Annotated in this window: 43 protein-coding genes, 3 tRNA genes and 2 pseudogenes; 12 read left to right on the top strand and 36 right to left on the bottom strand. The window is 64.2% G+C overall.

Translation table 11 applies throughout. The features are described from left to right. Nucleotides 1–155: 155 nt before the first annotated feature. The 3 genes from IZU87_RS06430 to IZU87_RS06420 form a co-directional block, all read right to left on the bottom strand. Nucleotides 156–1109, bottom strand: a complete 954-nt coding sequence (locus tag IZU87_RS06430; RefSeq protein WP_249330468.1) for a DMT family transporter — start codon at nt 1107–1109, stop codon at nt 156–158. Between the two features lie 268 nt (nt 1110–1377). Continuing rightward, nucleotides 1378–3324, bottom strand: coding sequence for an acetate--CoA ligase (gene acs / locus IZU87_RS06425; protein ID WP_213114037.1), 1947 nt, complete (start codon nt 3322–3324; stop codon nt 1378–1380). 276 nt (nt 3325–3600) lie between these two features. Further along, nucleotides 3601–4257: a SprT family zinc-dependent metalloprotease gene (locus IZU87_RS06420; protein ID WP_082388813.1), complete on the bottom strand. Its 657-nt coding sequence runs from the start codon at nt 4255–4257 to the stop codon at nt 3601–3603. Between the two features lie 181 nt (nt 4258–4438). On the opposite strand from IZU87_RS06420, the gene IZU87_RS06415 reads away from it, so the two are divergent. Then, on the top strand, nt 4439–5143 hold the full coding sequence (locus tag IZU87_RS06415; protein ID WP_213114036.1) for a YecA/YgfB family protein: 705 nt from the start codon (nt 4439–4441) through the stop codon (nt 5141–5143). Between the two features lie 113 nt (nt 5144–5256). Here the strand turns inward: IZU87_RS06415 and IZU87_RS06410 are convergent, their stop codons facing one another. Next, the gene (locus IZU87_RS06410; protein ID WP_043333785.1) at nt 5257–6378 is read right to left on the bottom strand and encodes a phospholipase D-like domain-containing protein; all 1122 of its coding nucleotides are present in this window, start codon (nt 6376–6378) and stop codon (nt 5257–5259) included. Between the two features lie 333 nt (nt 6379–6711). Between IZU87_RS06410 and plsB the strand changes: the two genes are divergently transcribed. Beyond that, nucleotides 6712–9330, top strand: a complete 2619-nt coding sequence (gene plsB, locus IZU87_RS06405; RefSeq protein WP_213114035.1) for a glycerol-3-phosphate 1-O-acyltransferase PlsB — start codon at nt 6712–6714, stop codon at nt 9328–9330. 111 nt (nt 9331–9441) lie between these two features. On the opposite strand, the gene IZU87_RS06400 is transcribed toward plsB, so the two are convergent. From IZU87_RS06400 to ampD, 8 genes are all read right to left on the bottom strand, one after another. Continuing rightward, nucleotides 9442–10140 carry a class I SAM-dependent methyltransferase gene (locus tag IZU87_RS06400; RefSeq protein WP_249330471.1) on the bottom strand — a complete coding sequence of 233 codons (699 nt, stop codon included), beginning with the start codon at nt 10138–10140 and terminating at the stop codon, nt 9442–9444. A gap of 296 nt (nt 10141–10436) precedes the next feature. Beyond that, nucleotides 10437–11255 (bottom strand): undecaprenyl-diphosphate phosphatase, encoded by an 819-nt coding sequence (locus IZU87_RS06395; RefSeq protein ID WP_213114034.1) that lies wholly within the window; start codon nt 11253–11255, stop codon nt 10437–10439. 205 nt (nt 11256–11460) lie between these two features. Beyond that, nucleotides 11461–12156, bottom strand: coding sequence for a tRNA (adenosine(37)-N6)-threonylcarbamoyltransferase complex dimerization subunit type 1 TsaB (gene tsaB / locus IZU87_RS06390; RefSeq protein WP_213114033.1), 696 nt, complete (start codon nt 12154–12156; stop codon nt 11461–11463). Nucleotides 12157–12446: 290 nt separating this feature from the next. Beyond that, nucleotides 12447–13103, bottom strand: coding sequence for an adenylate kinase (gene adk / locus IZU87_RS06385; RefSeq protein ID WP_131432716.1), 657 nt, complete (start codon nt 13101–13103; stop codon nt 12447–12449). A gap of 554 nt (nt 13104–13657) precedes the next feature. After that, nucleotides 13658–14419 carry a TerC family protein gene (locus tag IZU87_RS06380; RefSeq protein ID WP_043333781.1) on the bottom strand — a complete coding sequence of 254 codons (762 nt, stop codon included), beginning with the start codon at nt 14417–14419 and terminating at the stop codon, nt 13658–13660. Nucleotides 14420–14678: 259 nt separating this feature from the next. Then, complete coding sequence (gene aceF / locus IZU87_RS06375; RefSeq protein WP_213114032.1) at nt 14679–16712, bottom strand: pyruvate dehydrogenase complex dihydrolipoyllysine-residue acetyltransferase; 2034 nt, start codon at nt 16710–16712, stop codon at nt 14679–14681. 105 nt (nt 16713–16817) lie between these two features. Further along, nucleotides 16818–19493 carry a pyruvate dehydrogenase (acetyl-transferring), homodimeric type gene (aceE, locus tag IZU87_RS06370; protein WP_213114031.1) on the bottom strand — a complete coding sequence of 892 codons (2676 nt, stop codon included), beginning with the start codon at nt 19491–19493 and terminating at the stop codon, nt 16818–16820. Nucleotides 19494–19941: 448 nt separating this feature from the next. After that, the gene (gene ampD, locus IZU87_RS06365; protein ID WP_052384569.1) at nt 19942–20553 is read right to left on the bottom strand and encodes a 1,6-anhydro-N-acetylmuramyl-L-alanine amidase AmpD; all 612 of its coding nucleotides are present in this window, start codon (nt 20551–20553) and stop codon (nt 19942–19944) included. Between the two features lie 177 nt (nt 20554–20730). Between ampD and nadC the strand changes: the two genes are divergently transcribed. From nadC to IZU87_RS06350, 3 genes are all read left to right on the top strand, one after another. Then, a complete protein-coding gene (nadC, locus tag IZU87_RS06360; RefSeq protein ID WP_054556845.1) occupies nt 20731–21594 on the top strand; it encodes a carboxylating nicotinate-nucleotide diphosphorylase in 864 nt (287 codons plus the stop codon). 110 nt (nt 21595–21704) lie between these two features. Then, nucleotides 21705–22364: a class I SAM-dependent methyltransferase gene (locus IZU87_RS06355; RefSeq protein ID WP_213114030.1), complete on the top strand. Its 660-nt coding sequence runs from the start codon at nt 21705–21707 to the stop codon at nt 22362–22364. A 134-nt stretch (nt 22365–22498) separates the two neighbouring features. Then, the gene (locus tag IZU87_RS06350) at nt 22499–23293 is read left to right on the top strand and encodes an SDR family NAD(P)-dependent oxidoreductase (protein ID WP_213114029.1); all 795 of its coding nucleotides are present in this window, start codon (nt 22499–22501) and stop codon (nt 23291–23293) included. 139 nt (nt 23294–23432) lie between these two features. On the opposite strand, the gene IZU87_RS06345 is transcribed toward IZU87_RS06350, so the two are convergent. From IZU87_RS06345 to IZU87_RS06330, 4 genes are all read right to left on the bottom strand, one after another. After that, nucleotides 23433–23954, bottom strand: a complete 522-nt coding sequence (locus IZU87_RS06345; protein ID WP_249330467.1) for a GNAT family N-acetyltransferase — start codon at nt 23952–23954, stop codon at nt 23433–23435. 94 nt (nt 23955–24048) lie between these two features. Next, the gene (mtnC, locus tag IZU87_RS06340; protein WP_107335985.1) at nt 24049–24729 is read right to left on the bottom strand and encodes an acireductone synthase; all 681 of its coding nucleotides are present in this window, start codon (nt 24727–24729) and stop codon (nt 24049–24051) included. Continuing rightward, nucleotides 24726–25322 (bottom strand): 1,2-dihydroxy-3-keto-5-methylthiopentene dioxygenase, encoded by a 597-nt coding sequence (locus tag IZU87_RS06335; RefSeq protein ID WP_052384566.1) that lies wholly within the window; start codon nt 25320–25322, stop codon nt 24726–24728. The genes mtnC and IZU87_RS06335 overlap by 4 nt, the downstream gene beginning before the upstream one ends. Continuing rightward, entirely contained in the window at nt 25319–25984 is a 666-nt protein-coding gene (locus IZU87_RS06330) for a methylthioribulose 1-phosphate dehydratase (protein WP_175089099.1), read from the bottom strand. The genes IZU87_RS06335 and IZU87_RS06330 overlap by 4 nt, the downstream gene beginning before the upstream one ends. 359 nt (nt 25985–26343) lie before the next feature. Between IZU87_RS06330 and tsaA the strand changes: the two genes are divergently transcribed. Then, complete coding sequence (gene tsaA, locus IZU87_RS06325) at nt 26344–27084, top strand: tRNA (N6-threonylcarbamoyladenosine(37)-N6)-methyltransferase TrmO (RefSeq protein WP_213114062.1); 741 nt, start codon at nt 26344–26346, stop codon at nt 27082–27084. A gap of 187 nt (nt 27085–27271) precedes the next feature. Beyond that, on the top strand, nt 27272–27850 hold the full coding sequence (locus IZU87_RS06320; protein ID WP_043333775.1) for an NADPH-dependent FMN reductase: 579 nt from the start codon (nt 27272–27274) through the stop codon (nt 27848–27850). A 163-nt stretch (nt 27851–28013) separates the two neighbouring features. On the opposite strand, the gene purC is transcribed toward IZU87_RS06320, so the two are convergent. From purC to dapA, 4 genes are all read right to left on the bottom strand, one after another. Then, nucleotides 28014–28730 carry a phosphoribosylaminoimidazolesuccinocarboxamide synthase gene (purC, locus tag IZU87_RS06315; RefSeq protein ID WP_043333774.1) on the bottom strand — a complete coding sequence of 239 codons (717 nt, stop codon included), beginning with the start codon at nt 28728–28730 and terminating at the stop codon, nt 28014–28016. Between the two features lie 194 nt (nt 28731–28924). Further along, the gene (locus tag IZU87_RS06310) at nt 28925–29707 is read right to left on the bottom strand and encodes an MBL fold metallo-hydrolase (RefSeq protein ID WP_213114027.1); all 783 of its coding nucleotides are present in this window, start codon (nt 29705–29707) and stop codon (nt 28925–28927) included. A 143-nt stretch (nt 29708–29850) separates the two neighbouring features. Continuing rightward, nucleotides 29851–30789 carry a hypothetical protein gene (locus tag IZU87_RS06305; protein WP_054556839.1) on the bottom strand — a complete coding sequence of 313 codons (939 nt, stop codon included), beginning with the start codon at nt 30787–30789 and terminating at the stop codon, nt 29851–29853. Next, on the bottom strand, nt 30789–31673 hold the full coding sequence (gene dapA, locus IZU87_RS06300; RefSeq protein WP_043336386.1) for a 4-hydroxy-tetrahydrodipicolinate synthase: 885 nt from the start codon (nt 31671–31673) through the stop codon (nt 30789–30791). The genes IZU87_RS06305 and dapA overlap by 1 nt, the downstream gene beginning before the upstream one ends. A gap of 447 nt (nt 31674–32120) precedes the next feature. Between dapA and IZU87_RS06295 the strand changes: the two genes are divergently transcribed. Beyond that, a complete protein-coding gene (locus IZU87_RS06295) occupies nt 32121–32597 on the top strand; it encodes a peroxiredoxin (protein WP_054556838.1) in 477 nt (158 codons plus the stop codon). A 135-nt stretch (nt 32598–32732) separates the two neighbouring features. Here the strand turns inward: IZU87_RS06295 and IZU87_RS06290 are convergent, their stop codons facing one another. Both IZU87_RS06290 and IZU87_RS06285 read right to left on the bottom strand, forming a co-directional pair. Then, entirely contained in the window at nt 32733–33824 is a 1092-nt protein-coding gene (locus IZU87_RS06290) for an AI-2E family transporter (RefSeq protein WP_213114026.1), read from the bottom strand. Then, a complete protein-coding gene (locus IZU87_RS06285; RefSeq protein WP_043336423.1) occupies nt 33821–34087 on the bottom strand; it encodes a sulfurtransferase TusA family protein in 267 nt (88 codons plus the stop codon). The genes IZU87_RS06290 and IZU87_RS06285 overlap by 4 nt, the downstream gene beginning before the upstream one ends. A 255-nt stretch (nt 34088–34342) precedes the next feature. Here IZU87_RS06285 and IZU87_RS06280 point away from each other — a divergent pair, with 255 nt between their 5' ends. After that, nucleotides 34343–35845, top strand: a complete 1503-nt coding sequence (locus tag IZU87_RS06280) for a M48 family metalloprotease (protein ID WP_213114025.1) — start codon at nt 34343–34345, stop codon at nt 35843–35845. Between the two features lie 110 nt (nt 35846–35955). On the opposite strand, the gene nadA is transcribed toward IZU87_RS06280, so the two are convergent. The 12 genes and pseudogenes from nadA to purL all read right to left on the bottom strand — a co-directional run bounded on the left by nadA (nt 35956) and on the right by purL (nt 51756). Next, a complete protein-coding gene (gene nadA, locus IZU87_RS06275; protein WP_213114061.1) occupies nt 35956–37014 on the bottom strand; it encodes a quinolinate synthase NadA in 1059 nt (352 codons plus the stop codon). Between the two features lie 307 nt (nt 37015–37321). Then, nucleotides 37322–37396: transfer RNA gene (locus tag IZU87_RS06270), tRNA-Lys, on the bottom strand. A 16-nt stretch (nt 37397–37412) separates the two neighbouring features. Continuing rightward, nucleotides 37413–37487: transfer RNA gene (locus IZU87_RS06265), tRNA-Lys, on the bottom strand. A gap of 36 nt (nt 37488–37523) precedes the next feature. Further along, a tRNA-Lys gene (locus tag IZU87_RS06260) sits at nt 37524–37598 on the bottom strand. Between the two features lie 279 nt (nt 37599–37877). Next, nucleotides 37878–38738 (bottom strand): 23S rRNA pseudouridine(2605) synthase RluB, encoded by an 861-nt coding sequence (gene rluB, locus IZU87_RS06255; protein WP_043336411.1) that lies wholly within the window; start codon nt 38736–38738, stop codon nt 37878–37880. Between the two features lie 710 nt (nt 38739–39448). Next, nucleotides 39449–40183 (bottom strand): annotated as a pseudogene (scpB, locus tag IZU87_RS17640) (SMC-Scp complex subunit ScpB); the annotation flags it as partial. After that, a complete protein-coding gene (locus IZU87_RS06245; protein WP_213114023.1) occupies nt 40180–41202 on the bottom strand; it encodes a segregation and condensation protein A in 1023 nt (340 codons plus the stop codon). The pseudogene scpB and the gene IZU87_RS06245, both read right to left, overlap by 4 nt. A 126-nt stretch (nt 41203–41328) precedes the next feature. Further along, entirely contained in the window at nt 41329–42543 is a 1215-nt protein-coding gene (locus IZU87_RS06240; protein WP_043336371.1) for a nucleotidyl transferase family protein, read from the bottom strand. Nucleotides 42544–42674: 131 nt separating this feature from the next. Continuing rightward, nucleotides 42675–44465 (bottom strand): DNA repair helicase RadD, encoded by a 1791-nt coding sequence (gene radD / locus IZU87_RS06235; protein ID WP_213114022.1) that lies wholly within the window; start codon nt 44463–44465, stop codon nt 42675–42677. Nucleotides 44466–44698: 233 nt separating this feature from the next. Next, nucleotides 44699–45520 carry a crotonase/enoyl-CoA hydratase family protein gene (locus tag IZU87_RS06230; protein ID WP_131432728.1) on the bottom strand — a complete coding sequence of 274 codons (822 nt, stop codon included), beginning with the start codon at nt 45518–45520 and terminating at the stop codon, nt 44699–44701. 213 nt (nt 45521–45733) lie between these two features. Beyond that, nucleotides 45734–47380 (bottom strand): FMN-binding glutamate synthase family protein, encoded by a 1647-nt coding sequence (locus tag IZU87_RS06225; protein WP_213114021.1) that lies wholly within the window; start codon nt 47378–47380, stop codon nt 45734–45736. A 461-nt stretch (nt 47381–47841) separates the two neighbouring features. Further along, entirely contained in the window at nt 47842–51756 is a 3915-nt protein-coding gene (gene purL, locus IZU87_RS06220; protein ID WP_213114020.1) for a phosphoribosylformylglycinamidine synthase, read from the bottom strand. 172 nt (nt 51757–51928) lie between these two features. Between purL and mltF the strand changes: the two genes are divergently transcribed. Together mltF and IZU87_RS06210 are read left to right on the top strand one after the other, a co-directional pair. Then, nucleotides 51929–53422 (top strand): membrane-bound lytic murein transglycosylase MltF, encoded by a 1494-nt coding sequence (mltF, locus tag IZU87_RS06215; RefSeq protein ID WP_082388806.1) that lies wholly within the window; start codon nt 51929–51931, stop codon nt 53420–53422. Nucleotides 53423–53504: 82 nt separating this feature from the next. Then, nucleotides 53505–55460, top strand: a complete 1956-nt coding sequence (locus IZU87_RS06210) for a GGDEF domain-containing protein (RefSeq protein WP_213114019.1) — start codon at nt 53505–53507, stop codon at nt 55458–55460. Between the two features lie 122 nt (nt 55461–55582). Here IZU87_RS06210 and tadA read toward each other — a convergent pair whose 3' ends face one another. Continuing rightward, on the bottom strand, nt 55583–56029 hold the full coding sequence (gene tadA / locus IZU87_RS06205; protein WP_213114018.1) for a tRNA adenosine(34) deaminase TadA: 447 nt from the start codon (nt 56027–56029) through the stop codon (nt 55583–55585). Between the two features lie 200 nt (nt 56030–56229). Here tadA and IZU87_RS06200 point away from each other — a divergent pair, with 200 nt between their 5' ends. Then, a complete protein-coding gene (locus IZU87_RS06200; RefSeq protein ID WP_213114017.1) occupies nt 56230–57075 on the top strand; it encodes an acyl-CoA thioesterase in 846 nt (281 codons plus the stop codon). 378 nt (nt 57076–57453) lie between these two features. Here the strand turns inward: IZU87_RS06200 and IZU87_RS06195 are convergent. Next, nucleotides 57454–57671 (bottom strand): annotated as a pseudogene (locus tag IZU87_RS06195) (IS3 family transposase); the annotation flags it as partial.

The following is a 57671-nucleotide window of genomic DNA, read 5'->3' as shown; positions in this document are numbered from 1 at the left end:
GGCATGTTACCCCATAAAACGTGCGTTTAACAAAGCAGCCCACCATCGGAAGATGTACTGATGTTTCGCTCGGGGAACACGAGTATCGCACGGATTGATGCCCGGCGAGCGAACAATCCGTGCGCTGATTCTGACAGCATCCTGGGGATGGTGAGTCAGACAACCCTACCCGCAACGCGACTGGCATGCCAGCCGATCAATGCGACACCGGCAATCAGCACGAAGCCGATCAGACTGGCGATATCCGGCACCTCCCCCCAGATGGCCCAGCCCGCCAGTGCCGAAAACACGATGGTCAGATAGGAATAGATCGACACTTCCCCCGCCGGTGCGAGGCGATAGGCGGTGGTCATCAGAATCTGACCGCCGGCCGCAAAGATGCCGATGCCCAGCAAGGCCAGCGCCTGAGGGCCACTCGGCATCACCGGATTCATCAACATCGGCACCAATGTCACCACACTGGAGACCAGCGAGAAATGCAGCACGATGGTCGCCGAGGCCTCGCGCCCTCTCATCGCACGGATGAGCGTATAGGCCGCCCCCGCCAGCATTGCCGAACCCAGCCCGACCATGGCGGGCAACAATGCCTCCACCCCGCCCTCGGCAAATGCCAGTTGCGGCTTGATGACCAGCGCCGCACCAGAGAAGGCGACCAGCATGCCGACCAGCCGGCAGCCACCAAGGCGCTCGGCCAGGAAGAGGCCGGCGAACAGGCTGACGAAGAACGGCGATAGCTTATTCAGAATAGTCGCATCTGCCAGCAGCAGATGATCGATGGCGTAGAAGAAGCTCATCACGCCGCCGAGCCCGATCAGTGACCGCGCCATCAGCATCGGCTGGTGATGCCAATGACCCAGCAGTCGCGCGCCCGCCATGCGCACCATCACCACCGCCACGCCGAGACTGACCAGGTTGCGCACGAAGACCTTCTCGAACAGCGGCAGGTCGCCGCTCAGCTTGACCATCGCTCCCATCAGCGCGAACGAGATCGCCGACAGGCACATCAGGATGACCGCGCGAGGACGATTCTCGCCCTCAGTGGACGACGCGGCGGGAGAACTGTCTGACTGAGAGGCGGGGCAGGATGCATCCGACTTGCCTGCTGACATGGGGGCGGCCTTGATCATGAATTGATTGGGGAAATGCGCAGCGAGGCGCGAACGGACTCCGCGGGCACATGCGCTGGCGCGTCATTATCAGGCCAGCGCCTCCTCGATGGCCAACCTTTCACGTCTCGCACAGCGCAAAAGCGCGGGCCAGGAATACGAACAGACAGATGTCCCCGGACAGGCGCACAAAAAAGCGCGGGAGCCAGGCTCCCGCGCTTCGCTGTCGCTGCGTGTCTTGTCAGACCTCGATGACCGTCACTCGACGCGTTCAGCGGTTGGCGCGCTGCTCGATCAGGTCATCCACCACTGACGGGTCCGCCAGGGTCGAGGTATCGCCGAGGCCGTCGGTCTCGTTGGCGGCGATCTTCCTGAGGATACGGCGCATGATCTTGCCGGAACGCGTCTTGGGCAGTCCCGGCGCCCACTGGATGACATCCGGCGAGGCGATCGGGCCGATGTCCTTGCGCACCCACTGGGTCAGCGTCTTCTTGAGCTCATCACTGGCTTCGATGCCGTCGTTGAGCGTCACGTAGATGTAGATGCCCTGGCCCTTGATGTCATGGGGATAGCCGACCACGGCGGCCTCGGCGACCGCCTCATGCGCCACCAGCGAGGACTCGATCTCGGCGGTGCCCATGCGGTGCCCGGAGACGTTGAGCACATCATCGACGCGCCCGGTGATCCAGTAGTAGCCATCCTCGTCGCGACGACAGCCGTCACCGGTGAAGTACATGCCCGCATAGGTGGAGAAGTAGGTCTGCACGTAGCGTTCGTGATTGCCCCAGATCGAACGTGCCTGCCCCGGCCAGCTGTCGAGAATCACCAGGTTGCCTTCGGTCGCGCCCTCGAGGATATTGCCCTCGTTGTCGACCAGCGCCGGCTGCACACCGAAGAACGGCAGCGTGGCGGAGCCCGGCTTGAGATCGGTCGCGCCCGGCAGCGGCGCGATCATGATGCCGCCGGTCTCGGTCTGCCACCAGGTGTCCACCAGCGGGCAATTGCCATTGCCGATCACGCGGTGGAACCACTCCCAGGCCTCGGGGTTGATCGGCTCGCCCACCGAGCCGAGCAGCCGCAGGCTCGTGCGCGAGCTTGAGTCCATCACGCTGTCACCGTGTGCCATCAGCGCACGCACGGCGGTCGGGGCGGTATAGAGAATGTTGACCTGGTGCTTGTCGACGATCTCGCCGATGCGCCCGTGGGTCGGATAGCTGGGCACACCCTCGAACATCAGCGTGGTCGCGCCATTGGCCAGCGGGCCGTAGATGATGTAGCTGTGGCCCGTCACCCAGCCGACATCCGCCGTACACCAGTAGATATCGCCATCGTGATAATCGAACACGTAGCGATGGGTCATCGCGGCATAGAGCAGATAACCGCCCGTGGTGTGCTTCAGGCCCTTGGGCGTGCCGGTGGAACCGGAGGTGTAGAGGATGAACAGCGGGTCTTCCGCGCCCATCGCCTCGGCCGGGCAGTCGCTGGACTGACGGTCCACCAGCTCATGGAACCAGGCATCGCGGCTGCCCCAGTTCACCTCACCGCCGGTACGCCGCACCACCAGCACGTGGTCGACACAGTCGGTGCCATCACGCTCCAGCGCCTCATCGACGTTCTCCTTGAGCGGCACACGCTTGCCACCCCGCAGTGACTCATCGGCGGTGATCACGATGCGCGAGCTGGAATCGACGATACGCCCCGCCAGCGCGTCCGGCGAGAAGCCGCCGAACACCACCGAGTGCACGGCACCGATGCGCGTACAGGCCAGCATCGCCATCGCGGCTTCGGGAATCATCGGCATGTACAGCGTGACCACATCGCCCCGCTTGACGCCCAACTCCTTGAGGCCATTGGCAAACTGGCTGACACGCGCGTGCAGCTCGCGATAGGTGATCGACTGGGACTCGTTCGGGTCGTCCCCTTCCCAGATGATGGCGACCTGATCGCCACGCTCGGCGAGGTGGCGATCGAGGCAGTTGTGCGCCACGTTGAGCTTGCCGTCCTCGAACCAGCGCACATCGACATCACCGGGGCCGAAGTTGGTATTGCGGATCACCGAGGGCGCATCGAACCAGTCCAGTGACTGGGCCTGCTCGGCCCAGAATGTCTCCGGCGCCTCGACGGACTGCTGATACATGGCCTGATAGCGCTCGCGGTCTGCCCAGGCGTGGGCGGCGACATCGGGAGTGACCGGATGAACCTTGGCATGTTCGCTCATGTGGCGTGACCTCTGACGGATTGGCTGGCGACTCGCTGTCCCACGCGGCATGCGTGAAGCGCAGGCGAGCCGAGGCAAGTCCATTTCAGCTTAAACCCAAGCATGGGGGGGCCACACACTAGACCTTGGTAGATAAATTTTTACTAATTATTTCAACTGTTTATCAACAAATTACACCAAGGTCACAGCGACGTTCGGAGGACAGAAACCGCCTGAAAAGACGCCTTCTGGCGCGACTCGCACTTTGCAATGACGCGCCAGCGAGCGAAATGCGCCTCAACGCGCAGTCGACGCATTGCGCGCCGGGTCATTCAATGGCCCGCTCAATTCCTGGCCACAGCGTCGACAGCGATAGCGGTGGCCACGCTGGGCATTGGCGTGGCGTCGCGAGCTGAAATAGTGCGCGGTATCGCAGCCACAACCATAGGCCCAGGGCGTCGGGCTGGCAGTCGAGACATCCATGCGATGCGTCACCTCCGGCGGGATGCCGTAGAGGTTGGTCATCACCTGCTGCCACTCGGGGCCATGCGGTTTGACACGCGTCTTGCCGGCGCGCTCGACCACCTCCATCACCACCCAGTGCGCGACCTCGTGGGGGACGGTCTGGCTGAGGAAGTGATGGCGGTTCTCGCTGAGCAGCTGCCAATTGAAGCGCAGCCGCTGGCGCGCCGAATCCGCCGTTCCCGCCGTGCGTCCCTTGAGGCGGCAGGAGACCGACGGCATGCGCAGCTCGGGGAACAGGGCACGCGCGCGTGCCAGACATGCCAGCACCTGCGCCTCCAGCGTCGCGTGCAGGGCAGGCGCCGTCAGCGCCTCAAGCGCCGCGGCATCGGCCAGCGGCAGTGGCGTCGCGGGGGTCTCCCCCAGGCAGGCCAGGGCATGATCGGGCGCAAAACGGTGACGACTGACGACACGACGAGTGGATGATGACATGACACGATGACCAGACAGCAGAGCGATGGAACGGATGAGCTGATGACGCGCGAGCGTACCACTCCTCGAGGCGTGAAATGATACACTAGCGCCATTCACGCCTGCCCGGTTCCCCTTGGTTCACCCAGGTAGCCAGGCGGCACAGTTCGACTTCTCCCCTTATCGCACGTGAGACTCCCCCATGGCCGAGCCTGTCCAGACCCAGCCGCTGCTGGATGATGAATCCCTCGACATCCTCGACGAATTCCTCGAGTCCGACATCGTCGGCCCGGAAGCTCTCGATATCATCAGTGCGCATGGCTTCATGCTGGCACTGGCCATCGCGCCGCGCGAAGTGCCCTCCAGCCTGTGGCTGCCGGAACTCTTCCAGGGGCAGCCAAGCTACGAAAGCCCGCAGCAGGAAGCGGAAGTCGTCTCCCTGTTCGAGCAGATGCGCGCCAACGCCATCGATGCCCTCGAGCACGGCGTGCTGCCGGAACTGCTGTTCGAGCTGGAACTGGGCGGTGCCGACCCGGTCGAGACACCGATCGGTGACTGGTGTGCCGGCTTCATGGAAGGCGTGTTCATGGACGAGGAGGCCTGGTTCGGTACCCAGGAAGAGGCGGCCGCCGAACTGCTGCTGCCGTTCATGGCCATCTCCGGTGTCTTCGACGATGAAGACCCGGAGATCGGCGAGCTGATCGCCGACCCGATCGGTGCCCAGCGCTTCGTCAACCAGCTGCCGGAACTGCTGCTGGATCTCTACCTGCTCTACCGTGTCCCGCCGGAAAGCCCCAAGCCGTCGCCGCGTCGCAAGGGTTCCGCCGCACCGGGCGCAGCCGGCATTCCGCGCAGCAAGCACGCCGGCAACAAGAACGGTGGCAAGGGCGGCGGCAAAAAGCGCTGAGCTCGCCATGGCGCTCTTAACGCCATGCAGCCTTGAAAACGACAACGCCGGGCGACCTCATGGGTCGTCCGGCGTTTTGGTTCCACGCAGCCGTGTCTGACAGCTGCGAGCGCTCAGCGCAGCCGCGTCACCAGGCTATCCAGGGTGCCATAGCCCCACTCGCGACAGCGCTGCATCAGCGGCCGACGCTGCCAGGCGGCCTGGGTGATCTCGACACTGTGGGCGAAGTGATGCTCGAACAGCGTGGCGACGTCGGCGGCGAAGCGATGGTCCTGCACCTCCTGATTGGCCTCCAGATTCCACTGCAGGCTCCAATGATCGAAGTTGCACGACCCCAGCGTCACCCAGTCATCCGCCAGCGAGAACTTGGCGTGCAGAAAGCGGGGCTGGAATTCATGGATACGCACGCCCGCCTTGAGCAGCCCGGCATAGAAGCGCTGCCCCGCCGAGCGCACGCCCGGGTGATCATGATGCTGGCCGGCGATCAGCAAGCGGACATCGACACCCCGGCGCGCCGCGCGCTTGAGACGCCGCCGCATGCTGAAGGTCGGCACGAAGTATGGCGTGCAGATCCATAGCCGCTTGCGTGAGCTGCTGGCCTGATGCTGCAGGGAATGACGGATGGCCTGATAGCGGAAACCATGCCCCCAGACCACCCGCCCACGCATGCTCAGATAGCCCTCGACCCGGCACGCCCGCACATTGATGCTGCGCACCGCCAGTCGGCTGCCATGGCCACGACTGGCCGCGGAGTCCCACACGCGTGCGAACAGGCGCACCCAGTCACTGATGCACGGCCCCTCGATGCGTATCGCGACTTCCGACCAGGCCTCGGCGAAGACATCCACCGCACCGAAGCCGCCGGTAAAGCCCACCTCCCCATCGACCACCAGAAGCTTGCGATGGTCACGCGTCAGATTGCGCCCCAGCCGCCACCAGGAGAGCGGGTTGTAGATCCTGAGCTGGATATCGGCCTCGATCATGCGCTGGCGATCAACTTCCTCGAGGCCCAGCGAGCCGAAGCCATCCAGCAGCACCAGCACCGTCACACCGCGGCGGCGCGCGCCACACAGCGCATCGATCAGGACGCGACTGAGGTGACCGCTCTCGGCCAGATACAGCTCGAGCAGGATGGAATGGCGCGCGGATTCCACCGCCTCCAGCATGCTGGGCAGAAAACGCGCGCCTTCCGGCAGCAAGGTGAATCGATTGCCTGATCGCCACATTCCCAGCATGCCTTGCCTCCCGTCATTTCCCTGCACGGCACGATACAGATGACGATGCCCATGACGGTGCACCGCCAGATGCTGCCACTGTGCGCTTCGTCACTACGCACTCAGTCACCAAGTACTCTGTCGCTACGCACTCAGTCACCAAGTACTCTGCCACGGCGTCTGCGGGCAGAATGCGTATAATGTTCAATATCATGCTCGCGCTGAGCGCTACCAGCCAGACCATGAAAACGTCGCAATCAACCCTCATTCATCGTCCCGATGCTTTATTCGTGAACGCCGACAGATTGTCGTTTCCGGTAGTCCGTCCTTGTCCACACCTGCGAGAGCCTCACCATGTCGCCAGTCACCTTAGTCTTGCGCCCGTTGCGCAATGTCAGTCGCCGTCTGCTGGACAAGTGGGTGGAGCTGCGCGCGGTGGAGCCCGACATCAATGCGTTGGACCACAGCGCCTTGAACCTCGACCCGACGCTGCCGGTGGTCTACGTCTTCCCCTACCAGGCATTGTCCGACGAGCTGGTGGTCGAGCAGCTGTGCGAGGCACGCGGCCTGCCCTCTCCGACCCTGCCTCTGAGCATAGGCGACCTGCGCCTGAGCCACTCCCGTCTCCGCCTGTTGCGGCGCTCGCGCAGCGACAGGAGCCTGCTGTCACGTCGACTGGCCAAGTTGATCGCCGCGCTGGAAGACGCCCCGAATGATGTCGAGGTGCAGCTGGTGCCGGTCAGCGTGTTCTGGGGGCGTGCCCCGGGCAAGGAATTCGGCTTCTGGAAGTTCATCTCCGCCGATAGCTGGCGCGTGACGGGCGTGCTGCGCCGCGCCATCGCGATTCTGGCGCATGGGCGCTCGGTGGATGTGCATTTCGGCCAGCCGCTCAGGCTGCACGAAGCGCTCAGGGAAGGCCCGCAGGACTCGGCACTGGCGCATCGCCGCATCTCGCGCCTGCTGCGCGTCCACTTCCGGCGCGTGCGTACCCGCCTGCTGGGGCCAGACCTCTCCCACCGCCACACCATGATTCGCAACCTGCAGAAGGCACCGGCCGTGCAGGACGTGATCAGCGAGCTGGCACGCGAGCAGAATCAGCCGCCGGCACGTCTGGAGAAGCGCGCCCTGCAGTATGGTCGCGAGATCGCCTCCAACATGGGCTATCCGGTGCAGCGCTTTCTGGCGCATGCCCTCAAGCGGCTGTGGCACAAGCTCTACGACGGCGTCGAGGTGCGCGGCATGTCGCAGGTCAAGGCCATCGCCGGCGACTGCGAGCTGATCTACGTTCCCTGTCATCGCAGCCATATCGACTACCTGCTGCTGTCCTACGTGCTGTTCCACGAGGGCCTGATGACGCCCCACGTCGCCGCGGGCAAGAATCTCGACATGCCGATCATCGGCCCGATCCTGCGCCGTGGCGGCGCCTTCTTCCTGCGCAGAAGCTTCCGCGGCAATCGCCTGTATGCCACCGTCTTCGACGAGTACGTGCATCAGCTGATCACCCGTGGACATCCGCTGGAATACTTCATCGAGGGGGGCCGTTCACGCACCGGCCGCATGCTGCCCCCACGCCCGGGCATGCTGGCGATGACGCTGCGCTCCTTCCTGCGTGATACACGCCGCGAAGTGGCCTTCGTGCCGGTCTACATCGGCTACGAGAAGGTCTTCGAGAGCCTGAGCTATCAGCGCGAGCTGTCGGGGGCCAGCAAGAAGAAGGAATCACCGCTGGACCTCATCCGCGTGCTCGGCCAGCTCAAGCAGCCCTTCGGCAAGGTCTACCTGAACATCGGCGAGCCGCTCAAGCTGGGCGAATGGCTGGATGAGACCGCGCCGGACTGGAAGGCCAGCCGACATCAGCGCCGCCCAGAATGGCTGACCCAGGCGGTGCCGCAACTGGGACATGAAATCGCCACGCGCATCAATGCCGCCGCCGCGCTCAATCCGGTCTCGCTGACGGCGCTGGTGCTGCTGTCCACCGCCCACCACGCCATCGAGGCCAGCCTGCTGCAACGCCAGCTGGCGATGCTGGTGCGTCTCGCCGACAAGCTGCCGGGCCGCCATGACCACAGCCTCCCCGAGGGCACGCCACAGGAATGGGTCGCACACTGCGCCCATCTGGGGCTCGTCACCCTGCGCCTGCAGAGTCTTGGCGAGCTGGTGATCGCCACCCCGGAGCAGGCCAGTCTGCTGACCTGGTATCGCAACAACGTGCTGCACCTGCTGGCGCTGCCGGCGCTGATCGCCTTCGCCTTCCGCAATACGGCCCAGTACACCCTCGAGGCACTGGAAGACCAGATCAGTCCCGCCTGGCCGCTGCTGGTGCGCGAGCTGTTCGTCCCCGAGGCCCCTGAGCTGAAGGCGGATATCGCCGCCACGCTGGCTCTGATGAGCGAGGAAGGCCTGCTGGAGCATCAAGTGGCGACTGGCGACACCCCGGAACGCTGGTCACGTCCGGTGGCCAGCCAGGAGCCTTCCGAGCAGCTGCGCCTGCTGGCTCAGCCGGTACAACCGACGCTGGAGCGCGGCTATCTGTTGATCGCCGCCCTGTTGCAGCACGGCAGCGGCACGCTGGACCGCGAGTCCCTCGAGAGCCATTCCGGCGCCCTGGCCGAACGCCTGACCCTGCTGTCGGGTCTCAATGCACCGGAGTTCTTCGACAAGCGTCTGTTCAGCGGCCTGCTCGATACGCTGCTGGAGCTGGAGTTCATCTGGCTGGAGAGCGGCCAGCTATGCTTCGGCGAAGCGCTGGAAGACCTGCAGGTGCATGGCCGCGACCTGTTCGATCCCGCCCTGCGCCACCGCCTGCAGCATGTGCGCCTGCGCGACAGCGAGAACGAGAGCGAGAACGAGAGCGACGCCCCGACCGAAGGCATGGACGAGGAGCAGGCTCCAGCCCTCGACGACCATGAGGCCGCTGACGACCCCGTGTCAGCAGACCGCAAGCCGTCCGACACCTCTTCTCAGCGCGAATGAGATGATGGGCCGAGGCCCCTGGCGCAAAAAAGCCCCCGCCGCGATCAGATCGCGAGCGGGGGCTTTTGCGTTTGGCGGAGGCTGTTACATCGCTGTCGCCATCGTCAGGCGTCAGCGCAGCGCCTGCTTCACATAGACGTCGTAGCGGCTGGTCTTCTCCTCCACCACATGGCTCGGCGCGAGCCCGCCGATCGGTTCGGCCTTGCGTGGCCGCTTGACCACCACGCGATGCGTCGCGACCTCCAGCGCCGCCTCGAGCAGCGCCGGGGCATCCGCATCATCACCGGCCAGGGCACGGAAGACACGCATCTCCTTCTTGACCAGGGCCGACTTGTCACGGTGCGGGTACATCGGATCGAGATGCACCACCTGAGGTGGCTGATCCCACTGCGTCACCAGCTCCCCAAGCTCCCGCGTGGCATCACCGTGCAGCGCCTGCATGCGCAGCGCGATCGCGCGAATCTCGTCATCCGCGCAGCCCTGTGCCCGGGTCAGGCCATCGACCAGAATCGCCGCCGTGGCCGCCACGCGCTCGATCATCAATACCGGTGCCCCGAGACTCGCCAGCACGAAGGCATCGCGCCCGAGCCCTGCGGTGGCATCGACAATGCTCGGCAATGCGCCTCGATTCAGGCCACAGGCGCGTGCGATCAGCTGGTTGCGCCCCCCGCCGAAACGGCGGCGATGATCGGCACGACCGGCGACGAAATCGACGCACAGCGGCTTGCCGTATTCGCGCTCGTCTCCGGCGATCACCAGGCGCGGTGCGTCCTGCTCGTCCAGCGCCACCTCGAGCTTGAGCGCCGGCATCTCGTCATCTTCCCGCAGCGCGATACCGAAATGTGCCGCCAGCATGGCGAGTTCCGGGCGCGCCTGCAGCCGTGAACGGGCAATGGCGATCACGGGAGCGGCATCGGCGGCTGCATCATGGGCAGCGAGAGAGTCTTCGGGTGGCAGCATGGATGGGCTCTATGAGAAACGGTGAAGAGAAACGGTGAACGCAGGAAAAGGGAAACTCGCATGGCATGCGATCAGGCTGACAAACGCCGACGGCGCCGCAAGAGCGACGCCGTCAGGAGACAAGCTTACGTCATCGCACACATGGCTTACAGCAGCAACAGCATGCCGAACAGCATCATGCCCAGCAGCAGGCGGTAGATGACGAAGGGCAACATGCCGATGCTGTCGATGGCCTTGAGGAACAGCTTGATGCACACCAGCGCGGAGACGAAGGACAGCACCACGCCGAGGGCGACATCGAACAGCTGCGCATCACTGCCGGCCTCGATCAGCTCCAGACCCTTGAGCAGGCCGGCCGCGACGATCAGCGGAATCGACAGCAGGAAGGAGAAGCGCGCGGCGCTCTGACGCTCGAAGCCCAGCAGCAGCGCGGCGGTGATGGTGATGCCCGAACGCGAGGTGCCGGGAATCAGGGCCAGCGCCTGGAACAGGCCGATGATCAGCGCACCCTTGAGCGTCAGCGTCGCTAGGTCACGCGTGCGTGCGCCCTTGACGTCCGCCCACCACAGCAGCAGACCGAAGACGATGGTGGTGGTTCCGATCACCGCGATCGAGCGCCCGGCCGTTTCCACCACATCGCCCAGCAGGCCGCCGAAGATCACGGCCGGCAGCGTCGCCAGCAACACCGCCCAGCCCAGACGACTGTCTTCGGTCTGGCGCGCCGCCAGCGTACCGCCGCCGCTGAACTGGCCAAACCAGCCAGCGAGAATATTGGCGACATCCTTGCGGAAGGCCATCACCACGGCCAGCAAGGTACCGACGTGTACCGCGACATCAAACGCCAGCCCCTGGTCCGGCCAGCCGAACACCTGGGAGGGCAGAATCAGGTGGGCGGAGGAGGAAATCGGCAGAAATTCCGTCAGACCTTGAATGACGGCCAACGCCACCACATGCATGAGTTCCATGAAACATCCTTTTAAGAGAGACGGGCCTCAGTGGCCCACACGGACGACAGACATCGTCTGTGGCACTGCACGTGCCGTAGTGACAGAACAACGCTTTGCGTCAAGCCGCGCCGCGAGTGTCGGGCGCGACATGATGATGCGCGAATCTTATGTCAGCCTTGGCTGAACCCACGATGACGCAACGAGATGGCAATCCCTGCTGCCATCAGCGCCATGCCACCTCATTGCGCAGATAGACCGGCTGGGCCTCGACCGCCGACATCGCTTCACCGCGGGCATACGCCTGGGCGGCCAGCATCACCATGGCCTCGGCATCCGGTTGCGGCTCGGGCAGTTGCAGTGCCAGGCTGGCACGCACGCTCTCGGGTAGCTCGTCGTGCATCACCAGTCCCGAGCCGACCGCCAGCCAGTCATGCTCACGCAGCACCGCAGGCAGCTCCAGCAGGCCCGGAGCGCAGACCTGCTCGGGTAGCACCTGCTCGACCTCGATCTCGCCGTCAGCGCGCGTCACGACGCGATAGGCGCCGGTGTAGAGCTCGCCCATGCGTGCATCCAGCATCGGCAGCACGAAACGCGCGTGATGCAGGCGGTGGGCCTGCAGTGACAGGGCCGCCAGCGTCGAGACGCCGATCACCGGCACATCGAGACCGAAGGCGAGGCCCTGGATGGTGCCAGCGGCGATGCGCAACCCGGTGAACGAGCCCGGTCCGTGGCCATAGGCCAGGGCATCGAGGTCGTTGAGGGTCAGATCGGCAGCGGCCAGCAGCGCCTCGATCATCGGCATCATGCGCTGGGTGTGCTGACGGGGAGCCTCACAGCGCTCGGCAGTAACAACGCCGTCTTGCCACAGGGCAACGGAACAGGCGGAAGAGGATGCATCGATGGCCAGAAGCGTGGTCATGGGCGGTTCGTCGTCAGAAAAATGTGACGCGATTCTACCCGTCCCCCGCGGGCAGCAAAAGACGCAGGCTGTCCACGGCTGGTGTCGGCCGCGGGCGTCACTCCTGCTGCAACCCCCACGCCCACGCCGGCAAGCGGCCTGCCGCAACGCCTGATTCCTGATTCGCGCCAGTAGGCGAAGAACAAAAAAACGCCCGCAGACAATGTCTACGGGCGTTCTTCGTCAGGCGGCCGGCTTCACCAGCGCGATCAGATCTGTTGCAGCTGAGCCACCTGAGACGTGCCAGGCAATCAGTGCTCCAGCGCGCTGACCAGCTGAGCACGAATGTCGTCGACGGAGCCGACGCCTTCGATGCGGTGGTAGGCAGGTGCCTGGGCATCGCCAGTGGCAGACCAGCTGGAGTAGTACTCGACCAGCGGTTCCGTCTGCTCGTGATAGACGGACAGACGGTTGCGCACGGTGGCTTCGCGGTCGTCCTCACGCTGGATCAGGGCTTCGCCGGTGACGTCGTCCTTGCCTTCTTCGCGCGGCGGGTTGTACTCGATGTGGTAGACACGACCGGAATCCGGGTGCACACGACGACCGGACAGACGCTTGACGATCTCTTCATCAGCGACGGCGATCTCGACCACGTGGTCCAGCTTCACGCCCGCTTCCTTCATGGCGTCAGCCTGCGGAATGGTGCGCGGGAAGCCGTCGAACAGGAAGCCGTTCTCGCAATCGGGCTGGCTGATGCGCTCCTTGACCAGGGCGATGATGATCTCGTCGGACACCAGTCCGCCGGTATTCATGATCTCCTTGACCTTGAGTCCCAGCTCGCTGCCGGCCTTGACCGCGGCGCGCAGCATATCTCCGGTAGAGATCTGCGGGATGTTGAAACGCTCGCAGATGAACTGGGCCTGGGTGCCCTTGCCGGCGCCGGGGGCGCCCAACAGGATCAAACGCATCGGTACTGCTCCTTGAGTGTGCAAATGAAAAGCATCAAACGGGTGTAAAGGGTCATCTGGCGCTGGTGCACCTTGCCCTCGGCGGCAGATAGCCATCCAAGGCGCTCTGGTCGTCGACACGATCGAGGTGAAGCGGCGAAACTCGCGGCGTCGAGACGCTCGACTACCTCATGAGGGCCGAACGCATCGAGCGTATCGATGACCAGGATGAATATGGGCAGCGGACCAATATGTGCTGCGCAGAACGACGGCGCGCACGGATGATCTCATTATGTCATCGCCATGCAATGTAGAGCTGACGATACCGTTCACACGACGCCGGCACAAGCACACCAAAGGCGCGTATGCCGCCCTTTGGCACTGTTTTGGCGCGCAGGAGGGCCTGTCGCCCTCCTCGCCGGTTGCCGACCTGCCATACACGGCTGTCATGATACGAAAACGCCCCCTGCGGCACGCGGTCGCAGATGGCGTCTTTCCACTCACGCCGGGCCACCTTGCTCAGTCGCCGTGGCGTGATCAGGCTGAGTCATGTCAGCCGTTGCTGTGCCAATGTCTCACTCGGTGACGTCTTCCGCCTGGCTGCTGCGACGCAGACGCACTGCCTTGGCGCGCTTGCTGCGCAGACGGATGTTGAGCATTTCCACCGCCAGCGAGAAGGCCATCGCCACGTAGATGTAGCCCTTGGGCACGTGGACACCGAAGCCTTCGACCATCAGCATCATGCCGACCATGATCAGGAAGGACAGCGCCAGCATCTTGATGGTCGGGTGACGATCGACGAAATCGCCGATGGGCTTGGCGGCCACCATCATGATGCCCACCGAGATGACGATGGCGATGACCATCACCATCAGGTGGTCGACCATGCCCACCGCCGTGATCACCGAATCCAGCGAGAAGACGATATCGATCAAGGCGATCTGGACCATGATTGCCATGAAGCTGGCGCTGCCCTTCTTCGCGCCCTCTTCGGCGGGATCTTCGCCTTCCAGGTTGGCGTGAATCTCGTGGGTGCTCTTGCCGAGCAGGAACAGGCCCCCGAAGACCAGAATCAGATCACGTCCCGAGAAGCTGAAGTCGGCCACGCTGAACAGGGGCGCGGTCAGTGACATCAGCCACGACAGCGACATCAACAGCACGATGCGCATGCCCATCGCCAGGCCCAGGCCGATCATGCGCCCGCGCTGACGCTGGGACTCGGGCAGCCGCGCGACCAGAATCGACAGGAAGATGATGTTGTCGATGCCCAGCACGATCTCAAGCGCGGTCAGGGTCGCCAGGGCCACCCATGCCGAAGGGTCCATCAACCATTCCATTGTCTTGCTCCTTGTGTGTTGCGAGAACCGGTGTTGCGAGAACCGGCCTTCCCGGGTCGTGCCAGCACGATGCGACAGATCGCGGCAGGTTGGCGTGAAGCATCGCATGTTGTGCAGGGCAGCAACAGCGGTCGCCGCCCTGCCACGCCAACGGACATGCACAAAAAAACGGCCTCCCGAAGGAGGCCGTTCTGTCAGCGAGGAGCGCCTTCACCTTCCAGGAAGGTCACGGCACCCGCGCTTCATGCCACAGGCATCATCAGAGCAGCATGCGACGCACGTCGGTCAGCACCTGAGCCAGATACGCCGTGAAGCGTGCTGCATCCGCCCCGTTCACCGCACGGTGATCGTAGGACAGGGACAGCGGCATCATCAGACGCGGCTGGAAGGCAGCGCCGTCCCACACCGGCTTCATCTGCGCCTTGGAGACGCCCAGGATGGCGACTTCCGGCGTGTTGACGATCGGGGTGAAGGCAGTACCGCCAATGGAGCCAAGGCTCGAGATGGTGAAGCAACCACCGGTCATCTCTTCGCGCTTGAGCTTCTTGGTCTGCGCCTTCTTGGCCAGTTCCACGGACTCCTTGGCCAGCTCCAGCAGGCTCTTCTGATCCGCATTGCGGATCACCGGCACCATCAGGCCGTCCGGCGTATCCACCGCGATACCGATGTGCACGTACTTCTTGTGCACCAGGGTCTCGCCGTCGGCCTTGAGGCTGACGTTGAACTGCGGATACTTGGCCAGCGCGTGAGCCGCCGCCTTGATCATGAACGGCAGCGGCGTGAGCTTGGCACCTGCCGCTTCCGCCTCGGCCTTCATGGACTTGCGGAAGGCCTCGAGCTCGGTGATATCGGCTTCATCGAACTGGGTCACGTGCGGGACGTTGAGCCAGCTGCGATGCAGATTGGTGGCACCGGCCTTCATCAGGCGGCCCATCTTCTTCTCTTCGATCTCACCGAACTGGCTGAAGTCCTGATCCGGCACCTGCGGGATACCGGCACCGCCGGTGGCCTGCGCGGCAGGGGCTGCCGGTGTGGACTTGGCCTTCTGCATCATCTGCTTGACGTAGGCCTGGACATCTTCCTTCACCACACGGCCCTTCGGACCGCTGCCGGAGACGTCCGCCAGGTCGACACCGAACTCACGTGCCAGCAGGCGAACCGCAGGTCCTGCGTGGACCTTGGCACCCTTGCTCGGCTTGTGAGCGGCCATCTGGGCTTCCGGACTCGGCGCACCGGCCGGTGTCGGAGCCGGCTTCTGCTCGCTCTTCTCCGCCTTGGGCGCAGCCGGCGCTTCGGACTTGGCAGCCTTCGGCGCAGGCGCGGCACCCGCGACCTCGATGTAACCGATCAGGTCACCCTCGGAGACGGTGTCACCTTCCTTGACGGAAAGCTCCACCACCTTGCCCTTGTAGGGGCTCGGGATGTCCATGGTCGCCTTGTCGGATTCGAGCGTGATCAGCGCGTCTTCCTCGTTGACCTCGTCGCCGACGGCCACGGCCATCTCGATGATCGGCACGCTGTCGCTGCCGGACAGATCCGGGACACGCAATTCCTTGCGCTCCGGCTCGCCGGAGGCCGGCGCTTCTTCAGCAGCCGGTGCCTCGGAAGACGTGTCTTCAGAGGTGGACTCGGAGGAAGAAGCCTGCTCGGCCGGCGCGGAATCAGACGCGCTGTCACCGCCTTCACCGGCGATTTCCATCTGACCGATGACGTCACCGGAAGCGACGCTGTCGCCTTCCTTGACGGTCAGCTTGACGATCTTGCCCTTGTGCGGGCTCGGGACGTCCATGCTGGCCTTGTCGGATTCCAGCGTGATCAGCGCATCTTCGGCGTCGACTTCGTCGCCTTCGGAGACGGCCATCTCGATGATCGGCACGGCTTCGGAGTCGCCTAGGTCCGGCACGACGATGTCGACGGTCTGGGTGCCACCGGAAGCGGCCTTCGGTGCAGAAGCGGACTCTTTCGGCGCTTGCTGCTCAGAGGCTTCCTGCTTGGGAGCCTCTTCCTTCGGCGCTTCCTGCCCGTCAGAAGCGTCAGAGGAGGTGTCACCACCGCCTTCGGCTTCCAGCTCCAGGATATCGTCGCCTTCGGAGACGGTGTCGCCTTCCTTGACGAGAATCTTCACCACCTTGCCGCCCTTCGGTGCCGGCACATCCATGCTGGCCTTGTCGGACTCAAGAGTGATCATGGTGTCTTCGGCGGAGATGACATCTCCCACCGCCACCGCTATCTCGATGATCTCGACATCGGAACTACCGCCAATGTCGGGAACCTTGATGATTTCGCTGCTCAAGATCGTGCTCCTTCCAAAACGTGCACGGGGAGCGACACCCGAATCACCTGCGCATCATCATGATGTCGAGGAGGGAGTGCCGCTCGCCTGTTCCGCGATCTCCGCTCAGACGTTCAGCGGATTCGGCTTGTTGGGGTCGATGCCGTAGGTCTTGATCGCTTCCGCGACCACCTTGCGGTCGATCTCACCACGATCCGCCAGCGCCTTCAGGGCCTGGACGGTGACGAAGTTGCGGTCGACTTCGAAGAAGTGACGCAGCTTCTCGCGGGTATCGGAACGACCGAAACCGTCGGTACCGAGCACGTGATAGTCAGCCGGCACCCAGGCACGAACCTGGTCAGCAAACAGCTTCATGTAGTCAGTGGCAGCCACGACCGGGCCGTCACGTCCTTCCAGACACTGAGTGATGTGCGGCTTGGCCGGGGTCTCTTCCGGCTTGAGGAAGGCCTGACGATCCAGTTCCAGCGCTTCACGACGCAGCTCGTTGAAGCTGGTGACGCTCCAGATGTCGGCGTCGACACCGTAGTCCTGCTTGAGCATCTCGGCGGCTGCCTCGACTTCACGCAGGATGGTGCCGGAACCCAGCAGCTGAACGCGTGCCTTGCCGTCCTTGCCGCCTTCCTTGAGCAGGTACATCCCCTTGATGATGTCCTCTGCGGGCACCGTCTCGAGTGCTGGCTGCTCGTAGTTCTCGTTCATCACCGCCAGGTAGTAGAAGACCGGCTCGTGCTGCTCGAACATGCGCTTCATGCCGTCCTGCACGATGACCGCCACTTCGTGAGCGTAGGTCGGGTCGTAGGTGCGGCAGTTCGGGATGGTCGAGGCCAGGATATGGCTGTGGCCATCCTGGTGCTGCAGACCTTCGCCGTTCAGGGTAGTACGACCGGCAGTACCGCCGACCATGAAGCCACGTGCCTGCAGGTCGCCTGCGGCCCACGCCAGGTCACCGATGCGCTGGAAGCCGAACATCGAGTAGTAGACGTAGAACGGCATCAGCGGCAGGTTGTGGTTGGCGTAGGACGTTGCCGCCGCCACCCACGCAGACATGGCGCCTGCTTCGGAGATACCTTCCTCGAGGACCTGACCTTTCTGGTCCTCGCGGTAATACATGATCTGACCCTTGTCGACCGGCTCGTACTTCTGGCCTGCCGCGGTGTAGATACCCAGCTGACGGAACATGCCTTCCATGCCGAAGGTACGCGCTTCGTCAGGAATGATCGGCACGACACGCTCGCCGAGGGTCTTGTGCTTGACCAGGCCGTTGAGCACGCGCACGAAGGCCATGGTGGTGGACACTTCGCGGCCGTTGGAGCCCTTGAGCTGGGACGCGAAGATCTTGTCGTCCAGCGGCGGGATTTCCAGCGTTTCATACTCGGTGCGACGCTGCGGCAGGTAGCCGTTCAGACGTTCGCGCATGAGGTGCATGTACTTCATTTCCGGGCTGTCGTCCGCCGGCTTGTAGTACGGCACTTCCTCGAGCTGCTCGTCGGTCAGCGGGATACCGAAGCGATCGCGGAATGTCTTCAGCGCTTCGTGTTCCATGGTCTTGACCTGGTGGGCTTCGTTGGCTGCTTCGCCATCGCCCATGCCCATGCCGTAACCCTTGACGGTGTGCGCCAGGATGACGGTCGGACGACCATTGGCGTTGTTGACCGCTTCGTGATACGCCGCGTAGACCTTGTACGGGTCGTGGCCACCACGGTTCAGACGCCAGATATCGTCGTCTGACATGTCCTTGACCAGATCGGCCGTCTCCGGGTACTTGCCGAAGAAGTGCTCACGCGTGTACGCGCCGCCATTGGCCTTGTAGTTCTGGTAGTCGCCGTCGACCGCTTCGTCCATGCGCTTCTGCAGGATGCCTTTCTTGTCCTGTTCGAAGAGCGGATCCCAGAAGCGACCCCAGGTGACCTTGAGCACGTTCCAGTCGGCACCACGGAAGACGCCTTCCAGCTCGTCCATGATGCGGCCGTTGCCGCGCACCGGACCGTCAAGACGCTGCAGGTTGCAGTTGATGACGAAGATCAGGTTGTCGAGGTTCTCGCGGCCAGCCAGCGAGATGGCACCCAGGGATTCCGGCTCGTCACACTCGCCGTCACCCATGAAGCACCACACCTTGCGGTCGTACATGGACTTCAACTCACGCGAGTTGAGGTACTTCATGACGTGCGCCTGGTAGATCGCCTGGATCGGGCCCAGACCCATGGAGACGGTCGGGAACTGCCAGTAATCCGGCATCAGCCACGGGTGCGGATAGGAAGACAGGCCGTTGCCGTCGACTTCCTGACGGAAGCTGTCCATCTGCTCCTGGCTGAGACGACCTTCCAGGAAGGAACGGGCGTAGATGCCCGGCGCCACGTGACCCTGGATGTAAAGCAGATCGCCTTCGAAATCTCCTTCCGGTGCACGGAAGAAGTGGTTGAAGCCTACGTCGTAAAGCGTCGCACTGGACATGAAGCTCGAGATGTGACCGCCCAGGCCCTTGTGGGCACGGTTGTTGCGGATCACCTGAGCGATGGCGTTGTAACGGATAAGCGAACGGATACGACGCTCCATGAACAGGTCACCCGGCATGCGCGCTTCGCGGTGCACGGGGATACTGTTGCGATGGGGCGTGGTCACCGAGAAGGGCACCTGATGGCCATCACGACGCAGGCGGTCGGCCAGGCGTGACATCAGGTACTGGGCACGATCCTCACCCTCACGATCCAGAACCGATTCCAGGGAGTCCAACCATTCCGTGGTTTCGATCGGATCGAGATCTTCTCTTGCCTCCAGACTCATAGACGTCTCTCCGAGTGAAGAAATTTTTTGTCAAACGTTTCGACGAACAGCGATATCGAAACCAGTGGCGCTCTTCAGTGTGGGCACGACCTTCTGAGTGGGCCGCATCTCCGATAGACCTGTCGTGACCGGGTCTTGCCGGCCGTCAATCTCGACGCGCATCCTGCGCCAAAGCAGGGCACAAGATGCAGTCATTTGGCGTGAAAGATACCGCAAACACCCCCGCGTGCCAATTCAGGGCAGCAAGACTCACCGGGCAGGTGCAATGCTTGGCTGCCCCGCGGCAGCACTGGCCTCATGCGCCTTGCGGTCGGGACTCATACGCCAGACTGAGCCGCCCTCGATAGCCGTGATGTAGTAAAACTACCAACGCGCCCCGCCACTGGGCGTTTCCTGCCTGGAGACGCCACGCAATGCTGCAATGCACCATCGCGAGGCACCTGCGACCTTAGTCCTGAATATCGTCCAGCAGGCGATCGAAGTAAGCCCAATCGAAGGCCGGGCCAGGATCCGTCTTGCGCAACGGCGCAATCCGCGCATGCGAGGTGATGCGCTCGCGCGTCAGCGCGGGATAGCTCGCCATCAGGCCGGCCACGGTGCGTGCCAGGGTGCGATATTGGACATCGCGATAGGGATGCACCTCATCGCCCTCGAGTTCGATACCGATGGTGAAGTCATTGAGCTCGACACGCTCACGCTGACCGTCATGCCAGCGCGAGCGCCCGGCGTGCCAGGCACGTCGATCGAAGGGCACGAACTGCACCAGGCGACCGTCGCGCTGGATCAGCACGTGCGCCGAGACGCGCAGCTGATGGATATCGGCAAAGTAAGGGTGGGCGCCAGGGTCGAGCTGATTGGTGAACAGCTGCTCGATGGCCGGGCCGCCGAAGCGTCCGGGCGGCAGGCTGATGGAATGCAGCACCAGCGCCGAGACTTCTCCCTCGGGACGAGCATTGTGATTGGGAGACGGCACCTGACGGGCGCTCTCGAGCCAGTGCTCGGGGGTGACCGCCAGACGCGTCAGGTGGCCCGACCGCGGGGAAGAGGACAAGGGGGGCATCGAAGACTCCAGACGGGAAGGTCGTCGCACGCGGGGACTGACCGCTCGCGTGGCTTTTCCTATAATGGCGCACATTATGGCATGCTCGGCAGCCACGGGTCTGTGCCACTGCCCCGGCACACGCACAGACCCCGGCTCCGGCTCCGGCAGCACTCTTCGTACAAGGATCAGACGCGCATGAACTTCCACGACGCCCTCGCCGAGGATATCCGTACCAGCGCCGCCCGCCTGCTCGCCGAGGATGTCGGCGGTGGCGATATCACCGCCGAATTGATTCCGGAGCGCCAGTGGGCCAAGGCGCGCGTGATCAGTCGCGAACCGGCCATCCTGTGCGGTGTGCCCTGGGTCGATGAGCTGTTTCGGCGCCTCGATCCGCGCGTCAGCCTCAAGTGGCTGGCCAGCGACGGTGATCGCCTCGAGGCCGACGCGCCCTTCCTGGAGCTGGAAGGCCCGGCACGCTCGCTGCTGACCGGCGAGCGTGCGGCGCTCAACCTGCTGCAGACGCTCTCCGGCACCGCGACCCGTGCCAGCCACTATGCCTCACTGGTCGAGGGCAGTGGCGTACGCCTGCTCGACACCCGCAAGACCCTGCCGGGCATGCGTGTCGCCCAGAAGTACGCCGTCAGCTGCGGCGGTGGCCACAATCATCGCATCGGCCTCTATGACGCCTTCCTGATCAAGGAAAACCATATCGCCGCCTGTGGCAGCATCGCGGCAGCGGTGCGTGAGGCACGCGACATCGCCTCCGACGTCACCTGCGAAGTGGAAGTCGAGAATTTCGAGGAGCTGGCCCAGGCGCTGGATGCCGGTGCCGACGTCATCATGCTCGACAACTTCGACAACGATCAGCTCATCGAGGCCGTGGCGCGCAACAAGGCGCATGCCAAGCCGGCCGTGCTGGAAGCCTCCGGCAACGTCAGCGAGGCGACCCTGCCGGGTATCGCCGCCACCGGCGTGGATTGCATCTCGATCGGCGCGCTGACCAAGGACGTGACCTCCATCGACCTGTCGATGCGCATCTACACTGTCGAGACCCGCTAGCCAACGACAGGTGAATGCCTTCCTGCTGGCCAGCTCCTGTCCTGCAGAGGTCGCCGCTGACGCCGGCCCATCTGTCACGACACATTGCCATGCCGCCAGGGAGGCGCCCCATGCCCCCGCCATCTCCTCATCAGCCGCCACCTGAAGCCCCCCGGGCATCAGGCAGCGGCTGGCAGACGCGCCGCTGGAGTCTCTACGCGCCGATCTATGACCGTGTGGCCGCTCGCATCCTGCGCTCCGCGCGGCGCGACGCCATCGCGACTCTCGATATCCAGGCAGGCACCCGCGTGCTGCTGCTCGGCGGTGGCACCGGGCTCGACCTGCCCTTCCTGCCCCGCGACATCGAACTCGAGGTGATCGACGCCTCCCCCGCCATGCTGCGCCGCTGTCGCGAGCGCGCCGAGACGCTGGGCTTCGATGCCAACGTCAAGCCGGGCGACGCCATGGCGCTCGACTTCCCCGATGGCTATTTCGATGTCGTCATCGCCCACCTGATCATCGCCGTGGTGCCCCAGCCCCAGCGCGCCTTCGATGAAGCGCTGCGCGTGCTGGCCAGTGATGGCGAGCTGTCGCTGCTCGACAAGGGCCTGCGCGGCAATCGCCCGGCCGGGCGACTGCGTCGTCTGCTCAATCCTCTGGCCCGGCTGGTGGCGACCAACCTCAATGTGCCGCTGGACAACCTGCTGGAGGGCCATGCGGTGCAGCGACTCGAGGACCGTGACCTCGGCCCCGGCGGGGCGTTGCGCCACATGCATCTGCGCAAGATCTGACCTGCACTGCCGCTCCCCCTTGCATTGCGCGTTCGGCATCGCCACGCAATGAGAACACCCGGATGACGAAAGCGACACGGCTCATGGCACCCGCCTGGGCTCTCGTCGCCGTCGCTCCCTGCAAGGAGGTTTGCATGCAGATTGATCTACGCGGCCGCAGCGCCATCATCAGTGGTTCCACTGCCGGTATCGGCTTCGCCATCGCCACAGGGCTTGCCCGCGCAGGCGCCAGCGTCACCTTGACCGGCCGCACCCAGGTGCGTGTCGATGAGGCCGTCGCCAGCCTCAGAGACAAGGCGCCCGGCAGCGAGGTACAGGGCGTGGCCGCGGACCTGGGCACACGCGAAGGCTGCGACACGCTGATCCGCGCCGTGCCGGACACCGATATCCTGATCAACAATGTCGGCATCTTCGCCCCGCAGGATTTCTTCGACACCGACGACGACACCTGGGAGCAGTTCTTCCAGGTCAACGTGATGTCGGCGGTGCGCCTGTCCCGCCACTATGCGCGTGGCATGAGGGAGCGCGACTGGGGCCGCATCCAGTTCCTGTCCAGCGAATCGGCGCTCAACATCCCCAGCGAGATGGTCCACTACGGCATGACCAAATCCGCGGTGCAGTCCGTCTCGCGCGGGCTCGCCAAGGTGCTGTCCGGCACCCGAGTGACCGTCAACGCCATCCTGCCGGGGCCGACCCGCTCCGAGGGCGTGCTCGAGATGCTCAAGCAGAATGCCGAGGAGCAAGGCAGGACGCTTGAGGAGGTCGAGGCCGACTTCGTCAAGCAGGCCCGCCCGACCTCCATCCTGCAGCGCCTGGCAAGCCCCGAAGAAGTCGCCAACATGAGCGTCTACGCTGCCTCCGAGCAGGCCAGCGCCACCACCGGCGCCGCACTGCGCGTGGAAGGCGGCATCGTCGACACCATGGCCTGATCGATCTGATCACGCGGCATGACTGACACCATGCCAGACGCGACACCATGCCAGACGCAAGACGCCCCCACCGGATGACCGGCGGGAGCGTCTTCATGTTCAGCATCACAGTGCTGTGCGCTTCAGTCGCCCGGGCGCTTCACTCGTCGAGGCGTTTCTCGAAGCGCTCGCGCTTGAGACAGATGCCATGGCGCTTGACGTGCTCAAGCCCCAGGCTGTGCCAGCCACGGCGGGCCAGACCCGGCGACAGCGTCAGACTGGCCTCCAGACTCATCACGCGCACCTTGCGCTCACGCAGGTCGCGCTCGGCCGCCGCCAGCAACTGGCTGCCGATGCCCTGCCCCATCAGACTCGGATAGACGTAAAGCATCTCGATGCGCGCCAGCGGCCATTCGGGGGCGTACTCGCAGAAGCCGATGCAGCGGCCATCACGCTCCGCCACCAGCACCTCGAAGCGATGCTGACGCGCGGCCCAGCGTTCGGCGTCGCGCGGGACACGCGCGGCCCACTGCTGGCGCTGCGCCAGATCATAGTGGCCGGCAGCGCCCTGCATGACGGCCTGGTAGAACACCTCGGCCTGATCCGCGGCATGCTGCGGCTGCGCCGCCACGATATGAACACGCTCCCTGGCCACTTCACGGCTATCGGTCTGGCTGTGCAATCGTTCGTCCTCCTTGTGTCCTCGAACGAGGACGATGTATTCATGGAAAACCTGACAGGCTTCACGGCTGACACCTGTCACTGAAGCGTCCTGCTCAGCCGCTGAAGGACACCTCATCGAAGCGGCTGGCCCGGGGGTGATCTCCCGTGACCATGTCCGGCTCCCGCACCAGCTGCCAGGTATGGAAGCCGGCGGCAGCGGCGGCGTCCAGCTCGGCGACGACATCCGACAGGAACAGGATCTCCGCGCCCGGAATACCCAGCTGACCGGCGATGCGGCGATAGCTCTCGGCTTCCTGCTTGGGGCCCGTGGTGGTGTCGAAGTAGCCGGCAAACAGCGGAGTCAGATCGCCGACATCGGAATGCCCGAACAGCAGCTTCTGGGCCTGGATGGAGCCTGAAGAGTAGACATACAAGGACAGTCCGCGTTCCTTCCAGTCACGCAATCCCTTCACGGCATCGGGATAGACATGGCCGGTGAAGTCGCCGTCCGCGTAGCCCTGTGCCCAGACCATGCCCTGCAGCGCCTTGAGCGGTGTGGCCTTGCGGTCGGCATCGATCCAGCCTTCCAGAATGGCGATCACGGCCTCGAGATCGGCCTTCGGCGCCTCGGCCAGCTCGCGGGTGGCGGCCAGCTGCTCGGCGACATCCTCACGCTCGGCGTTGGCACGCACGAAATCGCCCAGATTGGCGCGCGCATAGGGGAACAGCACCTGATGCACGAAGCGAATCGAGCCGGTCGTGCCCTCGATGTCGGTGACGATGGCGCGAATCATGCGGACTCCTGGGAATGCGGGGCTGCGGTCTGGGTAAAGTGCTCGGCCAACGCTTCATGACGCGGGAAGCGGGCGGCGATGTCATTGTCGGTGAAGTTGGCGATCCAGCCTTCCGGATTGGTGAACAGGCGGATGGCGGTGAAGTCCGGCGTCGGCCCCATGTCGAACCAGTGCGGCGTGCCGGCCGGTACGGCGATCAGGTCATCCTTCTCGCAACCGACCGCCAGCACGCGCTCGCCCAGATGCAGGTAGAAGATGCCGCTGCCGCGCACGAAGAAGCGCACCTCATGCTCCGCGTGGCGGTGCTCATCGAGGAACTTGCCGCGCAGGGCGTCGCGGTCAGGGTGATCCGGCGTCAGGCCGATCACGTCGGCGGTGACGAAGCCGTTCTCGGACTTGAGACGCGCGACATCGTCGGCGTAGGCCGCCAGCACCTGGGTCTGGTCGGTGGGATCACTCATCTCGCAGCCCGCCGTCCAGCGCTCGAAGCGAATGCCTTCGGCCTCGAGTTCGCTGGCGATCTGCGCGCCATCATTGGTGATCAACTGCGGACGCGAGGCGTCCTGCTCGGCGTAGATGGCCAGAAAGCTCATCGCTGTCTCCTCAGTTCCAGTTCACAACCCATCAGGAAATCGAGCGCTTCGACATGGCGGCGACAGGCCGTCATGCTGCTGGCCCAGGTGTAGAGGCCATGGCCGCGGATCAGGTAGCCGTGAAGACCGGCATCGGCGGCCAGCCGGGCGCGCACGTCCAGCGCCAGCGCCTCGATATCCTGAGTATTGTCGAAGACGGCCAGACGTACCGCCGTCTCATGACTCTTGACGCCTTCCAGCGCCTTGTTGAGCTCGAAACCCTCCAGGCTCAGGGTGTCACCCTCATGGCACAGCGACAGTACGGTGGCGGCCCTGGAGTGGGTATGCAGAATCGCCTGCGCGTGGGGCAGGTCTTCGTAGAGCTGACCATGCAGTCGCGCCTCGTCAGAGGCCTTGCGGGAAGTGCCCTGCAGCCTGACGGCAAAATCGCTGACCAGAATGTCGCCACTGGTCAGGCGGCCCTTGTGGCAGCCCGAGGCGGTGACCGCCATCAGGCGATCACTGAGACGACAGGAGAAGTTGCCACCGGTGGCCGGCACCTGCCCGGCAGCGTCCAGCGCCTGACCGGCCTCGATCAACTGTTGGCTCGCCAGTGCAAGGCGGTCGAGGTCCAGTGTCGACGGCAGGCCGTCGGCAGCGGCAATGGCGATAGGGTCTGACATGATCAAAGTTGCCCTCAAGAGTCGCGCGGGGCATTCACGCCCCGTCGCCAGCATCACGATTCAGCGCCACGCGGCGCTGCTCTCGCGGCAGACTACACAAGCCGACCCAGTGAGACCAGTCATGCCGTGCGACGACGAGCATGGCATCATGGCGACCTGGAATGTCACGCGACATTCTGCGCCATCATCACTTCAGCCTCTGCCACGGTCTAGCCATGTCCTCTTCCGATCAGCCCGCCAGCCCCCACCCGACCGCCGACACGACCGAGCGCCCGATGAGCGACGCCGCACTGGCCAGGCGCCTGCCGCTGCTGCCCCCACATCTGCGTGAGCAGGCCGCGGCGCTGGGGCAACAGGCCATGCAGCCTGTGGGCATCATCGAAAGCTGCTACCCGGACAAGTTCGGCATTCCCCGCCAGCCGGGGCTGGCGCGCCACGCCACCGCCATCCTGCACCTGCTGCCACCCTTCGATGACCCGGACTGCGTGCGCGACATCGAGGGCTTCAGCCATCTGTGGATCCACTTCCTGTTCCACGCCAGCCCCACACGCTGGACGCCCTTGATCCGCCCGCCGCGCCTGGGGGGCAACGCGCGCATCGGCGTCTTCGCCTCGCGCAGCACCCACCGTCCCAACCGACTGGGGCAGTCGGTGGTCGAACTGGCAGGCGTCGAGACGGCGGCCAACGCCACGCCGGATGGCGGGCAGTCGGGCAAGCGCAACGGCGTGCGCCTGCTGCTGCGCGGCCACGACCTGCTCGATGGCACGCCGGTGATGGACATCAAGCCGTATCTGCCGTGGGTCGATGCGGTGCCCGAGGCGCGTGCCGGCTATGCGCCTGCGCCACCGCCGCGTCACGCCGTCGTCTTCAGCTCACAGGCCGAGCAGACACTGGCGGCCCGGGCCGACAGCGCCACGCTGCGCGCACTGATCGAGGAAGTGCTCGCCCAGGACCCGCGCCCCGCCTATCACGCCGCCAGGCCCGCCGATGGCAAGCGCCAGTATGGCGTGCGGCTGGTGGACGTGGATGTGCGCTTCACGGCCCGCACGCAACCCGATGGCTCCTTGACGATGGAGGTCGCGGCCATCGTGGCCGTCTGATCAAACCCCTGCGCGGGTCAGAGCAGCGCCTTGTCCAGTGGGGGCCCACGCCTTGCATGGAGCGGATCGAAGGATTGCGCGCGCCAGATCAAGACAATGCCAGATTGGATTGGCAAACCGTCACGAGACCTGACCATACTTGGCGTGCGTTCCTTCATCTCCACTCGTTTCACCGGGAGTCCGCCGCATGAGTATCCGTCTGCTTGCCTTTGCCGCCAGTACCCGCAAGGCCTCCGTCAATCGACGCCTGATCGAGCGCCTGGCACACCACGCCCGGCAGGAAGGTGCCGAGGTCAGTCTGCTCGACCTCAACGACTTCCCGATGCCGCTCTACGATGGCGACAGCGAAGAGGCCAATGGCCGTCCCGCCAGCGCCGACCGCCTGCAGGAGATGCTGGCCAGCCATCAGGGGCTTCTGCTGGCGACGCCGGAATACAACGGCTTCTTCAGCCCGCTGCTCAAGAACACCTTCGACTGGCTGTCACGCCCGGCGGCGGATGGCCAGAGCGGCATGGACGCCCTGCGCGGCATGCCGGTCGGCATCGTCTCGGCCTCCCCCGGCGCCATGGGCGGCATGCGCGCGTTGCCCTTCGTGCGCCTGTACCTGAACAACCTCGGCATGCTGGTCGCGCCCCAGCAGATCGCGGTCTCGCGTGCCGCCAGCGCCTTCCACGAGGATGGCAGCCTGGATGACGAAGGCCAGGACCACGCTCTCGCGGCTGTCGCCCGCCAGGTGATCGACCTGGCCAGCCTGCGCGCCTCCTGAAGCGCCACGCCTCTTTCCTCACAGCTGCGTTCCCGGCCAGACACTTGGCTTGGCGCCTGCCAAACAAGAACGGCCCCCTGCCACTGGCAGGGGGCCGTTCCTTGATGCGCTGTCTACGTGACGTCAGAGCCTCAAGGCCCCAGTGCGTCACCCAAGCTCAGGCTCAGGCCGAGAAATCGATACCGATACGGCGACCGACTTCCTCGTAGGCTTCAATCACGCCGCCCAGGCCCTGACGGAAGCGGTCCTTGTCGAGCTTCTCGCGCGTCTCGGCATCCCACAGACGGCAGCCGTCCGGCGAGAATTCGTCACCCAGCACGACCTCACCCTTGAAGACACCGAACTCGAGCTTGTAGTCGACCAGCAGGATGCCGCCGTCGAGGAACAGCTGCTTGAGGATGTCGTTGACCTGGAAGGTCAGTTCCTTGGCGCGTGCCAGGTGCTTGGGCTCTGCCCAGCCGAAGGTCTCGACCAGCGACTCGTTGATCATCGGGTCGCCCTTCTCGTCGTTCTTGAGGAACAGCTCGAAGGTCGGCGGATTGAGCTCGATGCCTTCCTCGACCCCCAGACGACGCACCAGTGAACCGGCGGAGATGTTACGCACCACGCACTCCACCGCCATCATGTCGAGACGCTTGACCAGACATTCGTTGTCGCTGACCAGACGCTCGAAGTGGGTCGGGATACCGGCCGCCTTGAGTTTCTCCATGATGAAGGCATTGAACTTGTTGTTGACCATGCCCTTGCGATCCAGCTGCTCGATACGCTTGCCATCGAAGGCGCTGGTGTCGTCGCGGAATTCCAGCAGCAGAAGATCCGGGTCGTCAGTGACGAAGACGGATTTGGCCTTGCCAGCGTAGAGCTCTTCACGCTTTTCCATGAGATTCCCCCTGATGACGCTAGACGCGTCGAGTGTTGAGGCGGTCGACGATGAATCGATCACGCTTGAGTCTGTCACGCCCAGTCGAGAAGGACTGTGGCGTTGGTGTATGGCGTGATTCGAGAGCTGTCCATCTGGTCAGCTCATCCAGAATCACAAACGCCCGATCGCGAAGCGACCGGGCGTCATGAATATCAGGCGATGGCCTGCCAGCCAAAGCCGCTGTCCTGCGCGGCGATGATCAGGCGACTATCGTCATCCGCAAGCCAGGGGGCCAGTGCCTCCCGGGCCAATGACGGATGGTTGTTGCTCTCCGACAGGTGCGAGGCCACCAGCCGCTGCAGGCGCGCCAGCCCCAGATAGGGCAAGGCGGCACACGCCTGGGCATTGGCCAGGTGACCGAGCCGCCCCCCGACCCGCCGCTTGAGGCTGGGCGGATACGGCCCGCTGGCCAGCATCTGCGGATCGTGGTTGAACTCCATCACCAGCGCATCGCAATCGGCAAAGCACTGCAGCACATGCTCACTGACGTGACCGAGATCGGTCAGCACGCCGAGGCGACGCGTGGCCGTCTCACCGCGCCGATTGAACACGAACTGCACCGGCTCGCGCGCATCGTGGGGCACCGTGACCGGCAGAATCTCGAGATCCTTGATCGCGAACTCCTGCTGCGGCGTGATCAGATGGCGACTCGGCAGCGCGCCGAGCTTCTTGGCACGCCCGGCAAGCCAGGTGCCGGTGGTCAGATGCACCGGCACAGCGTGGCGACGCGCCAGCGGCCCCACGCCGCTCAGGTGATCACCATGTTCATGCGTGACCAGCACGGCGTCCAGCTGCGAAGGGTGCACGCCGAGGCGCGCCAGGCGGGCCTCGGTCTCCTTGAGGGTGAAGCCGCAATCGACCAGTACCAGTGCCTCGCGAGTGCGGATCAGCGTGCCGTTGCCCTTGCTGCCGCTGCCCAGCGAAGCCATCGCCATCACGCCCTGAGCGTCGCCACTCGGCCTACGGGCGGCCGTCAGCGCCCCACTGCCTGCCACCGGGAGGGGGATCTGAAACGACGCAGCCGCCTCACCCGACGAGTCGTCAGATGAGGCGGCGCAAGGCGTGTCGAGCCACATGCTCAGCGCAGTGTCGACGCCACGGCGTCGAGCAGCTCACGCGCCAGTGCCGGCGTGGTCTCTTCACCATCGGCACGGGTCGCCGTGACCAGGGTATGGTCATTCTCGGCGCGCAGCTTGAGTACCATCGGCACCGGGTCACCATCGCCGCCGATACCCAACCAGCCGCCATCACGCTCTTCACGCGGGATGTAATCGACCATGAACTCGCCACGCGAGCGGTCCTGATCGGTCAGCGTCTGGTAGTCGGTGTTGAAGTTCTTCTGCAGCTGATAGAGCAGCTCGGCCCAGCTGCGCTCGGTATCCAGCGCCAGGTCGACCTGCCAAGTGCCATCGCGGCCTTCCAGGCGCACGCGGTCATCACGGCTGAGCGACTGGGCCGCCAGCGAGACGCCGCTATCGGCGGAAGAGGCGGCCAGATAGCCGCTCAGCGCGTTCAGGCAGCTGCCGGCGACATCGCCGCCCTGCTGACAACGCACTTCGGAGGCATCGGCACGCAGCCCCTGGCTGACGCTGATGATGCCCTGGGCCGTGGTGATCTCGCCCTTGCCGGCATCGATGCTCTGCACATCAAGGCCCTGGTCGCGCACGAAGGACTGCAGACGTGTCCATACCGCTGCCGGCGCGGCGTTCACGGCCAGCCAGCGGGCATCGCCGCTCTGACGCATGGCGACGAACTCACGCCCGCCCTGCTCGCTGGTCGCCAGCGGCTGGGGACGCGGTGCCTCGAAGTCGTCGCTGGCCAGGAAGTCACTGCTGGCCTGCGGCACCGGCATGGAATCCTGGTAATCACCACGATTGATCGTGTCCGGCAGCTCCAGCGGCGGCGCGATGCTGGCATCGGCATACTCGCTGTTGCGATCGTAGTAGTAGCCATCACTGGAACAGCCTGCGACCGCGAGCGCCGTCAGCAGGGCCAGTGGCACGAAACGCTGACTCATCAGTTGAGCACCTCGGCCAGTTGCAGTGCTTCCTCGACCGTGGAGTGATACTGCTCGGACAGCCAGGTCAGCGGCAGACGCACGCCGGACTCCGGCGACAGGCCCATGCGATGCATGGCGAACTTGACCGGGATCGGGTTGGACTCGACGCCCATCGCGGAGTGCAGCGGCATCAGGCGCGTGTTGATCTGGTGAGCGCGCTCGGCATCGCCGGCCACGGCGGCTTCGCACATCTCGTGCATCAGGCGCGGCGCGACGTTGGCCGTCACGGAGATATCGCCGTGGCCGCCCATCAGGATGAAGTCACAGGCCGTGGGGTCATCGCCGGAGTAGAGCGCGAAGTCAGTGCCCTTGAGGCGGTCGATCAGTTCCTGACCGCGCTCCAGGTTGCCGGTGGCATCCTTGAGGCCGACGATGTTGTCGAGCTCGGCGAGGCGGAAGACCGTCTCGTTGTAGATATCGGAGCAGGTACGACCCGGCACGTTGTAGAGAATGACCGGGATACCGGCCTGCTCGGCGACGGCCTTGAAGTGCTGGTAGAGCCCTTCCTGGGTCGGCTTGTTGTAGTACGGCGCCACGGAGAGGCAGTAATCCGCACCGACTTCCTTGGCGTAGCGAGCCAGTTCGACCGCTTCGGAGGTGGCGTTGGCGCCCGTGCCGGCGATGACCGGAATCTTGCCGGCGACCGTCTCGACCACACAGCGGATGACATCGAAGTGCTCCGCGAAGGACATGGTGGTCGGCTCGCCGGTAGTGCCGGCGGCGACGATGGCATCGGTGCCATTTTCGAGGTGGAAGGCGACCAGCTGGCGCAGGGCGTCCCAGTCGATCTCGCCGGTGGCCTTCATCGGGGTCGCCAGTGCGACAATGCTACCTGTGATCATCCCTCGAATTCTCCTCTGGTGCCTGATGCGCCAGGCGTGTCCCTGCGCTGTTGAAACAACGGATCTCGGGGACAGACATCTGACATAAATTGGTTGACGCAGGACTCTGATTGCGTGGGCACGCCGACACGCGAGTCTCGTCAAGGGTGATGATGTTACAAAGACCATCGAAGCCTGTACAGACGCCATCTGCACCGGTTGTGCAAAGCGGTGGATTCCCTCGCCTTTCCACGGGGCAGATGCACGGTGGATGGGCGCGATGGCGCCGGTCGCCAAGACGGTGAAACACAAGAGTTCTGCCCTGTCTTTGACAAGTCAGGACGCCCTGCGTGTAATGCAGGACACACCGCAGAAGCGGGCAAGCGCGATGCCCATCACTGCCGGTTTTTTTCATCATTCAGCACTGTCAGCCGCCACATGGCCGTCAGTCATCGCCAGGAGAGCACGATGAGCGTCAGCCTCGGTCAGCCAATTCCCGACTTTACCGCCCAGGCCACCAGTGACACCGAAGTCACTCCGGCCAGCCTCAAGGGCAAGCAAGCCGTCATCTATTTCTACCCGAAGGACCACACGCCGGGCTGCACCACCGAAGGCGGTGACTTTCGCGACAACCTCGAGGAATTCGAAGCGGCCAACACCGTGATTCTCGGCGTTTCCCGCGACAGCCTGCGCACCCACGAGAACTTCCGCGCGAAACAGGGCTACCCGTTCGAGCTGATCAGCGACCCGGACGAGACCCTGTGCAAGATCTTTGACGTCATTCACATGAAGAAATTCATGGGCAAGGAAAGTCTCGGCGTGGTGCGCTCCACCTTCCTGATCGACGCCGACGGCAATCTGGCGCGCGAATGGCGTGGCGTGAAGGTCAAGGGCCATGTCGAGGAAGTGCTGGAAGCCGCCCGCGAGCTCAACGCTGACCGCTAGTCTCGAATGGCAGCAGCTCGAGTGGCAGCAGCCCGCGTGACAGCAGCTCGTGGAGAAACAGCTGAGCGGAGAGCGCCTGTGCGCCAGCCGCCTCAGCCATGAAAAAAGCCCCGCCGATTGGCGGGGCTTTTTCGATCAGGCGCTCTTGTCCGCGACCCGATTCTCCTCGGCGCGCGCCCTGCGCGGCCAGGCGTAGAGCAGCGACTTCATCAGGGTCGCCAGCGGGATGGCGAAGAACACCCCCCAGAAGCCCCAGATGCCGCCGAAGAACAGCACCGCGAGGATGATCGCCACCGGATGCAGATTGACCGCCTCCGAGAACAGCAGCGGCACCAGCACGTTGCCATCCAGCGCCTGGATGATGCCGTAGGCGATCATCACGTACATGAAGGTGTCGCCCAGCCCGTAATGGAAACCGGCGACGGCGGCGACCGGCAAGGTCGCCCCTGCCGCGCCGATGTAGGGAATCAGCACCGAGAAGCCGACCACGATCGCCAGCAGCGCCGAATACGGCAGCCCGAAGGCGACGAAGGTGACGTAGCTGACGCCGCCGACGATGACGATCTCGATCACCTTGCCGCGCACGAAGTTGGCGATCTGGTCATCCATCTCGTTCCAGACCCGGCTCATCAGCAGACGCTTGCGCGGCAGTAGCGCCAGCGTGAAGTCCACCAGCCGCTCGCGGTCCTTGAGCATGAAGAACACCAGGATCGGCACCAGCACCAGGTAGATCACCACGCCCATCAGGTTGCCCAGCGACGCCAGCGACAGCGATACCGCGCGCTGCCCGAACTGGGTCAGCTCACGTCCGGCGGCGCCGACCCACTGCTGGACCTGCTCCGGCGTGATCAGGCCGGGGAAGCGCTCCTGCAACTCGCCCAGCCAGCGCTGCCCGGAGGCGAACATGCCGGGAATCTCCTGGATCAGGTTGGCCAGCTGATGCCAGACCAGCGGCAGCAGGAGCAGCGCACTGGCCAGCATGATGCCCATGAACACCAGCGTCATCAGGCTGACCGCCGCCAGGCGCGGCAGGCCACGGCGCTCCATCCAGCTGACGCCGCTCTGCAGCAGGAAGGCGACGATCAGGGCGGTGAAGAATGGCGCCAGCATGCTGCCGAGCAGAATGACGGCGGCGAACACCAGCACCAGCACCAGAAACAGCACCACCGCTTCTTCGTCGGAGAAATAGCGCTCGATCCAGCCACGCAACAACGTCTTCATGGTCATGACGGATCTTCCTCGCACAGCGCCTTGATCACGAAGCGATAATCGCCCTCTGGCGTCTCTTCACGCGAGACCAGCGCGTGATCGCTCAGCGCCAGATAGGCAGGGATGTCGCCCCAGGCGCCGGCGTCGCTGGCGAGGACCTCGAGTTGCTCGCCGGCACTCATGCCAGCCAGTTTGAGCTTGGTGCGCAGCAGCGGCAACGGACAGTGCAGGCCGCGCGCATCCAGCGTCTGCAGGTGGGTATCGGCCGTGGAGTCAGCCATCGGATTCGCAGTCTCAGCGCCAGGTCGTTCGAATGCCATCTGCCCTTCCGTTCTCGTTATGATGTTCTGCCGCACACCATGGAGGGTGCAGCTTGAAAACGCCCCGATTTAAGGGCACCTTGCCTGACAAAGCAACTTTCCGCCCTGCGCGGCTGCGTCTTGCCCGGACTCGCGCAGGGCCGTCAACGCCAGTGCGGCGCCCGGCAATCCTGCGAGCCGACCGCACCTTGCGCCATATCGAAGAGGATTGCCTGCATGTCGTTGCTGCCCCCCTTGAGCGGACGCGTCCGCATCGGACGCCGCGGGCTTGCCACCCTGTCGAGCGCCCTGCTCGGCCTGTTGCTGATGGGCGCGCCGGTCGCCAGTGCGCCGGCCGCATCCCACAACGACTATGGACTGCCGGACCTGGGGAGTGCGAGTGGCGGCATCTCCAGCAACGATGAATATCGTATCGGTCGCGCCTGGCTGCGTCAGTTCCGCGCCCATGTGCGTGAATGGGATGATCCCATCACTCTGGACTGGATCGGTAGCATCGTGCGTCAACTGGCGCCGTGGAGCGAGCTGGATGACCGCAATTTCATCATCACGCTGGTCGCCAGCAGCCAGCTGAATGCCTTCGCCGTGCCCGGCGGCGTGGTCGGCGTCAATACGGGCCTGTTCGCCTTCGCGCCGGACCGCGACGCCTTCGCCTCGGTACTCGCCCACGAACTGGGCCACCTCTCCCAGCATCACTTCGCGCGCAACATGGAGCGCCAGGCCGAGACACGCCTGCCGACGCTGGCCGGCTTCCTCGCCGGCATGGTGATCGCGGCGGGTGGTGGCGGCTCAGCGGGCATCGCGACCATGGCCGGCACCCAGGCCGCTGCCATTTCCGATCAGCTGGCCTATTCACGCCGCTTCGAGCAGGAGGCCGACCGCGTCGGCATCGATGCGCTGTCACGCGCCGGCTTCGACCCCGACGCCATGCCGCGCATGTTCCGCGCCATGCAACGCATGGCCAGCCTGCAGGGCGGCAACGCACCGGAATTTCTGCTCACGCACCCGGTGACCGAGGCGCGCATCGGCGACACCCAGGCGCGTGCCGACGCCATGCAGAAGGTGACACCCGACCCGCTCGCGCAGCTCGCCTACGCGATGATCCGTGCCCGCGCCTTGCTGGCGCTCAACCTGCGCCAGCCCGAGCAGGGGCTGACGACACTGCGCGAAGACAACCCCGACCCCGACGCGATTGCCTACTATCAGGCGCTGGCCGCGGCGGAGCACAACCAGGTCGACAAGGCGCTGGCCGCGCTGGATCGCCTGCATGACAAGCATCCTGACCTGACCCTGATCAGCGCCAGTGCGGTCGAGGTCGCGCGGGATGCCCGGCGTTATGAGGAGGCGACCCGCCGCGCCAGACGCCTGCTGCGCCTGCAACCCGACTACCTGCCGACCCGACTGGCCATGGCGGAAGTCGCGCTGCAACAGGACCCCGCCGCCGCGCGCCAGCAGCTGGAGGACATGCGCCGCGATCATCCCGATGACCCCAAGGTCTGGAGTCTGGCCTCCGAAGCCAGTGGGCGCAGCGGCCACACCGCCGAGGCCTTCCTGTATCGCGCCGAATTCGACCAGCTGGAGGGCCGCATGGACAAGGCCTTCGCTCAGCTCAAGCTGGCCGACGAGGCCGCGCGCAAGAACGGCGACTTCAGCATGGCCAACCGTATCAGTTCACGCCGGGAAGACTTCAAGCGCTATCGCAACGCCATCGAGGAGTTCTGAGGCACGCTCCCTCTCGCAGCACCAGGCAAACAAAAACCGCCGCCCCGGGGAATCGGGAGCGGCGGTTCTGGTTCATGCAGGCAGCAATCGGTGGCGATCAGCGTCAGCGCTCAGCCGCGATTGAATTCCAGCATCCGCGTCAACGGCTTCAGGGCGCGCTCACGCAGGCCATCATCGACGAAGACTTCCTCGGCATTGGCTTCCGACGGATCGCGACGCAGCACGGCGGCCAGATTCTCCAGGCCGTTCATCGCCATCCACGGGCAGTGCGCACAGCTCTTGCAGGTCGCGCCATTGCCGGCGGTCGGCGCCTCGTACAGCTGCTTGTGCGGCGCGGCCTGCTGCATCTTGAAGAAGATGCCACGATCGGTCGCGACGATCAGCTGCTGATTGTCGAGCTCGACGGCAGCCTTGATCAGCTGCGAGGTGGAACCGACCACATCGGCCAGCTCGACCACCGACTGCGGTGATTCCGGGTGCACCAGCACCGCGGCGTCCGGGTAGACCTTGAGCAGGTCACTGATGCCCTGGGCGCGGAACTCGTCGTGGACGATGCAGGCACCGTCCCACAGCAGCATGTCGGCACCGGTCTGCTTCTGCACGTAGGCGCCCAGATGCTTGTCCGGCGCCCAGATCAGCTTCTCACCCCGGGCGTGCAGGTGCTCGATGACATCGACGGCGATCGAGGAGGTCACCACCCAGTCGGCGCGCGCCTTCACGGCCGCCGAGGTATTGGCGTACACCACCACGGTGCGGTCGGGATGGGCATCACAGAAGGCCGCGAACTCGTCTTCCGGGCAGCCGAGGTCCAGCGAGCAGGTCGCCTCCAGCGTCGGCATCAGCACACGCTTCTCCGGCGACAGGATCTTGGAGGTCTCGCCCATGAAGCGCACGCCGGCGACGATCAGCGTCGAGGCGTCATGGCGGGCGCCGAAACGTGCCATCTCGAGCGAGTCGGCGACGCAGCCGCCGGTTTCCTCGGCCAGCTGCTGGATGGCGTCGTCACAGTAGTAATGCGCGACCAGTGCGGCATCACGCTCGATGAGCAGCTGCTTGATCTCGTCGATCAGCGCGGCATCTTCGGCGGCGGGGCGTGTCGGGCAGTAAGCGCGGGCCAGATGCTCGCGCACCTGCTCACGGACGGCATTGTGGGCCTCACGACCCGGCATGGCATTAGTCAGGCTGTTCATGTGTCTCTCACCTAGCCCACAGGGGCTCCCCCTGTGCTGAGTGGGTCAGGACTCGGCCCGGACACGAACGGCCCGTGGCGGTCCTGCCAGCGCTGCAGCTGGGCTCCCCAGACTGCGGCGTGTGCCTTGGGCGTCTATCGCCCGCAGCGTCGGCGGACATGAGCCTTGGCTCGCCCACAAGGATACGCCTGGCGCGATCGCGGCTCCAGTCGACTTGGGGGCAACGGACTCTTTCCTTTCGCGTAACAAAAATTGCCCCGCGCCAATGAAGGCACGGGGCAAGATCTGGTGGGTCGTGAGGGATTCGAACCTTCGACCAATTGGTTAAAAGCCAACTGCTCTACCACTGAGCTAACGACCCAAAACTGGGTGGCGGATGGTGGGTCGTGAGGGATTCGAACCTTCGACCAATTGGTTAAAAGCCAACTGCTCTACCACTGAGCTAACGACCCGCCGCCGGGTGCTTTGCAAGAGACCATTCCAGAGAATGGTGGGTCGTGAGGGATTCGAACCTTCGACCAATTGGTTAAAAGCCAACTGCTCTACCACTGAGCTAACGACCCTTGCGAAGCGGGACGTAAGATACCGCCGATCCCGTTTCGACGCAAGCCTTTTGCAAAAAAACTTCAAGCAAATGACCAGCTTGTCCGCTGGCACCTCGCGAAACGCCCGCGCCAGCGCATGCACAGCGCGTGGGCCAGCCCCTGTGACAAAGACACGCAAGCCCGCGATGGGCGCGGGCTTGCGGGTTACCACTTAGGTCGCACGAGCTTGTGGCATGTCCACGAGCTTATGCCATATCAGTGAATGACGGCATGTTGCCGCCCTCACCGACTGCGCCATCAGCGCGGCTTGCGCGTACGCTGCGGCGGCTTCTTCATGGCGCGCACCGGACGACGCTTCTGCTTGTCGCGGCTCCAGCGATTCTGCTCGTCCGGCGTCAGGGCCGGCGCCTTGCGATGCTCGAGACCTGCCAGCGTGGACAGTTCATCGATCTCGCTCTGCTCCATCTCCACCCACTCTCCGGCGCGAGCGCGCTTGTCGAGGAAGATGTTGCCGTAGCGCACGCGCTTCAGACGGCTGACGGTCAGCCCCTGGGAGTCCCACAGACGGCGAACCTCACGGTTACGGCCTTCCATGATCACGACGTGGAACCAGCTGTTGATGCCTTCGCCACCGAATTCCTGCACATCGGTGAAACGCGCCGGGCCATCTTCGAGCATCACGCCATTGACCATGTTGACGACGTGCTCGCGCTTGACCTCACCCATGACACGCACGGCGTACTCACGCTCGATCTGGGTCGACGGGTGCATCAGACGGTTGGCCAGCTCACCATCGGTGGTGAACAGCAACAGACCGCTGGTGTTGATGTCGAGACGACCGATCGCGATCCAGCGCTCGCCCTTCAGGCGCGGCAGACGCTCGAAGACGGTGCGGCGACCTTCCGGGTCCTTGCGCGTGCACAGCTCGCCTTCCGGCTTGTTGTACATGATGACGCGACGCGCCGTCTCTTCCGCGCCCTTCAGGCTCTGCGGGCGATCATCGAGGCTGACCTGGTCACGCGGGCCGACGCGATCACCCAGCTGGGCGACCTTGCCGTTGACCTTGACGCGACCGGCACTGATGGCGACTTCCATCTCACGGCGGGAGCCGAGACCGGAGCGCGCCAGTACCTTCTGCAGTTTCTCGTCCTCGACCAGCTTGTCGCCCTTGGCCTGCGGCGGCAGCGGACGCAGTTCCGGCGCGTCGGCGGCGGCCGGCTTCTTGCCGACATTGGCCTTGCTGCCGCGCGTGGACTTGCCGGTATCACGGGTCGGGCGGGCCTGCTCGCCACGCTTGTCGGCAGCATCCGCCGCGTTCTTGTCCGCGAAGGCCTTGCCGGTCACGGCCTTGCCACCGGCGTGCTTGCCGCCAGCCTGCTTGTTGCCTGCCTGGCTGCTGCCGGGGCGAGAGGTCTTGCGCTTATCAGAGTCTGTCTTGCTCATGACATGAACCATTTCATCTATAGGAGTTTCGCCTACGCAGGGTCGTCATCATCGACGGTCCCGGCAGCGGAGGAGTCGTGCGGCTGCGCATCGGCAGCGTCGTCATCCTCGTCTGCACCGCGCAAACGTTGGCTGAGGCGCGCTTCGAGTGTGGCGAAGTCGAACCCCGAGCCGGTGGACGCCATCCCGGCGTGGTCATTTTCCGCCTGTGAGGCGGAGGGTGCTGCTGTGTTCGGTGTGTCAGCCGAGGCACCGGAGGTATCGAGTGCGCGCATCTTCAGCGCCTCTTCCAGCTGCTCGGCGGTGACGTCCGGCGGTTGCCAGTCGTCGGGCACCGGGGTGCCAGATTCGGTCTCAAGACCTGTCTCAAGACCTGTCTCAAGACCTGACTCAAGCCCTGACTCAAGCCCTGTCTCAGCGCCTGGTTCAGTCTTTCCCCCAGTCTTTTCCCCAGTCTCTGCGTCAGGTGCTGACTCAGGCGTTGTCTCATGCTCTGGATCAGCTCCTGCATCAACGCTGTCTGCCGGTGCCTCCTCCGTCTCGCCGTCCGGATCATCCGGCAATGGCAAGGTCTGAGAGGGCGGCACATCATACAGGTCTGCCTCGAGCTGTTCGAGTCCTTCGAAGCCTTTCAGTTCATGCACCGGCGGCAGCTCTTCCAGCGTCTTGAGCCCGAAGTCATCGAGGAACTGACGCGTGGTGGCGAAGACCGCCGGACGCCCCGGCACATCACGATGGCCGACCACTCTCACCCAGCCGCGCTCGACCAGGGTGCGCATGATCGAGGAGCTGACCGTCACGCCACGCACCTGCTCGATATCGCCGCGGGTCACCGGTTGACGATAGGCCACCAGCGCCAGGGTCTCCAGCAAGGCGCGCGAATAACGTTGCGGACGCTCTTCCCACAGCCGCGATACCCAGGGGGAATACTGCTGGCGAACGCGCAGCCGCCAGCCACTGGCGGTCTCGAACAGCTCCAGCGCGCTCTTGTCGGCCGGGTGACGCGCTTCCAGCTTGCCCAACGCCTCGCGCAGCGCGGGCCTGGTCGGGCTTGAATACTCATCGAACAGACCGGCCAGGCGCTCAAGCGTCAGCGGCTCGCCGGCGGCCAGCAGGGCCGCTTCGATGATCTGGTCCAGCGGGACATCGCGCAAACTCATGACGCCGCGTTCTCCTGCTCGTCGGATGGGGGTAAGGAAGGTGACGTCTGCGCATCATCGGACGCTGCGTCATCGAACGCCCCCTGATCGGCCGCCACCTCGTCTTCGTCGGCGAATTCCAGCGCCAGCCAGTCCTCGTCATCCTCGGGGTCCGGTTCCGGCGTGCGGGCGCGCACGTGAATCGGTGACAGCGGCGCGTTCTGGACGATCTCGATCATCGACTCCTTGGCCAGCTCCAGAATCGCCATGAAGCTGACCACCACCCCGGCACGCCCTTCCTCGAGCGTGAACAGCTTCTCGAAGGGCGTGAAGTGCTCATGGGTCAACAGATTCATGATCGCCAGCATGCGCTCGCGAGTCGACATCACCTCACGCGAGATGGTGTGCGCCTGGACGAGGTCCGCCTGACGCAGGAGGCCGGACAACGCGCCGAGCAATTCCGACAGATCGACATCAGGGTGCACCACGCGCGTCTCGAGTTCGGGCAGGTCTGCCGTGGCCACGAACCAGTCGCGGCCCTGACGCGGCATCTCATCCAGCCCTTCGGCGGCCAGCTTGGTCTGCTCGTATTCCTGCAGACGGCGAATCAGCTCTGCGCGCGGGTCCTCTTCCTCGTCGTCATCACTCGCCTTGGGCTGTCGCGGCAGCAGGCTGCGCGACTTGATCTCCGCCAGCATCGCGGCCATCAGCAGGTATTCACCGGCCAGATCGATCTGCATGGCGTGCATCAGCTCGACATACTCGATGTACTGATGGGTGATGGCCGCGACATTGATGGCGAGGATATCGAGATTCTGGCGACGGATGAGGTAGAGCAGCAGATCCAGCGGCCCCTCGAAGGTCTCGAGAAAGACACGCAGCGCCTCCGGCGGGATGTACAGATCCTGCGGCATCTCGGTGAGCGCGGTGTCGTTGACTCGCGCCAGCACCGTCGACGACGCCGTCGGGGGCGTGACGAGAGGTGCGGGCTGATGCCCATCGGTGAGGGCAAAACTGGCGCCATCGAGCAGGTCGCTCATGACATCTCCTGCAGGAGGCGGGTGAAGGTGGGTCTGGGGGACGGGCATTCTAGCGGCTCGCGCCCCATCCCCCAAGTCTTTACGCCGCCGGTGATACGACGGGCCCGCGCTCGGCGCCGCCCGCGTCTAGCGATAGGTCAGGCCGATCACGCGCCGCAGCTCATCCAGGGTGTCACGCACGGTGTCACGGGCCCGCTCGGCGCCTTCTGTCATCATGGTGCGCACCTTGCCATGCTCCCCTTCCAGCGCCTCGGCACGCTCACGAATCGGCGTCAGCGCCGCGTCGACATGCTCGATCAGACAGCCCTTGCAGTCCAGGCAGCCGATGCTGGCATCACGGCAGCCCTCCTCCGCCCACTGGCGGTCCGAGGCGGGCGTGAAGCTTTCATGCAGCGTCCACAGCGGGCAGCGCTGCGGGTCGCCGGGGTCCTTGCGGCGCACGCGCGCAGGGTCGGTGGGCATCTCGCGCACGCAGGCCGCGATATCGTCGCGTCCACTGCGCAGGAAGATGGCGTCTTCCCGTGCGGCCTTGTGCGTCTTGAGCTCCATGCCCAGCAGCGGCTCGACCTCACCCTGCCAGTGTTCCGGCTCGCCGAGGATGCGCCGCCCGCCACCTTCCAGATAGCCGAGCAGGCGCTCCTGCTGGTTGCGGTTGAGCTTGCTGGTCTCGGCCAGCAGGCCGCGCGCTCGCTCGAAGGCCTCGAGATCGCCTTCTTCCTGGTAGTCGCTCAACCATTCGCGATACAGGCGACCGCTCTTCTTGCCCAGGCGCGCGATGGCGCGTTCAGCCTGCTCCTCGAAGCCGGCATCGCGGCCATAGCGATGATTGAAGCGTCGGGCGACCTCACGGGTGAACTCGATATGCGCACGCTGCTCGGGGCCGGCGGGCACCACCTGCCCCCGCAGCGCCAGAATGTCGGCCGCCTGCATCAGGGGCGCACCGAGCATGGCCAGACTGGCGCCCTGCTGCTCACCGAGTCCGGCGACCATCTCGCGGTAGCTGGGCAGACGCTCCAGCCAGGCCTTGGGCGTGACGCTGGCCAAGATCATGTGCACGTCGGTCAGCTCCGGCACCCACGACTGGATGAACAGGGTAGCGACCTTGGGATTGACCCCACAGGCGAGACAGTCGATCACCATCGCCCAGCTATATTGCTCGATCTCGTGAGGCGCGTGACCGCTGACCGCCAACGCGTTCCAGTCGGCGACCAGAAAATAGGCATCGTGATGGTATTGCAGCTCGGTCCAGCGCCGGATCACTGATTGATAGTGTCCGAGTTGCAGGTGTCCGGTGGGGCGTAAGCCGGACACCAGCCTGGCCGAGGTATCGGTGGCACTCACCTTGTGAGTTCTCCCTGAGGCGTATGAAGCCGCCAGTCTAGCAACCCGAGGCCCCGCTCAGCATCCCCGCGACGTCGTGTCCCTGACAACATGCGCCACGTGACCGGATCACGCAGCGGCCAGCGCACCGCTCAGCCGGCGGCGATGCCGGTGCGATAACGCCCGGCGTAGTCGAACAGCTTGTCGCGGATCTGCCAGTAACGCCCGCTCTTGCGCCCGATGACGAAGTCCGGCGCCTTGAGACGCTCCTCACCCGCCAACACCTCGGCGATGTCCTTCGGTGCCCAGTCACTGCCCGGCGCGCGCAGATGACGCGCGAGGAAGCTCAAGCGGAAGGCGTGGCGCTGGGCGGAGGTCTCGAGCGCGAACCACTCGGACAGATCGGTGCCATCCTCGTCGTAATAGGTCACCTTCAAGCGTGGCAGGCCGCGCCCGTTGCGCGCCTCCTCCAGCTGCCAGCCGCTGACGCGCAGCACCCGCGCATCACGCAGCTTGAGCGCATCGCGCAGCTTGTCATCCGGATCGACCAGTCGCGCCTGACAGGCATGACAATGGCGGGCGGCGATGTCATTGGCCTCGCCACACTGCGGGCAGGCCTTGGCGCGATAGCGAAAGTCGCACTGCACCAGCGGCCTGCCCTCGCCCTCCGGTGACTCGACCAGCCCCTGACAGCGACGCCCGAAGTGCTCGACCACCAGCTCACCATCCTTGCGTCCCCAGAAAAGATTGGCGTTGCCGCACACCGGGCACTCGACCTGGACGATCTCGGTGTCGCCGGCCGGTTTCGGCGTCGCCACCTCCGGCGCGTAGAGGTCCCAGGGATTGCCGGCGTAGTCGAGAATCAGACAATCCGTCTTGCCGGGACTCAGGCGCAGGCCGCGCCCGACGATCTGCTGATAGAGACTGACGGATTCCGTGGGCCGCAGGATGGCGATCAGATCGACATGCGGCGCATCGAAGCCGGTGGTGAGCACCGCGACATTGACCAGATACTTGAGCTGCTGGGCCTTGAAGGCATTGATCAGCCGCTCGCGCTCCTCGCTGGGCGTCTCGCCGGTGATCAGCGCCGCCTCGCCGTCAGGCAGGAGTGCGGTGACTTCCTCGGCATGCTCGACGGTGGAGCAGAACACCATCACGCCGCGCCGCTCGCGTGCCTGGGCGACGATATCCAGCACGATGCCCGGCGTCGCGCGCGAGCCCTGCACCACCTCGTTGAGCTCCGCCTCCTGGAAGCTGCCGCCGATGCCGGGCGCCAGCTGCGAGAAGTCATAGCGCGCCACCGCGACATCGACGCGCCGCGGCTCACTCAGAAACCCCTGCCGCACCATCAGGCGCAGCGGCTGCTCGAAGACGCAATCACGGAAGAAGCAGTCATCATCCCCGCGCACCATGCCGTGATAGTGACGGTGGAAGATGAAGCCCTGACCGAGACGATACGGCGTCGCCGTCAGCCCCAGCACCTTGAGGCGCGGATTGTGCTCGCGCAGATGATTGATGACCTTGCGATAGCTGGCGTCCTTCTCCAGCGAGACCCGGTGACACTCATCGATCACCAGCAGCGTGAAGGGCGCCGCCTGCCCCTCAGTCGTCTGATCAGCCGGCGTGAAGGCATCGAGGTTGCGCACCACTGACTGCACCGAGCCGAACACCACCTGACGCGAGGCCTGCTTGCGCTTGAGGCCGGCACTGAAGATGTCGGCGTCCTTGCCATAGGATTCGTACTTGGCGTGGTTCTGCTCGACCAGCTCGCGCACATGCGCCAGCACCAGCACACGGCCACGCGCGATTCGCGCAAGCTCCGCGATCACCAGTGACTTGCCGCTGCCGGTGGGCAGCACGATCACCGCCGCCTCATCACTGCGGCGAAAGTGCTCGACGGTACGCCGCACGGCCTCCTGCTGATACGGACGCAGCTCAAACATGCAGCGCCGTCCAGCAAGACACATGAGTGGGAGCGCTGCCGGCAGGCAGGCCCAGGAAAGTGATGGCTGACAGGGGAGTGATGGCTGACAGGGAAGTGATGGCTGACAAGGAAATTGACATCAAGGGGCCGCCGAATCGCAGGAAGGGACAATGCCCCCATTATCCGCATCAGCGACTGCAGCGGCAAAGTGGGTGTGGATAACCTGAGCCCGTCAGTCTTGGCCCGTCAGGGTCAGAAGCGCGGCGCGCGCCCCTCGAGCTTGGCCTTGATGCACTCGGTCTGCTCTGCACGCCCCAGCAGCGAGGACTGCAGCTCTGCCTCAAGCGCCAGTGCCTCGGCTTCCGGCGCCGCGAGGGCCTCGTCATAGAGACGCGTGATGGCGCGGATGGCGCTGGGGGAGCGCCCGGCAATCTGGCGCGCCAGGGCCAACGCCTCCTCCTGCGGGCTGGAGATGATGCGCGTGACCAGGCCGGCACTCTGCGCCTCGTTGGCCTCGACCTTGCGTCCGCTCCACGTCAGCTCGTGCAGCCAGTCCGGTCGCACGCCACGCGCAGTGACGCTGATGCCCATGTCCGGAATGATGCCCCAGTCGATCTCGAGCACCGCCAGACGCGCATCAGGATCACACAGCCGGATGTCCGCCCCCAGCGCGATCTGCAGACCGCCCCCGAAGACGTTGCCATGCAAGGCGGCGATGACCGGCACCCCGACATCTCGCCAGCCCAGCGCCAGCTGTTGCACGGTATTGCGCTGCGGCGCACAGCCATTGGCCCCCGCGACCAGCAACTGCGGCACGCGGGCGGCGTCGCCCATGATGGCGGCGATATCCAGCCCCGCACAGAAACTGGGCCCCTCGCCCGACAGCACGATGGCGCGCAGGCCTGATTCCCGGGCGCGGGCATGCAACTCCTGCTGTACCGCTAGCAGGGCATCGATCATCTTCCAGTCGATGCCGTTGTGCTTGTCAGGGCGATTGAGGCGCACGTCGGCGACATGCTCACTGATCGAGAGGGTCACATAACGTTCAGGCGTGAGGTGGGTAGCGTCAGACATGGCGGTCTCCCTGCGACGGATAACGAGCAAGCACGCGCTCGAACGATTTCACGACAGTGCCGAGCGATGGCACTCATCCAGTGATAAACCCAAAAGGCGCAGGCAACCACACTGCGTTCGTCGAGCTGCCCACGGGCATGACTCGCTACGTCTCAGTGTGACTGCCTGCGCCCGGTTGTTGAACGGTCGTTTGGTCGCAGAGGTGACGATTGTCTACTCGCGCTTGGCCCCCGAGACCTCTGACAGCGATCGCGGCTGGAAGCTCTCGGCCTGGGCCATCGCCCAGACACGACGATAGAAGGGATAGTCTTCCCCTTGCGTCAGCAGCGCGCCCTTGGTCAGGAAGGGATGCAGGTGCGAGAACAGCTTGACCTCATTCTCGGAGACACGATGCACCAGGTGGTCCGGGGTGATCTGCCAGGGCGTGTGCAGGCCTGCCGCCGACAGGATCTCGGCCAGTGCATGCAGGGTGTTGTGGTGGAAGTGACGCACCTGATCGGCCTTGTCTTCCACGACCAGCGATTTCTGGCGCAGATCATCCTGGGTGGCGATCCCCGTCGGGCACTTGTTGGTGTGACAGCTCAGTGACTGGATGCAGCCCAGCGCGAACATGTAACCGCGTGCGGCATTGACCCAGTCCGCGCCCAGCGCCATCACGCAGGCGATATCGAAGGCACTGATGATCTTGCCGCTGACCCCGATGCGCACCTCATCACGCAGCCCTGCGCCCACCAGCGAGTTGTGGACGAACTGCAGCCCTTCACGCAGCGGGGTGCCGAGGTGATCGGTGAATTCGGTCGGTGCGGCGCCGGTGCCGCCCTCACTGCCATCGACGACGATGAAATCGGGCACGACCCCGGTCTCGAGCATCGCCTTGACGATGGCCATGAACTCCCACGGCTGACCGAGGCACAGCTTGAAGCCCACCGGCTTGCCACCCGACAGCTCGCGCAGGCGCTGGATGAAGCTCAACAGCTCAAGGGGTGTGGAGAACTCACCGTGGTTGGAGGGCGAGATGCAATCCTTGCCCATCGGAATCCCGCGCGTCTCGGCGATCTCCTCGCTGATCTTGCTGGCCGGCAACACGCCCCCGTGGCCGGGTTTGGCACCCTGGCTGAGCTTGATCTCGATCATCTTGACCTGCTCGCTGGCCGCCTGGCGGGCGAACTTCTCGCCATCGAAGCGCCCTTCCTCGTCGCGGCAGCCGAAGTAGCCACTGCCCAGCTCCCAGATCAGATCGCCCTCGAATTCGCGGTGATAGGGGCTGATGCTGCCTTCGCCGGTGTCATGGGCAAAATTGCCTAGCCTGGCACCCTTGTTCAGGGCGCGGATGGCATTCGCGCTCAAGGAGCCGAAGCTCATCGCCGAGATATTGAACAGCGAGGCATTGTAGGGATGCGAGCACTGGGAGTTGCCGACGTTGAGACGAAAGCCCTTGGGGTCCGGCACGCTCGAGGTCTGCATGGAGTGACCGATGAACTCATAGCTGTCGGAATAGACATCGAGCAAGGTGCCGAACGGCTGGGAGGAGTTGTGCTGACGGCCACGCGCATAGACCAGCTCGCGCTGCTTGTGGGAAAACGGCAGCTGATCGGTGTCCGACTCGAACAGGTACTGACGCATTTCCGGACGCAGCGCCTTGAACAGATAACGCATGTTGCCGATCACCGGATAGTTGCGACGCACGGCGTAATCCGGCTGCTGCATGTCGTAGATGCCGACGGCGACCAGAAAGGCCATCAGCAGCGTCAGCGGCCATATCCAGGGCGTCAGCTCCGACAGCCCCAGGCAGACCAGCAAGCCGAGGACACAGAGCCCGAAGACGGAGTAGCGAGGTAACAGCGACCATTTCAGTTTCATCAAAGCTTCCTTTGCCAGCGAACAGCAATGTCAGGGCTGTCGTTGTGGGAGGGTCTGGGGTTGCGGCCAGGGGTTGTGATCAAGAGTTGCGACCACGGTCTGCGTCCAGTGCGGCGGCCACGGAACACGCCATGCCTGTCAGGCAGGCAGGCAGGCAGGCAGGCAGGCAGGCAGGCAGGCAGGCAGGCAGGCAGGCATCATCATCGATAGCGATGGCGATGGCGATGGGATGGCGACATCACGATGACGCCAGCCTGCCGCATGCCGGGCCGACTGTCCTGCCCAACGGTGGAATCCGCTGTTGAGCCAGTCGCACCACGGTGCTCTCAGCATGTCTATAAACAAGAAGACGCCCTCGTGGCGTGAACCACGAAGGCGTCTCCCGTTACTGCATTTCGCCACTGGTGGCGTGCGCCAGCCTCATCGACCGAGGAGGCCGAGTCGCTGGCGCGTCACGTCGCTCAGTCAACCCAGCGACGGGCATTGCGGAACATGCGCAACCAGGCGCCATCCTGCTGCCAGTCGTCCGGACGCCAGGAGTTGGTGACGGCACGCGCCACGCGCTCCGGGTGCGGCATCATGATGGTCACGCGACCATCATCGGTGGTCAGACCGGTGATGCCGGACGGCGAGCCGTTCGGGTTGGCCGGATAACGCGTGGTGGTCTGGCCGTAGTTGTCGACGTAACGCAGCGCGACCTGGCCGCTGCTCTGCATCTTGCGCAGGTGAGCGCTGTCGCGGAACTCGGCACGCCCTTCGCCATGCGCGATGGCGATCGGCAGGCGCGAGCCTTCCATGCCATCGAGGAACAGCGAGGCGCTCTTCTCGACTTCGACCATCGCGACACGGGCCTCGAACTGCTCGGACTCGTTGCGCACGAAACGCGGCCAGGCCTCGGCACCCGGAATCAGCTCCTTGAGCTGGGAGAGCATCTGGCAACCGTTGCAGACGCCCAGCGCGAAGCTGTCGTCACGGTTGAAGAAGCGCTCGAACTGTTCACGCGCACGCGCATTGAACAGCACTGACTTGGCCCAGCCACCGCCGGCGCCCAGCACGTCACCGTAGGAGAAGCCGCCACAGGCGACCAGCCCCCGTATGGTGTCCAGATCGACACGCCCTTCGAGGATGTCGCTCATGTGGACATCGACGGCCTCGAAACCGGCACGGTCGAAGCTTGCCGCCATCTCGAGCTGACCATTGACGCCCTGCTCACGCAGGATCGCCATGCGCGGACGTGCACCGGTGTTCAGGTACGGCGCCGCGATATCCTCGTTGACGTCGAAGGTGGCCTGGGCGGTAAGGCCCGGGTCACGCACGTCGTTGATGGACTCGAATTCGCTCTTGGCGCAATCGGCGTTGTCACGTGCGGCCTGCATGCGATAACTGGTCTCGGCCCACAGACGCTCGGCGCTGGCGCGGGTGGTGGAGAGCAGGTTCTGGCCCAGCAGCGTGATGTTGATCTGCTCATCGGCACGCGGCGTGGCGATCACGCCACTGTGCTCGAGGCCCACGGCCTTGAGCTCGGCGAGGATGGACTCGGTATGCTCGCGACGCACCTGCACCACGGCACCCAGTTCTTCGGCGAACAGCGCGCCGGTAGCCTGCCCCGGCTCGGCGGCGGTCCAGTCGAGGGAGATGTCGAGACCGACACGTCCCGCGAAGGACATTTCCATCAAGGTGGTCAACAGACCACCGTCGCTGCGGTCGTGATAGGCCAGCAGCTTGCCTTCGACATTGAAGCGCTGGATGGCCTCGAAGAAGTGCTTGAGGTCTTCGGGCTTGGCAAGATCCGGCGCTTCGTTGCCGACCTGACCATAGACCTGCGCCAGCGCGGAGCCACCGAGACGGTGAGCACCATGGCCGAGATCGATCAGGATCAGGTCCGTCTCCACGGCCTCGCCATTCAGCGTACGGCGCAGCTGCGGCGTGAGGGTACGCATGGCATCGGTGACCGGCGCGAAGCCTGTCATCACCAGCGACAGCGGCGCGGTGATCGACTTGTCTTCGCCGTTCTCGTCCTGCCAGGCGGTGCGCATGGACATGGAGTCCTTGCCGACCGGGATGGTCAGGTCCAGCGCCGGGCACAGTTCCATGCCGACGGCGTGGACGGCCTCGTAGAGCGCCTGATTCTCGCCGGTGTGATCGGCAGCGCTCATCCAGTTGGCGGACAGCTTGATGTCAGACAGCTTGGCGATCGGCGCGGCGGCCAGGTTGGTGATCACCTCGGCTACGGCCAGACGCGCGGACGCCGCCGGCGAGATCAGTGCGACCGGCGTACGCTCGCCCATCGCCATCGCTTCACCGACATGGCTGTCGAGGGAACTGGTGGTGACGGCGCAATCGGCCACCGGCACCTGCCACGGACCGACCATCTGGTCGCGCGCGACCATGCCGGTGATCGAGCGGTCGCCGATGGTGATCAGGAATTTCTTGGAGGCGACGGTGGGCAGCTGCAGCACACGGGTCATCGCTTCGCGCGGGTCGAGGTTGTCGAGACCCAGCGCCGGCAGTTCCAGCGTCTGGCGCTCGAAGCTGCGTGACATCTTGGGCGGCTTGCCGAACAGCACATCCATCGGCAGATCGACCGGACGCGTATCGAAGTGGCCATCCTTGACGACCAGTTCGTGCTCCTCGAGGGCTTCACCGACCACGGCGTACAGGCAACGCTCACGCTCGCACAGGGCTTCGAAGGTGGCCAGATTCTCCGGTGCCACCGCCAGCACGTAGCGCTCCTGGGATTCGTTGCACCAGATTTCCAGCGGGCTCATGCCGGATTCAGCGCTCGGCACGGCGCGCAGGTCGAACAGGCCGCCGCGACCGCCATCCTTGACCAGCTCCGGCAGTGCGTTGGACAGACCGCCCGCGCCGACGTCGTGGATGAAGCAGATCGGATTCTTGTCATCCAGCGCCCAGCAGCGATCGATGACTTCCTGCACGCGACGCTCCATCTCGGCGTTGTCACGCTGCACGGAGGCGAAGTCGAGGTCTTCGCTGGAGCTGCCGGAGGCCATGGAAGAGGCAGCACCGCCGCCCAGACCGATCAGCATCGCCGGGCCGCCCATCACGATCAGCTTGGCGCCGACCGGAATATCGCCCTTCTCGACGTGCTGGCTGCGGATGTTGCCGTAACCGCCGGCGAGCATGATCGGCTTGTGATAGCCACGACGCTCGATGCCGCCGGCACCGAAGGCATCCTGCTCATAGGTACGGAAGTAGCCGTTGAGGTTGGGACGGCCGAATTCGTTGTTGAACGCAGCGCCACCGATCGGGCCTTCGAGCATGATGTCGTAGGCGGTCTTGATGCGCTCCGGCTTGCCGTAGTCGTGCTCCCACGGCTGTTCGAAGCCCGGGATACGCAGGTTGGAGACGCTGAAGCCGGTCAGACCCGCTTTCGGCTTGGAGCCGACACCGGTCGCGCCTTCATCACGAATCTCGCCACCGGCACCGGTCGCGGCGCCCGGATAGGGAGCGATGGCGGTCGGGTGGTTGTGGGTCTCGACCTTCATCAGGATGTTGATCGGTTCCTGATGATAGGTATAGATGTGGCCTTCGCCTGTCGGGAAGTAACGCCCGGCAGTCGGACCTTCCATCACGGCGGCGTTGTCACTGTAGGCGGACAGCACGCCATCCGGATGATGCTGGTAGGTGTTCTTGATCATCTTGAACAGCGAGTGCGACTGCGCTTCGCCGTCGATGGTCCAGCCCGCATTAAAGATCTTGTGGCGGCAATGCTCGGAGTTCGCCTGAGCGAACATCATCAGTTCGATGTCGGCAGGATTGCGGCCCAGAGTCTTGAAGGACTCGACCAGATAATCGATCTCGTCATCGGCCAGTGCCAGACCCAGGCTACCGTTGGCCTTGGCCAGGGCTTCGCGGCCACCGCCGAGGATGTCGATATGGGCAAGCTTGGCAGGTGCCTGATGCTGGAACAGACGTGCCGCGTCCTGAGTACGGGGCAATACCGTCTCGGTCATGCGGTCGTGCAGTCGGGAAGACAGCGTGGCGAAGAGCTCTTCGCTCAGGGGCGCGTCCAGCTTGATGCGGTAGGCGATGCCACGCTCGAGGCGGCGGACTTGCGGCAGGCCGCAGTTGGCGGCGATATCCGTGGCCTTGGAAGACCAGGGAGACAGCGTGCCGAGGCGGGGAATGACGAGGAAGAGATGTCCTTCCGGAGCGCTCTCGTCACGACTGGGGCCGTAGTCCAGCAGGCGCTCCAGTGTTGTCCGATCGGAACTGCTCAGTTCACCATCGACCTCGGCCAGATGAAGGTACTCGGCATGAAGAGATTCCACCTCCGGCACCAGCTCGCGTAATGCAGCCAGTAGACGGGTGTGACGGAAGGCGGAAAGGGCAGGCGCGCCTCGCAGTTCGAGCATGGTCAGGGAAAGCCTCTGAAGCAGCGTGAACGGACAACCGCCAAACGGCGGCAGCAAGCGCATATCATACGTGAAAGGCGAGCCTTAACGAAGCCCGCAGGCGACATGCGTTGGATGACAGTGTGTTGAGCTGCCGGTATGGTGGAAGCCCTGCCGTGAATGATGCTGACGCATGCTCAAGACTTCGCCCTCTTCTCTCATTCCGCCCGTGCGACAGCTGCTGCGCCACGCGCGGCGTTTCCTCGTCGCGGCGCTGGCCCTCGCCTTGCTGATACTGCCCGAGCGTACCCTCATCGAGATGCCCACGCGGCTGGACGATGTCCGCGCGCGCGACTTCATTCAGGTCGCCACGCGCAACACCCCCACGACCTTCTATCGTGGCCGTCAGGGGCCTACCGGTTTCGAATACGAACTGGCACGGGACTTCGCCGATTATCTTGGCGTGAGTCTGTCGATGGATTCCGAGCACAATATCGAGAGCCTGACCCAGAGCGTGCTCAATGATCAGGCCGATCTTGCGGCCGCGACCCTGCCGCTGGATCTCTCCGAACAGGACCTGCGCTTCTCGCGCCCCATCCTCGAATTGCAAGCGATGGTGGTCTATCGGCGCGGCATGCACCCGCCCAAGGAATTGAAGGATCTGGTCGGCAAGCGCATCGGCGTCATCAAGGGCGCCGGCACCAGCCTGGTACTGCGCGAAGTCCAGCAGGACATCCCCGAGCTCAGCTGGAAGGAAACCGGCGAGCTTGAGGTGGCGGACCTGCTGCAACGCATCGAGGAAGACAAGCTGGATGCGGCAGTCGTCTATGCCCATCAATTCAAGCTCAACCGCCTGTTCTTCCCCAATGTGGAGAACGGCTTCGACGTGGGCGATCCGCTGACGCTGGCCTGGGCCTTCCCCGCGCATGGCGACATTTCATTGCTGACCGCCGCCAATGATTTTCTCGAGACACGTCGCCAGGATGGCACCCTCGATCAATTGGTCGAGCGCTATTTCGGCCATGATGACTATCTCGAGTATGTCGGCGCACGTACCTTCATCCGCCAGGCACGCGACCGCCTGCCGCGCTATATCGATACCTTTAAGGAAGCCGCACGCGAAACCGGTATCGACTGGAAACTGCTGGCCGCCACGGGCTATCAGGAATCGCACTGGCAGCCCAAGGCCACCTCTCCCACGGGGGTGCGCGGCCTGATGATGCTGACCAATGTGACGGCGCGCGAAATGAAGATCGCCAACCGTTTGGACCCCGTTCAGAGCATCGATGGTGGCTCACGCTATCTTGTGAGTATAAAGGGACGCTTGCCGGACGAGATCAAGGAACCGGATCGCACCTGGATGACGCTGGCGGCCTACAATGTCGGCCTGGGGCACCTGTTTGACGCTAGACGGATCGTGAAGATGAAGGGCGGCGACCCGAATCGCTGGAAGGATGTCCGCGAAGCCCTGCCCTTGCTGCAGAATCGTGAGTGGTACCAGAAAGTCCGTTATGGTTATGCACGCGGCGGAGAACCTGTCATCTATGTCCGCAATATCCGTCGTTATTATGAAATACTGAATTATGTTTACCGTAGCCAGCAGCAGTTCTATCAGCTGGATGAGCGTCCGATTACCGACGACGAAGGCGACAGCAATCCCTTCGATACAGTGCCTCCGATTCTCTGAGGATGGAGTTCGGACCGTCAGCACTCCGGTGCCTCAAGTGCACGCATCTTCACCACGCATCAAGAGCCTCTAAGGACAGGGAATGACACGCAGACTCGTCTTGATGTCGCTAAGCCTGATCGCGTTCGGCATCTCCTTGCTGGGGCTCTGGCCGTCTGCCGGCAATGAAGCCAATGCGCTGCTGCTGATGATGTTGACCCTGCAAGCCGCCGGCCAGGCTGCCTGGCATTGGCGCAATACCTCCCTCAGTCAGCTGTTCCTCAGCGCCTCATTGATCCTCAATATCCTGCTGATCTGCACCTTCCTGCTACCGGAAAGCTGGGTGGGGGTGGACCACTGGGGAGACCTGCTGATCAATCTGCCGGGCGATTGGCACATCGCCAATATCCGCCCGCCTATCCTGATCCTGTTCGCCTGTTTCGGCCTCACGACCTGCGCCCTGTTGCGCATGCGACTGGGGTTCGGCTCTGCCATCCAGCTGACACAAGTCACGCTGCTGTTGCTGTTTGCCATGATGTCCGATGCCAGTCTTTCCGTCGCCAGCATGGTGCTGGCAGGCCCGGAACGCATCACGCTGACCAGCTTCGTCAGTCTGCTGTTGATCGCACAATGGATCGATCTACAGCCGGCACTCATGCAGATGTGGCGCCGCAATCTCATACCGCTGATCATTTCCTCCTCGATCACCCTGGTCTGTCTGCTCGCCTGGCAGCAGCAGAGCCAGGACGAGAACAACCGCATCAACCAGTCGACCTACGTACTGGGCGACAAGATTGCTACGGAACTGTCTCGCGAGATCAACGACCAGCTCAATGCGATGCGACGTTTCGCCGGTTTCTGGAGCCTGATGGGGCAGACACCGACGCGCGGAGAATGGCAGCGCCTGGCACGCAGCTATTACAAGGATTTCGATTACTTCCAGAACATCGCCTTCATCGATCCGGACAGCGTGGTTTCGCGCGTCTTCCCGGACAAGGGCCGCAATCATGATGTGCTGGGCGTACGCCTGCTGGATGCTCAGCCGGACACGCCGCTGCGCAACCCGCTGGAACTTGGCATCGAGGGCCATACCGGCATCATCGACCTGATTCAGGGCGGCAAGGGCATGGTGTCCTACCTGCCGGTGCGCGATCCTCGCGATGGCACCATCCTGGGGGCGATCGCCATGGTGGTGGATCTGGCCCCTCTGCTCGACAGGGCCATGGACACGGCACGCAATGAGGCATTTGCAGTCACCCTGTCAGAGCGCGGCAACATCTATATCCATGTCGGCCCCGAAAGCCGTCTGGCGCCCTGGGGGCACCGCATCCCCATCGAGCTGCCCGCCACCGACCTGACACTGGGCCTGCAACCAACACAGCAGTTCCTCGCTGCCACACGCGGCCGCTTGCCAGAGGTGACATTGCTGGCGGGAATACTGTTGGCTTACCTGCTCTTTCTCGTGATCTACATGTATCGCCGCGTCTCGCAGGAGCATGGCATCGTCAAGAATGCCAATGATGCACTTCGCGAAGAGATGGTGCGCCGGGAGCGACTGCAGAACGAGATCCAGTGGCTGGCGCGTCACGACGAGCTGACTCAGCTGCCCAATCGTCGTTATTTCCTTGAACAGGTGCAGAGCTTCAGCGGCAAGATGCCCCTGACGGTCATGATTCTGGACATCGACTTCTTCAAGACGATCAACGACAAATTGGGGCATCTGGAGGGAGACCGCTACCTGCAGAAGATTGCCTCCGTCTCACGGGCACCCGTCGAGGCTGCCGGCGGCATACTGGCGCGTTTCGGCGGCGAGGAGTTCGTGGTGTGCATTCCGGAATGCCCACGCGCGGTAGGGCGCACTCTGGCGGAAGAGTTGCGGCGTGCCGTGCAGGCCGCAGGGTTGCCGCAGCCTGCCACGGACAGCGTCGTCACGGTATCCGTGGGCATGGCATGCGTGGCGCGCGCTCCATTGCGGCTGGATGCACTGCTGCAGGCAGCGGATGAGGCGCTGTATCGCGCCAAGTCCAGTGGTCGTAATCAGGTACAGGTCGCTGCCTGACAGTCCATGAAGACCATCATGAAAGCAACGCCGGAGGATCAGTTCGGGAGGACCTGCGCGGGCGGATCTGAGCGGAGGGATTAGCGCGGGTGGATCTGAGCGAAAGGTTCAGCATGAAAGGTTCAGCGAGGAAGCTCACCGCGCCGCTCCGCGAAGAAGGACTTGAGCAAGCGCTTGGCGTGAGCGGCCAATAGCCCCCCTTCCACCTCGACGTGATGGTTGTGCCAGGGCTGTGCAAACAGATTGGCACGCGATTCCACCATGCCGGTCTTCGGCTCTGCCGCCCCGTAGACGACCCGCTTCACCCGCGCGTGGATCAAGGCACCACTGCACATCATGCAGGGCTCCAGCGTCACATACAGCGTGCAATCGTCGAGACGATAGTTGCCGAGTCGGGCCGCCGCCGCGCGCAAGGCCTGCACCTCGGCATGTGCCGTCGGGTCCGGGGTGCTGACCGGCGCATTGTAGCCAGTGCCGATGATGTCGCCCTGAGGATCCACCACCACCGCGCCGACAGGCACCTCGCCAGCCTCGAATGCCAGCCGCGCCTGGTCCAGCGCGCGGTGCATATAGTAATGATCCCCACGTGGCCCACTCCGGGCCTGCGGCGCTATCGCCAACTCGTCACTCACCGTTGTTCTCCGGTATCCTGAAGCCATTGTTTCGCTCACCATGATAACGGCTTGGCGCTCGCGCTTCCTCCTGCATTGCCACCCCGCGCGGTCTGGCACTGCTCCGAGCGCCTGCCTCTCAGCACAAGGATAGATTCATGACCCAAACAGCTACTGCGCCTCTTGAGGCTCTGGTCACCCTGCTGGGTCTTGAGACCCTAGAAGAGAACCTGTTCAGAGGGCACAGTCAGGACCTCGGCTTCCCTCAGCTGTTTGGCGGACAGGTACTCGGACAAGCGTTGTCCGCAGCGACACGCACGGTACCGGTCGAACGCCAGGTCCACTCTCTGCATGGCTACTTCCTACGCCCGGGCGATGCCCACAAGCCCGTCATCTATCAGGTTGATGGCGTCCGCGATGGCGGCAGCTTCACGACCCGCCGCATCAGTGCCATCCAGAATGGCAAGACCATCTTCTTCTGCAGCGCCTCCTTCCATGGCAAGGAGGCGGGATTCGAGCATCAGCTCGCCATGCCCGATATCGAGTCCCCAGAGCAGTTGATCGAACAGGGGGCACGTATCGAGCGCTACGAAGGCCATCCCATCGAGTTCCTGCGCCTGAAGGCGCCGATCACGGCGAGTGATGATGACGCCTGCCCCCCACCACGCCAGCGGCTGTGGTTCCGACTGGCAGGCGAGCTGCCGGAAGATGATGCCCTGCATCGCTACCTCCTGACATACAGCTCCGACTTCAATCTGCTGGCGACAGGCCTCGGCGGACATGGTGTGCGGTTCGGTTCGCCCGAACTGCAAATGGCGAGCCTGGATCACTCGCTATGGTTCCACCGCGATGTACGCGTCAATGATTGGATTCTCTACGAGATGGATAGCCCGTGGGCGGGAGGCGCACGCAGCTTCGCTCGCGGCAGCCTCTACAACCGGCACGGTGAACTGGTGGCATCCAGCGCCCAGGAAGGCCTGACACGCCTGCGCAAACGCCCCTGAAGGAATCGCCCTGTGCGAATTGTCCTGAGCTAATCGTCCTGAACAACAATGCCCCTCCTGAGACATTCTCAGGAGGGGCATTGTCATTTTTGGCTGCGTCTATCTACAACCTACAATCCACAGCGCTGAGAATAGCGCACAGCTATTCACTATTATCGCGCCAATAGGGGAGTCACTTCAGTGCTGTCCTGACGCGCGTGCAGCGCGTGCAGTTTTCATCCCGATAGCGCTGCTTGTAGTCATTGCGCTGGGACTGCCAACTTCGCATCTGGCCCGACGACCCACCGCCGCGACGCCTATCGGTATAATATTCGATCTTGTCCTTGATGAACTGCGGAATCTGTCAACATAGTTGGCACATGAAGTGGTTCTGGCTTTTTAAAGCCCTACTGCCTGCGGTACCGGATCCCGCTCCGGATTCAGATGCACTATCTCCGGCAGGTCGAATTTTCGGATGTCACCTGACCATCGCTCCGGGTGACGCTGCTTCGCGGCCTCGAAGACCTCTCGGCGCTGCGTCAGAATGCCTTTGGCCTCGCCGTCATGACGCTGGCTCGGCGTGACGTAGCGAAGGGCGCTGTGCCGGTGCTCATGGT

It is taken from the genome of Cobetia sp. MC34 (assembly GCF_018340035.1).
Lineage (GTDB): Bacteria > Pseudomonadota > Gammaproteobacteria > Pseudomonadales > Halomonadaceae > Cobetia > Cobetia amphilecti.
Note: the sequence above shows the minus strand (reverse complement) of the source record. Positions and strands in the feature narration are given on the sequence as shown.

Excerpts from the sequence above, each read along its gene's own strand:
- IZU87_RS06430 (WP_249330468.1), bottom strand. The coding sequence starts at position 1,109 with ATGTCAGCAGGCAAGTCGGATGCATCCTGCCCCGCCTCTCAGTCAGAC.
- acs (WP_213114037.1), bottom strand. The coding sequence starts at position 3,324 with ATGAGCGAACATGCCAAGGTTCATCCGGTCACTCCCGATGTCGCCGCC.
- IZU87_RS06420 (WP_082388813.1), bottom strand. The coding sequence starts at position 4,257 with ATGTCATCATCCACTCGTCGTGTCGTCAGTCGTCACCGTTTTGCGCCC.
- IZU87_RS06415 (WP_213114036.1), top strand. The coding sequence starts at position 4,439 with ATGGCCGAGCCTGTCCAGACCCAGCCGCTGCTGGATGATGAATCCCTC.
- IZU87_RS06410 (WP_043333785.1), bottom strand. The coding sequence starts at position 6,378 with ATGCTGGGAATGTGGCGATCAGGCAATCGATTCACCTTGCTGCCGGAA.
- plsB (WP_213114035.1), top strand. The coding sequence starts at position 6,712 with ATGTCGCCAGTCACCTTAGTCTTGCGCCCGTTGCGCAATGTCAGTCGC.
- IZU87_RS06400 (WP_249330471.1), bottom strand. The coding sequence starts at position 10,140 with ATGCCGGCGCTCAAGCTCGAGGTGGCGCTGGACGAGCAGGACGCACCG.
- IZU87_RS06395 (WP_213114034.1), bottom strand. The coding sequence starts at position 11,255 with ATGGAACTCATGCATGTGGTGGCGTTGGCCGTCATTCAAGGTCTGACG.
- tsaB (WP_213114033.1), bottom strand. The coding sequence starts at position 12,156 with ATGACCACGCTTCTGGCCATCGATGCATCCTCTTCCGCCTGTTCCGTT.
- adk (WP_131432716.1), bottom strand. The coding sequence starts at position 13,103 with ATGCGTTTGATCCTGTTGGGCGCCCCCGGCGCCGGCAAGGGCACCCAG.
- IZU87_RS06380 (WP_043333781.1), bottom strand. The coding sequence starts at position 14,419 with ATGGAATGGTTGATGGACCCTTCGGCATGGGTGGCCCTGGCGACCCTG.
- aceE (WP_213114031.1), bottom strand. The coding sequence starts at position 19,493 with ATGAGTCTGGAGGCAAGAGAAGATCTCGATCCGATCGAAACCACGGAA.
- ampD (WP_052384569.1), bottom strand. The coding sequence starts at position 20,553 with ATGCCCCCCTTGTCCTCTTCCCCGCGGTCGGGCCACCTGACGCGTCTG.
- nadC (WP_054556845.1), top strand. The coding sequence starts at position 20,731 with ATGAACTTCCACGACGCCCTCGCCGAGGATATCCGTACCAGCGCCGCC.
- IZU87_RS06355 (WP_213114030.1), top strand. The coding sequence starts at position 21,705 with ATGCCCCCGCCATCTCCTCATCAGCCGCCACCTGAAGCCCCCCGGGCA.
- IZU87_RS06350 (WP_213114029.1), top strand. The coding sequence starts at position 22,499 with ATGCAGATTGATCTACGCGGCCGCAGCGCCATCATCAGTGGTTCCACT.
- mtnC (WP_107335985.1), bottom strand. The coding sequence starts at position 24,729 with ATGATTCGCGCCATCGTCACCGACATCGAGGGCACGACCGGCTCGATT.
- IZU87_RS06335 (WP_052384566.1), bottom strand. The coding sequence starts at position 25,322 with ATGAGCTTTCTGGCCATCTACGCCGAGCAGGACGCCTCGCGTCCGCAG.
- IZU87_RS06330 (WP_175089099.1), bottom strand. The coding sequence starts at position 25,984 with ATGTCAGACCCTATCGCCATTGCCGCTGCCGACGGCCTGCCGTCGACA.
- tsaA (WP_213114062.1), top strand. The coding sequence starts at position 26,344 with ATGCAGCCTGTGGGCATCATCGAAAGCTGCTACCCGGACAAGTTCGGC.
- IZU87_RS06320 (WP_043333775.1), top strand. The coding sequence starts at position 27,272 with ATGAGTATCCGTCTGCTTGCCTTTGCCGCCAGTACCCGCAAGGCCTCC.
- purC (WP_043333774.1), bottom strand. The coding sequence starts at position 28,730 with ATGGAAAAGCGTGAAGAGCTCTACGCTGGCAAGGCCAAATCCGTCTTC.
- IZU87_RS06310 (WP_213114027.1), bottom strand. The coding sequence starts at position 29,707 with ATGGCGATGGCTTCGCTGGGCAGCGGCAGCAAGGGCAACGGCACGCTG.
- IZU87_RS06305 (WP_054556839.1), bottom strand. The coding sequence starts at position 30,789 with ATGAGTCAGCGTTTCGTGCCACTGGCCCTGCTGACGGCGCTCGCGGTC.
- dapA (WP_043336386.1), bottom strand. The coding sequence starts at position 31,673 with ATGATCACAGGTAGCATTGTCGCACTGGCGACCCCGATGAAGGCCACC.
- IZU87_RS06295 (WP_054556838.1), top strand. The coding sequence starts at position 32,121 with ATGAGCGTCAGCCTCGGTCAGCCAATTCCCGACTTTACCGCCCAGGCC.
- IZU87_RS06290 (WP_213114026.1), bottom strand. The coding sequence starts at position 33,824 with ATGACCATGAAGACGTTGTTGCGTGGCTGGATCGAGCGCTATTTCTCC.
- IZU87_RS06285 (WP_043336423.1), bottom strand. The coding sequence starts at position 34,087 with ATGGCTGACTCCACGGCCGATACCCACCTGCAGACGCTGGATGCGCGC.
- IZU87_RS06280 (WP_213114025.1), top strand. The coding sequence starts at position 34,343 with ATGTCGTTGCTGCCCCCCTTGAGCGGACGCGTCCGCATCGGACGCCGC.
- nadA (WP_213114061.1), bottom strand. The coding sequence starts at position 37,014 with ATGCCGGGTCGTGAGGCCCACAATGCCGTCCGTGAGCAGGTGCGCGAG.
- IZU87_RS06245 (WP_213114023.1), bottom strand. The coding sequence starts at position 41,202 with ATGAGCGACCTGCTCGATGGCGCCAGTTTTGCCCTCACCGATGGGCAT.
- radD (WP_213114022.1), bottom strand. The coding sequence starts at position 44,465 with ATGTTTGAGCTGCGTCCGTATCAGCAGGAGGCCGTGCGGCGTACCGTC.
- IZU87_RS06230 (WP_131432728.1), bottom strand. The coding sequence starts at position 45,520 with ATGTCTGACGCTACCCACCTCACGCCTGAACGTTATGTGACCCTCTCG.
- IZU87_RS06225 (WP_213114021.1), bottom strand. The coding sequence starts at position 47,380 with ATGAAACTGAAATGGTCGCTGTTACCTCGCTACTCCGTCTTCGGGCTC.
- purL (WP_213114020.1), bottom strand. The coding sequence starts at position 51,756 with ATGCTCGAACTGCGAGGCGCGCCTGCCCTTTCCGCCTTCCGTCACACC.
- mltF (WP_082388806.1), top strand. The coding sequence starts at position 51,929 with ATGCTCAAGACTTCGCCCTCTTCTCTCATTCCGCCCGTGCGACAGCTG.
- IZU87_RS06210 (WP_213114019.1), top strand. The coding sequence starts at position 53,505 with ATGACACGCAGACTCGTCTTGATGTCGCTAAGCCTGATCGCGTTCGGC.
- tadA (WP_213114018.1), bottom strand. The coding sequence starts at position 56,029 with ATGCACCGCGCGCTGGACCAGGCGCGGCTGGCATTCGAGGCTGGCGAG.
- IZU87_RS06200 (WP_213114017.1), top strand. The coding sequence starts at position 56,230 with ATGACCCAAACAGCTACTGCGCCTCTTGAGGCTCTGGTCACCCTGCTG.